Here is a 57,671-nt window from a genome sequence, read left to right as displayed (position 1 = left end):
TGCATCAATCTCGGGCTGCTCTGCTATTTCAAGTATACGAACTTTTTCTATGAGATGCTGGCTCCTCTCTGGAACGGAACTTTCACCCCTCTTGACATTTTCCTGCCTGTGGGGATTTCGTTCTTCACTTTTCAGTCGTTGAGTTATACGCTTGATGTATACCGCAGGGAGCTGAAGCCTCTCTCCAGTCTGCTGGACTATGCGTTCTATGTGTCATTTTTCCCGCAGCTGGTGGCAGGGCCGATTGTCCGTGCCCGTGATTTTGTTCCTCAGATTCGCCGTCCGCTGTTTGTTTCTTCTGAGATGTTCGGGCAGGGAATCTTTTTCATTGTGAGCGGATTGTTCAAGAAGGCTGTTATTTCTGACTATATCAGCATCAATTTTGTGGAACGCATTTTTGACAATCCGGGACTTTATTCGGGTCTGGAGAACCTTTTCGGCGTTTATGGCTATGCCCTTCAGATTTATTGCGACTTTTCCGGCTACAGTGATATGGCTATCGGTCTGGCGTTGCTGTTGGGCTTTCATTTTCCTCTGAACTTCAACTCCCCCTACAAGGCTGAAAGCGTGACCGATTTCTGGCACCGCTGGCATATATCACTTTCTACCTGGCTGAGGGACTACCTGTATATTTCATTGGGAGGGAACCGGAAAGGAAAAATCCGCACTTATGTCAATTTGATGCTGACCATGCTGCTGGGCGGTCTGTGGCACGGCGCGTCGTGGAATTTCATTGTATGGGGAGGTCTTCATGGGGCTGCTTTGGCTGTACACAAATATTTCCGCAGTGTATTGGGACGTCCGAAAAACTACCGCAGTTCGGGGCTCCGGCGTTTTTTTGCCGTAGTTATTACGTTTCATTTCGTGTGTTTCTGCTGGATTTTTTTCCGCAATTCCACATTTGAGGCATCTACCGTGATGATACGTCAGATTTTTACGGCGTTCCATCCTGAGCTCTTCATGCAGCTTGTCGCCGGATATTGGCAGGTTTTTGTGCTGATGGGAGTGGGCTTTGCGCTGCACTGGTGTCCTGACAGTTGGCAGAATGCGTGCGGACGTGGAATGACCCGCCTGCCTCTTTTGGCACAGGCTTTGGTGCTGGTTGCCTTGATTTATCTTGTTATTCAGGTGAAAAGCAGTGACATCCAGCCTTTCATTTATTTCCAGTTCTGACGCAGGAAAAAATATTTTTGTGAAAAAATTAGGAGATAAGCGCGAATAATTGTACTTTTGTTCCGCATTTGAAAAAGATGTCTTTTGCGCCCGTAGTTCAATGGATAGAATAAAGGATTCCGGTTCCTTCGATTGGGGTTCGACTCCCCACGGGCGTACAAAAAGCGAGGTCTATAGCCTCGCTTTTTGTATTTGTAAAGGACAAAGGGGAATGGGGGGTCAGAGGTTATGGCGGGCCATTGAAATATGAAAAGTGTGAATCCTGAGAAAGCGGCAGAAAGCTCCGGGAAATGGCGGTTTTCCGCAAAAAAACTGTATCTCCAGCCTGGAGATACAAATCTCTAGACTAAAGATGCATATCTCTAACTTGGAGATGCATGTCTTCAGGCTGGAGATAGCTTCTTCAGCGCATGTTTTTTGTCTAGCTTCTGCGGAGAATTTGTTTTCTGGCAGGCATCGCTTCGTTTCTGCCTGTTGGAAGCGGTGATAAAAGATTGAGGTTTGACATTATGGTCTTGCTAAAAGTTGTATCTTTGCGTCTGAAAAATCAATTGGAAATAAAAATAGAAAATAATTATGGGAAGAAGGTTATTTGTTGGCTGTTTTCTGGCGGTCATTTGCTGTCTGCAGATGGTGGCCCAGATTCAGGAGCCTGTAAAGTTCAAGACAGAATGGAAGGCGCTTTCGGAGAATGAGGCAGAAATAGTCTTTACCGGGACGATAGAAGCCGGATGGCATGTCTACTCGACCGATTTGCCGGAAGGAGGACCTATCTCTGCCACTTTCAATCTTGACCAGATTTCGGGCGCCGAACTTGCTGGGAAACTTGAGCCGAGAGGGAAAGTGGTTGAAAAGATGGATCCTATTTTCGGAATGCAGGTGAAGTATTTTGAAGGAAGCAAGGCTGTCTTTGCGCAGAAGCTCAAGCTGAAAGGCGGAGCTTACGATGTGAAGGGGTTTCTGCAATTCGGTGCCTGCAACGATGAAAACTGCCTGCCTCCTACCAATGTGGACTTTTCGTTTGCCGGGAAGGCGGAGGGCAGGAGTGTGCCTGCTGCTTCTGAGGAAGAGCAGAAAGATACGGCGGTTGCCGCTCAGATTCCCCTGATACCGCTGACTCCCGCTGTCCGGCCGGATGCCGGGAACGATTACTGGAAACCGGTCATCAATGAACTGCGCGGTTACGGCGAGCAGGTGAGTCAGGAATCTTATTCGTGGCTTTATATTTTCTTTGCCGGGTTTGTAGGCGGTCTTCTGGCTCTGTTTACTCCCTGCGTGTGGCCTATCATACCGATGACGGTGAGCTTCTTTTTGAAACGCACGAAGGACAAGAAGAAAGGCATTCGCGATGCCATCACATACGGTGCTTCCATTGTAGTCATTTATGTGGCCTTGGGACTTGCCATTACACTGATCTTCGGGGCCAGCGCGTTGAATGATTTGTCGACAAGTGCGGTTTTCAATATCTTTTTCTTCCTGATGCTGGTCGTGTTTGCCGCATCGTTTTTCGGGGCGTTCGAAATCACCCTGCCTTCGAAATGGAGCAATGCCGTCGACAGCAAGGCGGAACAGACTACCGGCCTGTTGAGCATATTCCTTATGGCATTTACCTTGTCGCTGGTTTCATTCTCCTGTACAGGACCGATCATCGGTTTCCTTCTGGTTGAAGTGTCAACAACGAACAGCGTGATAGCCCCTGCTCTTGGAATGCTTGGATTTGCCATTGCGCTTGCCCTGCCGTTTACTTTGTTTGCACTCTTCCCGTCGTGGCTGAAGTCAATGCCGAAATCGGGAGGCTGGATGAATGTCATCAAAGTCGTGCTTGGCTTCCTTGAACTGGCCTTTGCGCTGAAGTTCTTGTCTGTTGCCGACTTGGCTTACGGCTGGAGGATTCTCGACCGCGAAACATTCCTTGCTTTGTGGATTGTCATTTTCGCTTTGCTGGGACTGTATTTGCTGGGAAAAATCAAGTTCCCGCACGATGATGACGAAACAAAGGTCAGCGTGCCCCGCTTCTTCCTCGCATTGATTTCGCTGGCGTTTGCCGTTTATATGGTGCCCGGGCTTTGGGGCGCTCCGCTAAAGGCCGTGAGTGCTTTTGCTCCTCCCATGCAGACGCAGGATTTCAATTTGTATAAGAATGAAGTGCATGCTAAGTTTTACGACTATGAGGCGGGAATGGAGTATGCGCGCCAGCAGGGAAAGCCGGTGATGATTGACTTTACAGGGTATGGCTGCGTGAACTGCCGCAAAATGGAACTTGCCGTGTGGACGGATCCGAAGGTGAGCAAGTTGCTCAATGAAGATTATGTGCTGATCACTTTGTATGTGGACGAAAAGGACAAGTTACCCGAGCCGATCAAGGTTACAGAAAACGGGACGGAACGCACGCTTCGCACCGTGGGCGATAAATGGAGCTATTTGCAGCGTTCCAAATTCGGAGCGAATGCCCAGCCGTTTTATGTTTTGCTCGACAATGAAGGGATGCCGCTGAACAAGTCTTATTCGTATGATGAAGACATTGACAGGTATGTGGACTTCCTGGAAACCGGATTGAAGAACTATAAGAAGTAAGGTGATGATTCCAAAAAGCGAAAGAGAACAGATCATAGCGCTGATACACAGGGAGGTTGTTCCCGCAATCGGCTGTACGGAGCCTGTTGCGGTGGCTCTTTGCACAGCTAAGGCAACCGAAACGCTGGGAACGTGTCCGACAGAGATTGATGCCTGTTTGAGTGCCAATATCCTGAAGAATGCGATGGGTGTGGGAATCCCGGGTACGGATATGATTGGCCTGCCCATAGCCATAGCCTTGGGTGCCATTGCCGGCAAGTCTGCATACGGGCTGGAAGTGCTGAAAGATTCCGGTCCGGAAGACGTGGAAAAAGGCAAGGAATTGATTGCTTCGAATGCCGTCCATATCTCTTTGAAGGAGAATATTGAGGAAAAGCTTTATATTGAGGTGGTCTGTAAAGGTGAAAGCGGGTCAGTGACTGCTGTCATCAGCGGAGGGCACACGAATTTTGTTTATTTGGAAAAGAATGGAGAAGTTCTGCTCGACACGAGGCCGGCTTGCAAGCGTGAAGCGGAAGTGGGCGAAGTGGATCTGAATATGCGCAAGGTCTTTGACTTTGCAACGACTGCTCCGCTTGAGGAAATTCGTTTTATACTTGAAGCCAGGAATCTCAACAAGGCTGCTGCCGAGCGTTCGTTCAACGGAAGTTATGGGCATGAATTGGGAAAAACGCTGCGCTATAGTCCCAGCGAACAGGATGTTCTGGGAAATAATACCTTCACTCATATCCTTTCGTATACGTCAGCCGCCTGTGATGCACGTATGGCCGGTGCCATGATTCCGGTGATGAGCAATTCCGGCAGCGGCAATCAGGGCATCGCTGCAACGCTTCCGGTGGTGGTTTATGCGGAAGATAACTGCAAGTCGGAAGAGGAATTGATTCGGGCGCTTACGCTTAGCCACCTGACCGCTATCTATATCAAACAGAATCTGGGCAAGCTGTCTGCCTTGTGCGGATGTGTGGTTGCTGCGACAGGAAGCAGTTGCGGCATCACCTATCTCATGGGTGGAGGCTACGATCAGGTGGCAGATGCTGTTCAGAACATGATAGCCAATCTGACCGGAATGATTTGCGACGGGGCCAAGCCGAGCTGTGCGCTGAAGGTGACCAGCGGAGTGGCTACGGCTGTATTCTCGGCGATACTCGCAATGGAAGGAAAGTGTGTAAGTTCCGTAGAAGGAATTATTGAAAATGACGTTGATTTGAGTATCCGCAATTTGACCCAGATTGGCTCGAAAGGCATGAATGAAACAGACAAGATGGTGCTGGATATCATGACGCATAAACATTGTGACTGATTCTCCTTTATGAAACCGATGACAGATGCTGATTATATTCGGAAGCTGGTTGCTGAGGGAGAACATATACATCAGGATTTTAAATTTGCCATTTCGGACATAAGGAAGATTGCAAAAAGTCTGTCTGCCTTTGCCAACACGGAAGGCGGCCGCCTGCTTGTTGGGGTGAAAGACAACGGAAAGATTGCCGGTGTGCGCTCTGAAGAAGAAATCTATATGGTTGAGGCTGCGGCTTCGGTTTATTGCAGGCCGCCGCTGATGCTTGAGAATCATGTGTACAATGTGGACGGAAAGGATGTGCTGGAAGTTGTCATCTCTGAAAGCGGAGCCAAACCGGTATATGCTCTTGACGAAAACAACAGGCCGTGGGCTTATGTCCGGATTGCCGACGAGAATATTCTGGCTTCTCCTGTCCATCTGTCGGTTTGGAAGGAGGGCGTGAAAGAACGGTCGGTTATGGCCTATACTGACCGTGAGCGGTGTCTGCTGGATCTGCTGGGGAAGAAGGGAGAGCTGACGCTGAACCAATGTGCCCGCCTTTCGGGAATGCCGAGGAAACAGGTTTGCGGACTTCTGGCCGATTTTATCCGTTTTGAGCTCGTGGAGCAAACTTTTAAAAATCATGTGTTCTATTACAGCTTGCTTTGAAAAGGTGATTTTTTTCCGTTTATTCCGGTGATATTTTTTATCTTTGCAAGCGGTTAGTATACAGAAACAATAAATAACTACGTATATGTCTATATTTTCAAAACTTTTCGGAAAAAAGCAAACAGATACAGAAGGTGCGCGCGTGGGTGGAATGGAAGACTTCATGACGCTGATCCGTGTGTATTATCAGGCTGTGATTGCTTCTCAGCTGGGAATCAGCAATATAAATCTTTTGCCTGATATGGCGGTATTTAAGCGGACATTGAAAGTCCCTACGCAGAACAACAAGCTTGGCGTCGCTGAAAAGGCGCGTTGCCGCAAGATGCTGATGGAAATCTACGGCCTCAGCGAGTCTTTCTTTAAGGAAATAGACAATTCCGTGAAGAAGAACTGCAAGACGATGAATGACATCAAGACTTACTTGTTCATGTTTCAGGGCTTCAGCCAGGATTTGATAATGGTTGTCGGCAACCTGATGCAATGGAAGTTCCGTATCCCGGGCTTCTTTAAGAAGACCATGTGGAGCATGACGGAAAAGACTGTGCATGACATATTTACCAAAACAAACTGGAAGGATGACGGTGTGCGCAAGACTTGCGGAAATATCCGTCAGTACCAGCACGCTCTGCATTATTCTGAGAGTTGGATTACAGAATATGTCTACAACATTGTGATGCTGGCTAAAAAAGAACCCAAACCCAAGTCATGACTCAGGAAACATCCGGTTTGTTCCCGCCGACAGGGACAGAAGCGCACCCGCTGGAGCCTTTTTTGCCTGCAGGTGCGCTTCTCTTGATGCTTGGCAGCTTTCCTCCGCAGAAAAAGCGTTGGAGCATGGACTTCTTCTATCCGAATCTTCAGAATGACATGTGGCGCATATTCGGACTGATTTTCTTTGGCGACAAAGACCATTTTCTTCTTCCCGGGAAGAAGGCTTTTGACCGCGAGCGTATCAGTTCGTTTCTTCAAGAAAAAGGAGTGGCTCTTTATGATACGGCTTCAGTGGTCCGCCGCCTTCAAGATAACGCTTCCGACAAGTTTCTGGAAGTGGTGGAGCCTACAGATATCGGTGCGCTGTTGCGTTCCATTCCGTGTTGCAAGGCGGTGGTGACTACCGGCCAGAAAGCTACGGATGTGTTTTGCCAGCAGACGGGCGCATCCGAACCTCCGGTGGGAGAGAAGAGCGAGTTTGATTTTGCAGGGAAGAGAATGACTCTTTACCGGATGCCTTCTTCAAGCCGCGCTTATCCTTTGAAGCTGGAGAAAAAGGCTGAGGTTTACCGGGTTATGTTTCATGAACTGGGGATGATTTGATTTTTGTGTAAAATAATGCGGCAGAAGGTTTGCAGTTATCAAAAAATATGCTACTTTTGCACTCGCAAACACGGGAATAGCTCAGTTGGTAGAGCATCGGTCTCCAAAACCGAGTGTCGGGAGTTCGAGCCTCTCTTCCCGTGCCGAGATAAAAAGCTGTAACTGAATAAGTTGCAGCTTTTGTCCGTTTATAGGTCGGACAAATTTCGGACAACTAATTTTCATGATGTCAAACCGTACTGCGTTTTCGAATTCGAAAAACGTAGAAAAAAATGTGTTCATCACTTAGAAAAAACGCATCGATTCAGAGTGTTATTTCGTACACAGAACCCAAGTTACATACTGGTAAAACATGGTATATTGACTTCACGGCATACGATCCGCTGGAACAGAAAATGAAGCGGAAAAAGTATATGCTGGATGGAATACCCAAGCTGACCGACCGCCGCCGTCGGGCAAATGAAATCATCACCAATCTTAATGTAAAGCTCCGTTCCGGATGGAATCCCTGGGCTAATGTGGAGAACTCCAGGCAATACACCCCGTATATAGATATTATCCAAAGGTATCATATATATCTGGGCAAACTGTATGCAGCTGGCACCATTAAGGAGAATACCCTGAAGGATTATGAGAAGCGCCTGCGGGTATTTGAGGAGTATACAGCCAAACATATTCCGGCCATCGTGTATGCGTATCAGATTGACCAGTCTTTCATCTCTGACTTCTTGGACTACGTGCTGCTTGACCGGGATTCATCGGCCAGAACCCGGAATAACTACCGTACCTGGTTGTCTTCACTCTGTAACTGGATGATGGAAAAGCAATACCTGACTCATAATCCGGTTGAGAAGATTCGACAGCTAGCAGAAGAAGAGAAGAAACGTTCTGCCCTGACGGTTCCGGATATTCAGAAGCTCAAGAAGTATCTCCAGAAAGAGAACCCACATTTCCTGTTCTTGTGTCAGTTTGCTTATTACACCTTTATCCGTCCGGATGAAATCTCCAATATCCGATTGGCTGACATCAACCTGAAGGAACAGAAAGTATTTATCGGCTCCAGTATCAGCAAGAACCGGAAGGATGGCATGGTCGGACTGAATGATGCACTGATTAAGTCAATGCTTGACCTGGGCGTCTTTAATTCTCCCAATGATTATTATCTGTTTGGTAAGGGCTTCAAGCCCTCACGTGAGAAGGTGACCACCCGTGTGTACAGGAACTACTTCAATAAGGTCAGAGCAAAGCTGAAGTTTCCGGACAGCTACCAGTTCTACTCTCTGAAGGATACCGGTATCCGTGATTTGGCTAATGCTGAAGGAATCGTCATAGCCCGTGATCAAGCGCGTCATGCGGATATTTCTACAACCAACAAGTACCTGAAAGGGGCGGATATGACGGTGCATGAGGAGACTAAACATTTTGAGGGGAACTTTTAAAAATAGAGATGTCGTGCTTCCCAGCAGGACACCCCGTATTAAGTTTAAACAGAATATTACTCTATTAGATAGAAAGTTCCTTCAACTACATCATTTAATCCATTCATTTCGACTATGTAATGTAACTCTTTACAAAAGTATCGTTTATTTCGGATTAAGAAAATGGATTTGGGGTCATATATTTGTTTTGCAAGAAAGCAGAACTGGTATTCAGTTCGGGTATCTATCTTTAAATTATTTTTATAGAATGTTTCGTATAATCCTTGGTTTCCAGAAAGCTGTAAGGTAAGTTCTTCATCTTGGAATTTTAGCAAGTAATTGAAATTATCAGTATTGATATAGTAATATGTATCTGTTGCAGACATAGGCAGTTTATAGTCCTTGTATTGTGCGGTTGGTTCACCTGCTCCTACAAACAAGCCTTGGTATCCCATATATAGTGCCACATAAATTTTGTCTGGAGCTTCTTCTTCTGGTATCCCTTCTTTTATTAACTCGTTCAGTCCTGTTTCATTTGAAGTTTCGTCTACCGCATTATTGTTGCGGGCATAAGCAGCAGTAAAAGCTCCATTGGTAAAACTTTCGTCTGAAACGCCGGAAACACCAGCATAAATCTCAGCCGGAATTATTTTTAATGATGTTATATCACCGTCTGAATTGTTTTTTACTGCAGAAAAACGATTCACTATCCGCTGTCGGTGGAATCCGTTTATTTCGACTCCAACAAAATCCAAGTTAAAGTCTTTGGTATGGTAAATGTATCGTTTGTCGAACTCAGAATCCAGCATAGGCCATACATCGAGAAATCGGTTATAGGTCTTTGTTGTACAAAGTGATAAAACTTCAGGATTGATGCAGCTGTATTTGTAATCTTCTATGTCAGGAAAATCAAATTCTACATTGTCATAGTCAACAGATAATTCTTCGTCTGCATCATACTTTTTAATGATATCTTCATCTTTTATATCTTCGAGGCATATAGTCTGAGAATTTTCGTAAAAACTATTAATGCTGATAATCTGAACAGTTTTATCTGTCTGATTTACGAGAAAGATACAGTTGAAGAATTTCTCAATCTCATCTAGAAATTCGTCTACACTCCAGTCTGGTAGCATCTTTGCGAACGAGGTGGTTCTGTAGCCATTCACCATAAAGAGCCGGCACCATCTCTTATTTTCTCTTAATGTGTTCTTTTGTAGTTTATAACCCAATATTTTCACTAGCTCTTCTACATAAAAAAGCAAATAAGGCTGTGGTGAGATGTAAGTCCCTTGAATAAAGCTGGCTCCACCAGTTGTGATATTCATCTGATTATCAAAGTATCTTAAATTGCCGCTTGTATCATAATTGGTAAAAATAGGAGTGCAAACAAAATTCATGTCTGGAAAAGCCTGGTTTAAGCTGGTGTATGCTGTCTCCAGACTGGTGTCACAGGTACCAAAGTCCAGTTCACGCAATCTTTTATCGCTGCCTGAAAGATAGTTCAGCTCGGAGTTTCCAGCCACAATCTGAATTTTAGCAATGTTGTCTTCTACTGACAATATAATTTCAGTTCCACGTATGATATTTATCGCTCCACAGATTAATATGGCCTAACGATTCTCAGGCCGTTGGGTAATATCAGAGCGGTTTAAGGATTGATATATTCTTCTATTATGAGGATGATTCAAATCAATATCCAAATCATACGTGTAGTCACCATTGCGTGTAAAGAATGGATTCTGCGTATAAAAATCAAGCTCAAATCCATCCTGTAGTGCCACTTCTTTTCCATCAATAAATAATCGTGTCATGACCTGCTGCGTTTCCGTGAAACATTGTTTTTCATTTTTTCTACTAACTGTTGCGCTTCATTCACGCCCATTTTACCAGTCGCTTTTGTATAGGTAAATATCGGTTCGTTTAATCTTTTGAGAAGTTTCTCCATGCATTTCATATTTTGCAGCATGACTGCCGTTGATTCCTGGCTGGATGATTCGGCAGTCTGATAGTAGTTGTTTGTTGTCATCCTATTGGTAGGTGATAATACGGCTGATACGTCTTTTGCAGTCAGGCTGCCGATGGTATTGTTTCGCTGTGCCTGGTCTATCAGGTCAAGAACCGGACGGATGACTGGATTCTGGACGGCGTAACGGTTGGCCACGAACTCTCCGGCATGGACTATTCCTTTGGGTTCGTCATGTCTTCCGGAGCCGGTGTAGCCACCTTCTTCAAAGCCATTTATTGCAGCTTTAGCAGTTTCGAAGGCCGCAGTAATCAAAGCTGTTTTAGCTGCTGCTGTTGCAAGTCCTACTAAAAGTCCGTTTTTTGCTATAGATGACATAGTGGATTCAGCAATGTATACCATCATCGTTTTTTCTAGTGTGTCAAGAATTAAAACGACTGTTGCTTTCAGAAAATCACCTAAAGAGGTTTCTGAATCAGTTAACATTTCAGCGAATGTTTCACCAAACTGCTTTCCAATATCTTGAGCAAATGAAACTTGTTGTTTGACTTTGGCTTTATATTCATCGTAGTTTTGTTGGGTTTGTTTTAGACTCTGTTTTTCTTTTTGGTCTTTTATTTGGTTTTTAAGTTCTTCAGATATTTCTGTAGAGGAAAGCACTTGGTCATAATACGAATTTTGAATATCAAGCAACTGTTGCCGATATTCCTGTTCGGATGACAGGCCTGTATAATGTCGCTGTGTTGCATCTTGGACTTCCATTTGATATTGCTTCTCCATCTGGGTAAAGGCTTCTTCAGATTTCTGTTGTGCCTCTTGTTCGTCTAGCTGAGCACATTGTTCTTTAAACTTGATTTGTGCTTCGAGAATCTTCTGTTCAATCTGCTGGCGTTTCTCCGGTTCCAGTCCGGCGATGGCCATCATGTTCTCAAGGTGACGCATCTCCAGGTCTTCCATGAAACGGGTGTATTCCTGCTGTGTCATCTCATCGCTGGCCAGATAGGTGCGTTTCAAATCGGCCAGTTCATCGTAATAACGCTTGTTTTCTGCGGTTACCTGGGGATTTTCTTTGGTTGCTTTGACTGTCTTTTCGTTGGTTGTAATGGTTGTGGTGATATTCGTATTTTTATCCTCTGGTATGGAGCTGATTATTTTCTTCAGCTCCTTTTGCCGTCTGTCCAGTTCCAGCAAGGACTCAGATTTTTCTTCTGCCTGGTTGTCCAGAGAGTGAAGCAAGGCTTTACGCTGTGATTCGTCTATATCGGTACGGGCTTCGATAATCTTCTTTTGTTCATCATAATACTTGCGGTAAGCTATCACTTCTTTTGATAACTTATCTTCGATGATAGCCAGTTCGGATTCTGCATCCGATTTTAGTTGCTGACGCTGACGGCCATTCAGGGCATCGATATTTTTGTACCTATCCTCGATGCTTTTATACTTCTCTAGTTCATCCTGAGTACGCTGTAATTCTTCGTTGTACTTTCGCTGTGCTTCTGTAGCTGCGTCTGTATTGGGGATGAGCTTAGTGGATATGTATGTTACAAGGGCGGTTAGTCCGGCAAGAACCAGTCCGACCGGATTCAGCTTCAGTACTTTATTAAATCCATTGGTCGATACGGTTGCGACCTTGACTACCAGGTTATACGCTTTGGTGTAGATGGTGGCGGCATTGACCGCAATATTATATGCGGCCAGTGCGGAACCGGATGCTATCAGTACCGCCTTATATTTGATGCACCAGTCAATCAGGGTAGGGAGGGCCACGATGATTTTTGTCGTCCAGCCGGTAAGCAGGGACAACGACGGGTTAAGCCGCTCCATCAGTTCGATGCCGGCCTCCTTGATGCTGTTTCGGTACTGCGCCATCTTCGCCTCGTTGGTGTCGGAGTTAATGGCGGCCTGTTCCATGGCGATGTTGGTATCCGTGACGGCTTCTGTGTATTGGCGTACTTTATCCGCATTGTCTATCAGGATGGTGGCAGCTGAGTAGGCTTCTTCACCAAACATAGTTTGGATCTGTGCGGCAGACAGTGACTTTTTGTTCAGGTTCTCGAGTGCGGTTTGCAAGCCCACTATCTTTGGGTTGGTTTCATCCGGTCCGGTCTGCAGTACCAGGAAGAACTTACGGAGTGCGGTACCGGCCGGTTCTGCCTCCAGTCCTTTTTCTGCCAGCATCTGGATGGTACCCTGCAATTGCTCGATGCTCACCCCGGCACCGGAGGCGGCTACACCCGCATTCTTGATGGATGCTGCCTGGGCGGAAACATCGGCTGCACCTTCTTTGGATCCGGCGGCCAGCACATTCACATAGCGGGCTGCCTGGTCGGCTGATTCTCCGTACATATTAAGTGATACTGTAGTGGCCGTTACGGCATCCTTCAGGTCGATTTTGGCCGCTGCAGCCAGTCTCATGGCTTCTATAGTGACGGCGTTCAGGGCTTCCTTGTCCTTCAGAAGCTCCGGTTTCTTGGAACCGATGAGCATGTATGCCTGAAGAATTTCGTCGGATGACTGACGGATGCGCAGGCCGGACTCTTCCATGGTAGTGGACAGTTGCTCGGCCTGTTTTGTAAGCCACTGGATAGATTCATCATCCAGGCCGGTCAAAGCCTTCAGCTCTGCCTGGGAGGATTCCTTTGAATCGCGGTTGTTGCGAAGGGTATTCAGGGCCATAGACACGCCCGTGATGGTGGCTGCACCCGTCGCCAACAGGCCGCCCCATTTAGCAAAACCGTTGTTGAAGCGGGACAACCATCCTTCTGTCTCCTGTACTTCAGTCTTTATCTTCTGAAGTTCGGCCGTCACCAGTTTAGCCTGCTGCTGGTAGTATTTCCACTCTGCAGAACCTCGCTTAATATGCCCGCTGTTCAGTTGTCGGTTGATGGCTGTCAGGGTAGCACGAAGTTCTTTAGGCGTGGCTTTGTCGAGGTTATTCATTACCTCGGTAAGCGCCGTGGTATCTTTCTTCAGCGTCTTAATCTGGGCTTCCGTTTTCCGAAGCTCGGAAGTGACCTGCTTGATTTTAGATGTATCACCGGCCTGGTAAGCATCTGCCAGCTCCTTTTTTAATCCGGACGCAATCGTTTCCAGATTCTTGAGTTCCTGCTTTGCTTCTTCACCGTTTACGCGGACCTCGACGGTTGCTACCTGGTCTATAGCCATATTATTTCTTGTTTAAGATTACACGAATTTTGTACACTGCAAACAGCACAAAGAGAATAATCACTACGATAGTGAATACCATGCAGAACTTCTGCCATGGGGTAAGCCTTCTTTCTACTTCTATCGTCTGCACTGATTTTTGAATGATTGTACTGTCTTTTCCTGGAATGAATACCGTATCTGAAGGTACCTTGAAGTCTGTCATCAGGTTGCCCATGGAATCAAGTTTGAACCGTAGGCGTGCGTTTTCGGACTGTGCCATGTCTAACCAGGAAAGGACGACGCGACCGTTCGAGTCGCATTCCAGCAAGGCCCGGATGGATGCGGAATCAGCCGGGCGGAATACCGGCACCAGTTTGTCATGCACGATGATCTGTGTGTGACTGTCTGAAGTAAGGTGCTTCCCGGATTTACATCCGAGAAACACCGAACCACACACAAAGAAGAAAAAAAGTATGATTAAAGCTCTCATAACAATGCCCATCCTTTTTCTACATCTGCCATTACAGCCGGAACTCCATTCTCTACCTGAGAAATGGCAGCTGCAAAGGCACACATGGTCGTTTTGTCCTCCACGTTCGGGACGTAGGTTGTTGGTACCTGCATCTCCTGGCATACGCGTGAAATGTAGCCTGATGTGTTGTTCTCGGTTCTGGGTGCCCATCGGCTGATGAAGTCTGCAATCGTCTGGCATCCGTATTTCCGGCGGTAGTTCTGCAGCAGCTTGATTAATGCCCGGTAACCATGTGCTATGTCTTCGAATTCTTCGAAGGTGTTGTCTTGTTTTTTAGATGCAGGAATCTCTCCCTGCCAGTCTGTCGCATCTGAGTTGCGGATGTTGCCTGGGTTGTTATTGCGCAGGCCTCGTGGTTGTGTTGTCATAAAAACTTGCTTTTATAGTTAATAATCATTGGGCGGTTGTCTTTTACCGCATCCTCTTACGTCACACCTTTTTACAATCAGCTTTTGATTCTCTAACTCCAATGTTGTATTTTTCTCCATGAGCTCACGAATTCGTAGGCGGTCTTCATTCTTTTCCGCATAAAGCTGGTCTATCTTTTTGTCCTGCTCTTGTACTTTAGCTTCTTTTTTTTCATAAAGTTCTTTCCATTCTGCAGCATAACTGGTAATGTTGTCCGTTTCGGCTTTACGAGCAATTGCTTCTTCCTTTTGAGCTGTTGCTTCCTCTTTTCTACGCCGTGCGTCGTGAAACATGAATACTCCTATTAGTGGGAGGAAAATTGAAGAAAGGATACTACTGATTGTATTGACGATATCATTTAAAAACTCCATACAGGAAAATAATCAGAACCGCAATTACAGGAAGAAGTACTCCGGCCAAAATGTCTAGCCAGTCCCATTCTCCACCAATGCTTTTTTGAATATATTCTACTGCACACATAGCTACAAATACGCATATTGTACCAGTCAATGTAGCTTGTAGGATAGTCATGGTGGTAAGAAGAAGGACTGAGCCAATCCAGATGATAAAAATAATGATACCTGCTTTGAGGTGTTTTGGGCGGTTACTAATCTTCAGCCACTCAAACAGATTGGATAAATTTGTCATACTTTTGATTGTTTGTTACTCAAAAGTATGAAGTCATGGAGTAGGGTAAAAAGACATAGTGAAGTAGAATATGGGTAGAAATAACTAGCTAGTAGCCTTGTTTCTACTTATATTCTACCGCATCTTAAATACACAACATAATACCTTGATCTTATGGAATTGCGCAAGTTCCGGCAGAACTTAGGACTTCCGGACTGACCGTCAGCTTCCTGAACGAATCCGGAGATACAGAGAAATGGGAGTTCAGCGGAGGTTTCTGGGCGGTTGGTAGTTTTGAGCAGGTGGGGGCTGGAAAACTTACTGAATTAGGAGGTTCCGTATACCTGTCTTCAAAAAACGGCTACGGAAATTTCATCAGGGAGTTGTACATTGTAAATCACAATGAAAATATCACCGATTTTCTTATAAGAGGCATAAAAAGGAACTATAACGGGGGGTGGCAATTTACAATCCGTGCAACGATGGAAGAATCTGAAATATTAATCTTCAGTTACTCTTTCAACGAAGAAGATAAGGAAAAAGATACATTCGTTTATAGAAGGCATTTTGAAGGCGATTTATTAGTTGCAGAAGTATATATCATGCTGAACTGGTCTGCCATCGCCAGTGGAACCAATGACAACATATCTTATACTCTTTCAGACGCCGCATTTGACCTGAACGCATCCCCTGTTGTGCAGAGCGAGTTAAGGAAGCAGGACAAGCTCGTTAGCGGTACCAACATAAAGACGATCAACGGACAGGACCTTTTAGGCGAAGGAAACATTGAAATTCAGGACAAGCTCGTTAGCGGTACCAACATAAAGACGGTCAACGGACAGGACCTTTTAGGCGAAGGAAACATTGAAATTCAGGCTGGCGGTGAGACCGTTACAAACATAACAAATGTAAATAATGTCTTTAACAGCTACAGCATCGGCAGTGCAACCGTCGGTAACTCATCGGTCGAAAAGAGAACCCTGTTCGGTTCTTCTGTAAATGTAGAGGGGGCTGTGTCCAATGAGCTGCCAAAGATTTCAATCTTCTCCAAGCCGCAGATAGAAGAGTCTGGGACTGACAACCTCATAACCTTCCCGACCTCCTTTAATCTGACAATTGGCGGCGAAGGCAAGGCCATAACGAATGAAAATCCAATCAGAAGCATAAGATTCACTTCTGATAAGAACACGGAGGTAAGCGACTTCACATATTCAGATGACGAAGGTGCGTTATATATCTCTGACAGTGTAGAGATATATAACGGCAAGTATTACTACATACAGAGAGTTGAAGAGAAAGTCTGGCATACCGGAGAGGAAGAGCCGGAAATATACCTGTCGAACAAGGTTGCCGGACTTGTAGACGGGGCGACAATCTATATTCCCAAGGACGCTGAAAGCGTGATGGAATTGGGCGATATTTCCGTATCAGCAGACAATGGGAATGTCATAACAACTGACAACTCCGCATATCTGTATTTGCAGATAGAGGAGCTTGTGCCCAAGCAGATTATAGATAACCCGTTGATTTTAACAAAGATGTCTGAACTGACCGACAAAGACGGAATTACGGTCAAGGGAAGGAATGTGGCATTCGATGAGGATGAGGATATATTGTACATCTGCGCCTATTCGGGAACGCTCTACAAGGTGGATGTAAGCGATGTCAGACACCCGTCTGTTGTCGGGAATCTGACCGTCAACGAAACCCCTGGTCATGTATGTACGGGGTGTGCTGTGACCAATGACTATCTGTATGCGGTTGACAGGAATGAGGGGCAGACAACAAGTCCGAGCTATCTTACTGTCATAAGGAAGTCAGACTTCACAATTGTCAATCAGATAAATGTCTGTGATGAAGAAACGTGGTACTTGCAGAACGGCAACTATGCGTGGGGACAGTCGCCTTGTATGTGTGCAATAGACAAGAGAGGTTACCTGTTCGTCCCAGAAAACCAAAACTTCTGGGACATATATGATATAAAAACAGACCCGGAAAACCCAAAGCTGGCATTCAGGCAGACGTATGATACAAGACCGATGGATATAGACTACAGGGAATATCAGAGCGTGGACTTCCTGAATGTCGGTGACAAGTATTATGCCTTCTTTGCCGGATGGACTTCCGGTGTGTCAATCTGGGATGTTACCGATGTGTCTTCTCCGTCTTTGATTGGGCAAATCACTCTTATTCCGTGGAACAAGAGGGCGCAAACCATGGACGTTTTGGTCGAATACCCTTACCTGTATATACCGTGCGGAGCAGCACTTGCATATAGATTCATGCACCATCCATTGAATCGGAGTGTTGTAAGGTTTGACATATCGGATTTGGCAAAATATTCCGGGGAAATAGACTATCTTCATAACCCGGAGCTATTTACCATCGCCAGTATTCCTTATGACAAGTTCTACCCAAGCATCACAAGAGAAGGTGACCCTGCCCCTACCAGAATAACCAAGTGCGGAGATTTCATCGCCGTCAATTATGCAGAGGCCGGTACTGCCATATTCCGATTGATAAACGACGTTCCCGTATTCCAGTCGTGTTATCAGCTGGCAGGAAAAGGAAACACAGTGCAACCAGTTTATGCGACAAAAGATGGAAGGTTTTTTCAAGTAAACATCTATGGGAGCAGCAACGGTATGCAGATATATGGATTGGGTAATGTGAATTATTAGACGATAAACAAGGTCACTTCTTCGGGCTTCGATGTTCCTATGCAAGCAGCAGAAGACGGCAGTACAACTTTGGGGCAATACAAATGCTACCGAAGCTCTTCACCAATCAATAGCGGAAACATAGTAGTATAACCCTGTAACTTTAAATAAACCCCGCTACCTGTTTTGTCTGGTAGCGGTGTTGTACTATTATATAAACTTACCGAGTTATTCTACTAATCTTCAATCAAATTCTTACGCATTACCTATTTCCACCATCTATAAGAGCCTACTTTAATTTGTATGTATTGGCTCTGTAGCAGGTTCTGTGCTTGCTGTATTGCGCCTGAAAAAGCATCTTGGCACCCTTGTATACATGTCCTGAAATGTCTGAATCTTCATTGAAGTTCCACAGCCCCCACATTCCATTATAGCTGTACGCAATGCTCAGTATGCCTTCATCATACATGGTCGCTCCGCATTGTTCCTTGGAATACATCTGAGGAAGAACGTATATCTTATAGTCAACGACTTTTTTGTTTTCCCAATCGATAGACATCTGGACAACTCTTGATACTGTACGTTCCTTATATTTGGCATTTGAACTTAAACTCTCATTGTAGTAGTTGTAGTTTCCTCCTTGGGGGTTGTTGCCGTGATTGTTTCTTCTGTTCTCCGAATTGAAGGCATTGGGAACGTATGAGTTTCCGGTCCAATAGTTGTTGTCAAAGATTGTGTATGTGGGATATTCTTTACTGCCGATCTCCTTCATGCCCCAGTACTTCACGTCATGCGGGTGGAAAAACTGCCATTCCTCCCATTCGTCCGAAGAGACCTCTGTAAGGCCTGAAGGAATGTCCGTAAAGGAAAAGCCTTCACCCAGCACGCGCTTAGCATCTATGTAGGCCGAATTATGCCTTCCTCCGACACGGCCGATCACAGCCTCGCTGTAGTCCTTAGTCGCAGAACCTAATGTATATGTCCCGTCGCCGTTATCCACACGCCGGATCTTTATCCAAGTGTCCCAGTTCCTCATGTTCAGAATCAGATTGCCGTCGTAGTCAAGGCCTATCGTGTTGGGATGGCTGTCTACGGCATCTCCCATTTCTCCGAATGCGTCTGTACACAGCTGCGGATAGTCGGTTACGGCAAACCAGCCCACAGATTTCCATTCTCCGTTCCGCTTCACAATTTCCTGTATTGTAGCTCCTCTTATATTCTTCATGCCGGCACCGCCTATATTGACATTGGCATTCATGCTGTTCAGCAATATCAGGTGAGTGTCAGATATGTAGATAAAGTCATGCGAGTCAATACCTGAGGCATTGCCTGTCATTCCTATGTTCTTGTCTATGATGCTAAAGTTCTCATCGAATATGGTAATGTACTTGCTTCCTGTTCCGGCAACGTCTTCATTGGTGGCGACAACATAACGCTCCTTGTTCTCCGGTGTATAGAAGTGTTCGAAGTTATCGTATTCGCTGGTCAGAGATGGAACTATAGGCTTGACCCTGACCGGTCCATTCTGATTCATGTCAATGAGAAAGTCCTTGGTCATTATATTGAACCTGTCAAAGAAACCGTTGAATGAACCTTCTACTTTGATTTCATCCCAATTAGACGGCAGCTCACTGGGAGGTATTACATCCGGATCCACTTCCCGAATCTGAAGGGAATGGTTTCCGTCAATGTACAATTCCCAGTATGTGCCGTCCGGGGCGGACAAGTATGCTACATCTTTGGCCAGATTCCTCTTTTCAACCCTCAATGAAGGGACGGTTATGTAATCTCCACGCTCTTCTCCGGTGAATGCGTGCTTTCCCCTGCATATGACCACGCTTCCGTCCTTAGCTCCTGCAACCTGTACGGCTATCCTTATATAGCGCACCCATGACATTTCTCGAGGTATCTGGAAGGAATTTCCCAATGTTGCCCCTCCTTCCCCTGTCAGTCTTTGGCCGTTCTTGTCTTCTGAATCTGTTACAACGATCATCCCGGTAGCCGTGCCTGTTCTCGTGAACCATTCTCCCGCAGCCGCGTCTATGCGGTTGGAAAGCTCATAGCCTTCATTCGGGGGGCTGAACGAATTTACCCCGTCATAGAAAGTCTTCTCCGTCCCGTCAGGATCAAGAAGGTTTTCTGTATTATGGTCTACAACACCTTCGATATTGTTTATGCTGCCTGTAAAACCGGACAATTCGTCCAGATTCCGTTCCACTTCCATATTAAATTCTTCCTGTGTCATATTCCTGTAAGACACAGACCGTGAACTGACTGCGGGTTTGGGGATAAGTTCGTAATCACCATTATATTCGAATGGCATATTTTCATTACCTGTCTTTAGCCAACTCCATTTAGCTGTCTTTGCATTTTTAGGAATGTCAAGTTCGGCATCAATGTAATATGCACTGTTATTTTCTCCATATCCGCTTATATAAACATCTTCGTTGTCGTAAAATGCTATACCTACATTAGTGGTTGGAGATACACCTATTTTACATTTTATTTTTCTATAATCTAAAACATTTGCAGAGAATGATTTCCAAGTAGTAGAACTAATCAATTCACCTGATTCGTATTTCACAACGTAGTTATCTATAAGATTAGCTGTACCATTAATATTTTCGGAATTAAGGCCTTCTAAAACTTTGGAAACATTATCATTAAACTCTGTTAGCGTTTTTTCTTTATACAAAACTAAATCACTTGATAATGAAGGTATAGGGATAAGTTCATATTCTCCGTCATATTTAAATGGTTCATCTCCGTTGTCCAGCCAGCTCCATTTTGCTGTCTTGGCGTTTTCCGGGATGACAAGCATGACTTTTTCATACCCTCTATTCTCCAGCTTATAATATCCGCTAATATACGCATCCTCCCCGTCATAGAACGCAAGACCGATGTTAGAATCTGAGGCGGAGAAACCGACAGTGCATTTGATCTTTCCGTAGCCGGATACGTCAGCGGAAAAATATTTCCAGGCGGCTGATGAAATGACCTCGCCGGTAGAGGCGTTGATGGCTGTGTCAAGTATCGTTTCTGCAGTTCCCTTTTTCCCCAATATCTTGTCGGCATTATCATTGTTTCCCAATTTTTTCTCTAACTCAGTAAGTTTCCCAGCCCCTACCTGCTCAAAACTACCAGCCGCCCAGGAACCTCCGCCGAACTCCCATTTCTCAGTATCACCGTCTGAATTAAGGAAGCTAACAGTGAGCCCAGAAGACCTAAGTTCTGCCGGAACTTGCGCAATCGCACTTGAGAGGTCGTATTTGTTTGAACTGGATATACCGGAAGTCGGATGATTTATTGATACGTTATACTCACTTGTTCGGTTGTTGATTGTTGTCTTGTCGTAGTAATCCTGCTCGAGCTTGTTTATGTGTTCCAGCATTGCCGTGCCTACACGGGTGGCTGTGTTCTGTTTGTTTGTTTTTTCGTCGCGAATCTGGATGGCCAGTTGCTTTAATTCTTCGAATGTTTTTGTTGCCATAATTCTGAGTTTTTTACGAAGTAAACTTACCGAGTTAGATTTCAAAAAGACATTGTTTTATTTACGTTTGTGCGTTCCGTATAAACGTGATTTGAGAGTAGTGCTGCGTTTGTGGTTTGCTTCCTCAATTTTATCGACAAGCAAACCGCAGAACTCTTCGCCGTACATGTAGGCCATCTGTTCCTTCAGTACCATGATGGATGCAAAGTAGGGGCGGGAAAACCATTCTCGAGGTTTACGCGGATTGCCGGATGTATAGTATCCACCGGGCTTAGGGCCAACTTTGCGAGGTACATTTAACCCGTGTTCCTCACGATAAACCGGGTTTAATATCTCTAAGTCACCGCCGTTACCTTTGGTATATCCGTTGCCGACACCCATGTCCTGGTATATGCCGTACTCCAGAAACTTGTGCTGGATGGTGGATACCGAGTCGGTGGCAGATATGACGTTATCGCGTATCTGCTGGTGAAGCGAGTAAGTATTAATGACGTGCAGCCTCTCAATCTTTTCACGCCAGATATTCACCATCATTTCTGCCCAGGCTTCCTGATATTTTCTGCGGTCTTCATCGGTGGCTGCCGGCCTGTTAGTGTCTGTATTAGCCATTCCACTCGTCCTCCTTATAACATAAATCCGTAGGTTCGGTCAGTTCGACCATAAAGTACAGGCCGGTGCATCCGGAAATAAAGTATTCACCCAGTTCACGGGTGTAGATGCGGGATACATTCAGGAAGGATAAATCCAGGTCTTCGTAGATGTATTTGTCACGGATCATGCGGGAATGGAACTGTCGAAAGAGTTGCCGGCAGATGTCCAGCTTTGCCGCACGCTCGGTCATGTCGTCGTAGCGGTAACGAATCAGGAGGAATACTGTGAAGGTGCGCTTTTTGAACCAGCCGCCTCCGATTTGTTCGGTAGCTGCGTCGTTGGTATCGTCGACGCAGACGAAAGCAGATTGTTTCCGGAAATTGTCGAGTACATCCTGGAGTGAATTGATACCGCTGCAGGAACATGGAAAGAATGAGTTGGCTTTGGCCAGCTTGTTCTTTTCGGTCAGTTCTTTAAAGTAGGCATGGCCGTCAAAGAATTTACTTGTGTCCATTTTGTTTTGATTTTAGTATTTGAATATCGTGTGCTTTGGCGTCCAGTTCGGTCAGGGCCCGCCAGCAGTCCATCTGCAGGACTTCCTTTTCTTTTGTCACGTCACCACCGGTCAGTGCCCGGATCTGGGCGTTCATCGCGCCCATCAGGTCGGGCAGTTCCGGCTGATCAACGTCGGTCCTCTGGTGGAACGGCTGGAAGAAATGGGGAAAAAGGGAAGCGAAGTACAGTTTGATGCTTCCCCACCAGAGGAATACGGAAACCAGTTCGTATTCCTTGATGCGGGAAAAGGCGGCTTTCAGTGAACCTCTGACACCCGGCTTCTTTTTGTAAAGGAAACCATATAGGGCTTTGAGTTGGGAAACGTCCTGCGAATACAGGTAGCCCTGGTAGTGGTTTTCACAACAAAGGTAATCTTCGAAGCTCAGGCCGTGTAGCAGTGCATCGATGGCATACCGACCGCCTATCCTGTCCAGCCGGACGGGATAAGCGTTGGGCTCGGAGATGAAATCAATCTGCCGGAGGAAACTGCGCACCTGCCAGTCCTGAAGGATGAACCTCAGTTTCTTGTGCCAGTTCAAGCGGAAGGTGCAAAGCCATCCTTCTTTCACTCGCTTCCGGACACGGATTCCGGTGAAGCGCATGAAGACGTAAGTCTTAGCCTTGACCGGAGAAAACAGGGTGATGACCAGGAATACGTACCGAAGCTGTTCCTGGTTGAGCTGCTGCCAGGAAGTGGGGAACTGGAAGTCGAGTATTCTACCCCCAAAAGTATGTGGAATCATTCTTTTCATTCTGGTAAGTCTGGAAATGTTTGACTTTGTAGGCCTCGGAGTCCTTGTAGCTGGTGAATACCTCTACTTTGGATTCCGCGTAGTTCTCGATGCGTTCCAGCATGCTCTTTGCTGCCGACCAGTTCTTTGCGATGCAGAAGCCGATGAACTTGCACATGTAGTCGGCCATGGCAGACTCTTCTTTGGTGAACGCATTGTGCCGGGCCTGTTCGAGGATGTGGTCGAAGAACTCGGCCGACACGTGCTGCCGTATCTTTTCTTCTGCCTGGTACATCTTTGTCCGGAACTCGAGCAGCTTGGAACGGTGTACGTCTGCTGAAGGAAAATCAACGTACATTTTCAGTTGTTTGGCTGTATACATCAGGTTCGGGATGTTGATACGGGCCTGTGCCGTATCTGCCCAGCTGGTACCGACCAGCAGCTCCAGGCATCGGTCGTAGGTATCTTCGGCTGCGTTGGTGACTTGCTGCAGCAGGTTCTTCACTCTGTCGGCCGAAGCTGGGGCCAGATTCTGGTTAGACACCACACCGAAGCCGGTGGGAGTCAGTACCAGGTCGAGTTGTGGTATCTGCTCCTGATAGGTACGCAGACAAACCAGTTTTGTGACCGCCTGCTCGAGTCCGGGAACAGTATCTAATTTGTCTGCCATATCACCCAGCAGCACACAGTTGATGCTTTGAAGCGTGTCATCCAGGTGAGGAGCAATCATATCATAGACCTCTGCCGTGGAATTGGTGGCAGAGGAACAAATCTTCTCGAAAATCTCTTGTGAAAATGTGATAGCCATATTGATTCGTTTTAGGATTTGTTTTCAAGGTCTGAAGCTGTCTTTTGTTTGGCATCGGTGTTCTGGTCAAGGGTGGTGAGCAGCACCATGGGCACATCCGGATACACCTTCTCACTCCATCCGTTGTACTCGATGACGATGTTATGCGGGATGTTCATCAGGTCGTGGAAAGGAATCTCCAGTGCCTGCTTGAGCGTGAACAGCTCGCGCTTGTCTGAACCGGAGTTGTTATTCTGTCCCTTGCCTGGTGTGGCACCTACCAGGTTGGGATGGATGTTGTCACCGTAGCAGGTGATATTGCTGGCTTCCTGAATGTCTTCGCTCCAGTCGCCGCCTTCCTTGCCGGTCTCTACCACATTGATGCGTACCATCCGGACTTCACGGCCATTCGGGTCGATGTAGTATCCGGTAATCCAAACCTTGCCGCTGTTTTCGATTCCGGAAACAAAGTTCTTGATGTTTTCCTTTTCCTTTTTGATACGCTCCATCTTTTTCAGCGGGTCGGTAATATGCTCTTCCGCACAGATGTTACTCCAGTAGTCCTTGTGTACTTCGACCTGGTATTTTACGCTGGCATGGTTGCGGAGCTTCGCTTTCTTGCCTTTCCCAATCAGTCGCTTGATGTCGTACCAGTCTCCCCGGAAAATGCTGGTGTAGTAGGGGATGGGGTAATACTGGAAGCCGGGTGTGGGGAAGCGTACAAGGATAGCGAATTTACGGTCTTCAGTACGGACTCTTGTTTCGCCATCGCGCCCAGGTTCACGCCCCATGAGCACCATCAGGTCGCCCAGTGGGTCGCGCGGATCCAGCAGACGGATGACTTCGTAGTCTTCCGGACGGAGGGAAGCGTTTTCGCGGAAATTGGCATAAATCACGTGATTGATTTTGCCCCTTCTAGCCTGTTGAAAACGGCAGTAGCAGGCCTCTTTGTGAATGAGCCGGTTGATTCTTTTGCCGTCCCTGGAAAGAATGATGACCGACACACAGAAAAAGAAATACTTCATGTCTGTAGCCTGCTCGAGCTGGAATAGCGGCAGGCTGTTGTGAATCAGCCAGCGCTTGATTTCGGGATGGGTTGTCGGCTGTCTGGTGTCTACGTCCATGTACTTCAGTCCGGCACCGTAACAGGTGATGACGTTGAACAGCTTGTTCTGGCTCATCACTTCGTCGATGCCTATCATCTTGATGATATTAAACGGAAGCTGGTTGTCTTCACCGAAATTGACATACGCCATGCCTTTCCGTCCGGGAACAGGCGTAGTCTTCACATTTGCATCTTCATCGAATACCAGGCTGCTGTCTTCTACGGAAGCCATTTCGGTGGCCACGTTGGAAACCTCGATGTCGAATATCTCACCAGGCATAAAGTCGCCGTCGTATTGCAGGATTGTCTTGTCCATATTAGAGGTAAATTGTCATGTTGTTAATTTCGAAAAGGGATATGTCACGGAAAGAACGGATTAGGCCGGATGCCGGAAGGCGGACCCGGTGAAGTCCCTGGCGCCAGTGGGAGCCAACGCACACCGCGCCTCGGTATTCCAGAATGTCGCCTGTGCTGAGCTTCCACAGCTTCAGGTTGCAGGGCTGCCCGGACTCGAGCAACCTCAATGCGTCTTTGATATGTATTACGTTCATAGGCTTTAGTTATATGTGTCATCGAATGAGTCGTCGAAGATGTCCGGAAGCAGACGGAGCCGCTGCTGGCACCGGGATGCGAAGATGTAAGAGACAGTGAAAGCAAACAGACCATCGTCTTCATCGCTCCGGCTGGTATTGCTTTCGGTGATGGTTATCGGGATGTCGCCGGATTCATCCATCAGCCAGACTTCGGTCGCCCTTGCCACATCGTCGGCCAGGGCGAACATAGATTCAGGGATGTAGCCTGTATTAAGTGTGTGTTTGCGCTGCTCGTCTACATGATAAGTCTTGTATTGGCCGGCGAAATAAGCGGCACTCCGGGACAGTTCCGGCTCGACCGTGTCTCCACCCACGAAGTAGAATGTCTCGACAGCTCCGAACGAGTTCCGGAACTTCAGTCCGATGGATTCCGGTTCGTCCTGGTCCACGCGGAAGGTCTGCTTCCGGGCTCCGGCCAGGATGGTGTACCGCAACAGTTTGTAGCCGGACTGGGTGAATCGGGAAGGGGATACATCAATGGAACGGATGCCATAGTCGGCTACGTTGCCCAAGGAACGGGTGGACTTGAGCAGTTGGTTCTGGTCGTTTACGAAGATACATTCTGCCGTCACTGGGATGGTTGTGCCGCCGGAAGACAGTTTCCCGGTCGTCAGGTACAGCGTTTCCGTGCGGCCAAAGGAAGTGATTTTGTCACGTCCGGTCAAGGTCGTCAGAAAGTAGTTCGCTACAAAATCCTCAGCACTGCAGGGGACGATGGGACGGCATAACAGTACCGTGAAATTTGTGGAATTATCCCACAGACTATCCGCTATCATTTCGTATGTGAAATTTGTGAGCGGCTCATTGATTAAATAAGATTCGAGCAGAGAGAACAGATCCAATATCCGGATGATATTTTGGGAGTCTGGTGTATATGATTCTTGCAAAATTACAGAATCATTTTTCTTCAAAATGAATGTAACCTCTTCATCTGCATTGATTACGATTTCATTAAGTTGAGAAGAAAGCGCAAATTCCGGTATATTTTGAGTGACAGAAACCATGATTCTTTGTTTTTCTCAAAGATACCCGGCTTCGGAAAGTGGTAAAAAGACAAAAGGCGCAGCGCCCTCACGGCGCCACGCCTTCACTCTATCAATGTAGAAAAAATGTAATCATCTAAAAACTCGCAGTCTATCTGCGCAGCATCATCCATGCCGGCCGGCCATCGGGCCCGATGGTGAGCTTGTATTTCAGTTCCACCATCGTGGCCGCAATCTGGTTGATGCTGATGTCGGCCATTTCAGACAGTTCGTCCTGAATCTGCTGGGATGTTTTGTATATCACATTCTCGCTTTCCTGTTCCACCGGGAGATATTCCTGGAAATAGCGGATAAGGATATATTTGTCGAATTTGATTTTATCGGTTGCCATGATCTGCCTCCTTTCTGTCATTTAAAGCGCGTTGGATAAGTTTGCTTAGTTGCTCCATTTCGGGGCGGGTGCAGCATAGTTTTTCACTCCCATACATGAGGATGCTGTATTGTTCGAACAGTACCGTTTCCTCTTCGTATGCCTGGTATTTATCGACACGGAATATAGGTTGCTGTGAAGAGTCGGTCATCGCAAACCTCCTTTCTTGCAAAGTAAGATGGAACAGGCAAACCAGCAGAGGCAGGCAATGGCGGCCAGCCAATGGGTGAATACGGAGCCAGTTAGGATACTGAAGGAAGCCAGTGCCTGAGAAATAAGCACAGCTTGGCGGTTGGAAACTTTCTCTTCCATGATGGAGGAGAACAATACATTTTCACGGTTAAGCCATAACGATATACGGCTTTGTTTTGCCTGGTTTGCAGGCAGGGCAATTTGATTTTTCATTTTTGTAGGACATTTAAAATGAAACAATATGTTGGTTAATTACGGGAAAGGAAACAAAAAAGGTTCCGCTTTCCCGTTGTCCTACACCTTGAGAAAGGCAGTGGGCGCATTAACGCTCCACACGGGGGTCGGAACCAAAAGTTTATATAGCCAAAGCTAAGGGCATAAAAAATGCCCGCAGCAAAGTTATTTGGCGAGCCATCTCGCCTTTCTCAAAATGTAGGACATTGCAAATGTATGTTTTTGTTTTGGAATAGCAAAAGAAAAAGCAGAAACTTTTTTATGGTTTCCGCTTTTTATAGAGCCTTTCAGTCATGTTTTCAGTACTTCCTAAGGAGTACTTCAGTACTGCCATGGAAGTACTGGAGTACTTTCAGGGAAGTACAGCGGTACTGGTTAAGGAGTACTGAGTGTGATTAATTTTTCTTGTTATTCATAAATAGCAAAGCGTATCAATGAAATTAAAGATAGCCTAAAGTCTTATTGCTCTTGTTTCAGTTTCTCTAATCTCTTTTCATATTTTAGTTTGTTTGATTCTGAAAGTTTATTTTTTAGAGCATATTCAAGCATCCTTGTTTCATTTGATTTGTCATTTAACTTCCGATAGCATTGGATGATTCTGTCAGTTAAGTTTAAAACAAACTTATCTTTATTGAAGTAAAAAAGATAAAGGTCAAGTGCTTCTTTATATTTTCCTTCCTTTTGGAGAGAATATGCTTTGTCCAGTTCTCCTTTTTCATTCTGTTTGTTGATGTAATATTCTACAGATTTTAGCCGTGATTCATATTCAGGAATGTATTCTTCTTTGCCTTCGTCTTTACATACTGCAATAATCTGCTGTATCAATTCTTTTTCTTTATCATAGGCTTTCATTTTACGATAGCAAAAGCAAGCCTGGTGTAAAGAATACAGTCCAGATTCATTTGCAGCGCATGACAAAAATATCTCAACGGCTTTTTCAGGCTCACTATATTTTAATTTTTCAGCAAGCTCCAAATCGGGGTTGGTTTCATGGGCAAGACTACGCTCGGTAGTAATCTTGACAGTTACTCCATTGCCTATGTATTGCCCTTCTTTAGATGTCATCTTCTGAACTTTTAAGTCATCATCCGGAACACGTGCATCAAAAGGCAGAAAAGCGTTGGCATATATAAATGGTACATCGTCATTAGTTACTTTAGATACGATACATTTATATATTTTGTCCTTATATGCAAAGAAGCACATGGAATACTTTTTTTCTACATAACCAATATGATGCCCATCGGAAGTTAATACCATCATTGCAAATGAGTCATAATCATTATATGCTTCATGAATTAAAGTAAGTTCATCACCTACTCGAACATTTCTTGCTGCATTAATATCGGCTTGAGAGCGATAGGATGTACCCTTCACTGCAAAATTCACTTTTTTTGCAGTGGAAGGTATTTCTTTAGCTTTTTGCGTATTAGATGCATGATTTAATTGTGTTCTGTTATTGTCATAATTTGAAGTATTGCTACTTATCGTTCCATTGGATTTGTTATTTGAAGAGTCGTTCGATTTTTTCAAATAAGCGATAAATATAAATCCAGCTAAAAATATTATAAGGATAAATCCAATCATACTTGTTTTTATTTTATCTGTAAGATCTGTTTATATTTGAGATATACAGGTCTAAGTTTTGCTATTTCTGGAAAATTCTCTGTTTGAAATCTTTCACTGATTTTATTTTAATGCCTTCGAAAAATCTTGCATGTCTATTCTTAATGAGATTCTCTATATGCATGTTTTCAAAGATGTTATATTCTTTGTATAATTTTTCCGCATTTGGAAACAATAGCATATTATAGTATATCATGACTAATTCATATGATGATAGGCTGGCTTGAGCAAAAGAAAAATAATGGTGAATCTTATCGTTAATTGTCTGGACCTCCTTCTCATAATCTTTGGATTGACTATTTAATTGAGATAAAAGTTTCTGTTTATAATCATCTATGTATTTGATTATATTATAAAAATGTCGACAATAATGCCCTAAACAATATTCATAACGATGATAGAATAGCCAATATGCATAGGCACAAATTTGCCTTTCATTACCAGATTCATGAATAGTCTTAAAGGTTTTCTCATTTGAACCATAAAGTGTACCTAAACATTCATAATATGCATAATATTTAATAGTATCCCATAATTCTTCATTAATAATAATATCATTAAACTTATCGTAAAAAGAACCTATTTGATTTTCAATATCTTCATTTATACCATGAATAGAAGTTCCTTTATACTCATGGGATGCTACAAAGTTGTATATAGCTTGATATTCTGTTCTAGCAATATTGAAGAAGTTAATACCATAAACTTCATATTGACTAACAGATAAAGAAAATGCTTTAAACTCAATTTTGGGGAATTGAGCTTTTATATTGTCCCTTATATTTTCTTGAGCCTTTAATAGATTAAAGAATGTACCTTCAAATAGTTGTTGATCCAAGAGTCTCTGGCTAGTTGCCATCTCCTCTCTTTGGCTTTTTAGTTCTTGCTGTTGTAATTTTAAAGCACTAAAATACAAGAATACTCCGGCTAAAGCCCAAACAGAGCCAATAACTCCACCAATGAAATCGCCAACCTGTCCGGTTTGAGCCATTTCCTCAGGAGTTAAACAGCCACCGACGTTATAGGTCTTGTTTATAAGTAATAAGAATCCTCCCCAAATGAGCAATCCTATTCCAACACAGATATAAGCAATGGAGAGTATAGGATTGTGTTTAATCCAATTTATTAATCTCCGCATATTATTAATGCATTATAAAAATTATAGCTATAAATTTTTATTCTTGAAAATGTGTAGCAACTCGTCCGATGTTAAAAATACCGATAACTAAATCTTTTAAAATGAAGACAGAAAAAAACAGTAGGTAATCCGATAAAAAAAGAGCACTATAATTGACGAAATCAGCGTATATAAAATCAAATTTTAGTTGGTGAATTAATGATCCGCCAATAAAGAAAAGGATTCCTATAAAAGAAGCAAAAATACTTGTGGCGAAATCAGAGTTGAGTTCATCCAGTAATTCTTTTCCTCCATTTTGATTTGCTATTGTTTTTCCTGTATTTGAGCAGAACATAGATAGTAATATGGCATAAGCCGCTATAAGTAATGAAAGCATAACAGGGACAATGGTTAGTCCGATATTTAGAGTCTTACCTAAAAGGGTGTAAGATTCAATATCACAGATTATGCTTAAAGCCATTACAATAGCAGAGAATATGACCGGATATATAGAATCTCTTAAAAAGTCTTTCAGCGTATAAAGCTGAAAGACAGCTGTCCATCCAAAGAAACTATTTTTATTGCTCATGCTCTGTTGGTTCGTTACCAAATCTGTTTATTAGTTCATTATAAGTTGCAGTATATATATCATCTCCAGCGTTATTCACTTGCATATTTAAAGGATAACGTTCTGTATTGATAGTTGTAACTTTTCCACCTGCTTGCTCACGGATACGAGCCTTAATATATCCATTACTTTCAGACATATTAGCAGCGGCTTCTATTAATCCGTCTGATGGAGCTTCCAGTGGTTGGTCTTTTGTTCCTTTTATGTTCATTTTAAACTGAGTCGGATTCATTTCTCTAATCTTTTGATCAAACACAGCCTGAAAATTCTGGGATGGATCCCGATTAGAGTAGGTGAAATCTGCTTCAATTGAATAAATGGCATAAGAAGAAAAAATACGTTGTATAACGTCTTTATCTTTTACAATGGTTACATCAAAACTATTGGCTCCCATTGTCTTATCCAATGCTTCCTGGAAGTATTTTAGCACATTTTTCAAAGAAATTTTACTGCTCTTTGGCATTGCAAAGCGATGAATCTTAGGAACGAAAATAAGCTCTATTTCAGATTCATTGGCAACAATGTCAGGATCTAAATACAAAGATACATTTTCTTTACTTCTTCTATTATAAAATTTGTCAGAATCTAATATGTCGTATGCACTTAATTTTACAAGAATGGATCGGGTGTACCCTTCTTTTTCTATATATGAGCCTTGAGACATTGATTTAATACTCATGTGTCGATTACCTCTTAGTTGAATCAAGGGGTCTTGTTCTTTCAAGCATTCAAAAGCATGGATATAGGTTTGTGGGGTTTGGATGCCGCGTGATTTGATATTGATAACATTCCAAATAGTTTGTCTTTTTGCTGTTTTTATTTTGCCCATAACTATAATTTTTATTATTATTTTAATAGTCACAAACTTACAAAATATTCAGAATCAGACAAAGAAATGGATAAAAAAAGGAGCCTACAAAGAGGCTCCTTCTATCTCTCAGTCAAAGCAAAGTGTTGAATTAAACAGTGACCGACATTAAATCTTTTGCTAGATTATGTAACCCTCTGGCTATTTTTTCAGCCTGTTGAGGGCGTGGCTTGCTTCTGCCTGCTGCATAATGTGCAAGCTGCTTTTGGTTTATTCCAGTAATAGTTTGTAGAGCAGAAAAAGAGAAAATACCCTGATAATAAAGTAATAGGCTTTGCACGTCAAATTTGTACACAAGCTCATATTCTCCATCAAAGACCGCAGGATATTCATCTCCGTCCTTTTTGGCGCAATCTACATAAAAGCGGATGCTGTCGACAACCTCTTTTTTAAAGTTGTCAAAATCACCAGTAGTAGCTACAATCCACCCAGGGAGCAATTCACATGCACCACTATATCCGTTTTCAGTACGTGCGGTTTCGATAACAACTTTATCCATATAATATTGTATTAAGTTTTCAAATAAAGCGGTCTTATTAAGACCGCCTATGTTGAATTAAAAATCTATTAGAGCAAGCGCTCAGGGTTAAAATTTTAACCCTGATTGCTTTTCAATACTCTTTAGCAAAAATCCCCAAACATCGTCTGAAGGATGACCGTTGACGGTTACTTTTCCTTTCTTGACAGGATGTTTGAACTGACGATGGCTACCTTCTTGATTCGATAGATACCATCCGTCATCCTGCAATTTCTGGAGAATTGCTGAAACTTTCACTGTCTTCATAGATCACTGTTTTAATTCAACAGTGCAAAGATAGTAATTTTACTATTATCTACAAATGAAAACGGTAAAATAATAGTAAAATAGTTATTATTATCGCCGATTTTAGGCGTAGAAAAAGTAAATACCTTATTTCCCGCCGCCCGATTTTGCTTGTGTCAGCAGGCAAAATCGGGCGGCGGGCGGCCGCGACGCTACCCACCTCCCTAAACGCTGCTACGGCCATTTGCAGCCCCTACAGCCTGCCTTCGTCCCCGTAGCTGTAATAACTTCCATCCGTTACTATCACGTGGTCAAGAAGCCTGATATTCATAATTCGTCCCGCTTCCAGCAAGGCATGTGTCAGGCGGTCGTCGTCCTTACTTGGTTGAAAATTACCTGACGGGTGATTGTGGCAGAGTATCATGGATGTGGCACTGCAAGAAAGGGCCTCACGCAAAATCACTCTTACATCTACCTGAGTAGACGCCAGCCCTCCGACTGAGATACGCTGTTTGCGGATGATTCGGGCTGCCTGATTCAGGAAGATAACCCAACATTCCTCTACTTTCAGGTCTGCCATGTAGGGAAGCATCACTTCGTAAACATCTGCGCTGGAAGTTATACGCTTGTAGTTGTTTTTCCGTTCTTTGATTCGCTTGTATAATTCAATGACAGCCAACGCCATCTCCCTGCGTGCTGGTGTCAGCAGGTTGTAGATGTCTTCTATCGACACATTTCCGCCGTTCGCCAACATGGCGTTCACTTGATTACTCGTTTCCTTGTTGTTGGTAAGCTGATAAACTACTTCTGCGTCGCTCAAGTGGCGGCATTCTCCGCAAATTTCGAATAAATCTTTCATAATGTTGTTTATTAAATTGTTAGACAAATAAGGTTTTCGCTAAAAACATTCCACCGATAACGGATGCGCCAAAACTTTCAAGGTGGCAGGCAAAACGAGCGTAGGAGTAACCACGGGTTATCACGTCATCGAAGACAAGCACTTTTTTATCTTTGAAAAACTCCTTGTCGAAGTTGATTACCTGCACGTCGTTTACGTGCTTCCCTGACTTGCTTTCGTGGATTGCCAGCCGTTCACCCTCTACCGTGATATGGCTGTATCCGTTTACCGCTCCCGATAGTCTGGCCACTTCTTCCGAAAACTCTCTGTATCGGATTTCATTTTTCCGCTGGCTGCTGGCTGGGATACAGACAAACACCATGTCACTCGCTGACGTGCCAAACTGCTCGCGGATTTTCTTTGCGACAAGCTGGGCAGCTGAAACGGCACATTTGCCGTCTTTGAATGCCCACACGAATTTTCTCACCTGCCAGTCTCTTGCGCTGGCCTGATACTTTGTGGGCAGGTAGTCAAAGAAGTTGAACATGTACTTTCTGCACTGGTTTAGCATGGATTCGGTAAAGGGTTTCATATCGGTAGTTTTTGGAGTTTTATTCTTGAACCTCGAGCCGAGGTAGTGAGCCTTTTTTCTGCTCTTCCTTCTCTGAGGTTTTTTTTATTCCGTCGCCTTTCGCTGTCGGTTTGTTTCGCCTTTTACACTGCGTCAAAAGGTGTTGCCAGCCGTGAAAGACAAGTTTTCACCGTAAAGCCCTGCCTTGAATACTACCCTGGAAGGGTGGAGATTTTTACAGTGAACAGCGCCTGAACTTGGCATACGGCAGGCAATATTTACCTTTGCAGTGATGAAAAGGCGTAACCGGCAGTGAGAGGTGACACCGATGTAAATTCCGAAGAGAAGAACAGAAGAGCAGTCAAACAATACATAGCTTTAGCTATACCGCCAGTAGGGAAAGCAATGGGGCGGGTGGGCCGCTGCGTGAACGCTATCTCCAGCCCAGAAAGACTACCGAGTGTCTTTCTACCTTGTTACCCGGGAAATTCTCTGAATTTTCCGGGCGCCAGCAGATTGTGAGCCAGTAGATTAGCCTGAAAAAACAGGCCAAAACAGGGGTGTTTGCTTGGATTTTCCGGCCATCCGAAACGAAAACGGCACACAATCAAACGAATACGCCCGCCAAACACCGCATTTTATGCGGACGTCGGGAATCCGACCCCCCACCGCCCTACGCCACAGTTAACAGATGTTAACCTTCGAAAATCGGAATATGTAACGGCACACCTTTCTACGCGCACGGTACACGCCAACTCGCGCACAAAAAAACAGCCCCGACAACCATCTGCACGGTCATCAGGGCTTACCCTAAGAATAAAACTAATTAGCTTATTGAAAACTACATAGAGGATGTTACAAACATGTCGAATGTCATCTGGGGGAAACGTTCGCAGCCGATACACAGCGTATCGAACGCATCCGAACCGTCTGTTCTCGCCTGAAGCTGGTCTTCTTCTGTCTCTGCCAGCTTTTCACCCCGCTTGTCTTTGCCGCCGTTGTACACGCCTGCAGTCTGCACGGAGATAAGCAGGTCTTCGTTGTTCTGTTCGTTGAAGAAGGGGATGAGTTTAGCCTTTCCGGCAAACATACGGTTGAGGAGCAGCCACTTCTCGATGTGCTTCATCGGGGGACCTATATAGACAGAACGCACCTCCCAACCTCTGTCCTGGAAAGCACGCTCGATGACGTAATGAAAGTCTTCGTCATTGACCGCATAGTTTGAGCCTAAGGCCGTACTGTCGTAATAGAATATCACTTCCTTGTGTCGCTGGTGTCGGTAATACTTGCAGAAGTCATCCACCAGGGCCTCGAGCTTACGTTCGTATTTTACCCAGAACGACTTAATTACCTTCAGCCGGTTCCGGTCCGGCTGGCCGGCTACCAGCCAGTTGATGTTGGCATTAAAGTCAAAGGCGATGCAGATGGGCTTATCCCTATCGAGGTCAGCATCCATCAGGCAGGAAGGCTCCTTGATTTTGTCGAACTGATATTCCAAGCTGTCCAGGTAGCTGAAGTCAGTTGCATTGTATTTGTGCCCTTCCGTCATGCTGGAGTAGAAGCCGTCTTTGCTGATACCGATACGCTTGCACAGGATGGCCGTCTGAAAGGTAAGTGGGGGAAGGTCACGCTTCATCTGATTAATGAATGCTTCACCCAGCAGCTGCATGTTCTCAATCGTGGAGAACTCGCGGTACAGAACAGCTACAGAACCCATGCGGCATACGTCACGGTTCAAGGTGCGCAGATAGTCCTTCAGGTACAAAGGAACGGGTTCTGATTTAGCCTGAAGGTCGCGGATGCGTTTCTTTGTCCGCCAAATTTCATGTACTGTCGCCTGGATGACTTCAATCAGTTCCGGGTCGCATTTCTTTTCGTAGTCCAGGAACCAGGAACCTTTCTTTGTGACCGGCATATCGGAGGTAATCAGCATGCCATGGTGGAAGTAGTGATGGCCGAAATATTGCTTGTTACCACGGTTTGCCGGAAGAGTTTCGTCTTTCAGCTGCTCGAAGTCGATGTACTTTGCTTCATCGATGTCCAGGTAATCCAGTGAAAAGGAGTTGGAAGTTCCGGAACGGTCCTGGCTGATGATGTAACCTATCGAGCCGTTGTAGAAGGAAATGACATTCTCCCAGTTGTCAGGCTGGAAGATAGGTTCACCCCATCCCCAGGACTTCGGCGGTTTCTTGCCGATAGTCCAGTGTACGTCGCGCTTGAATCCCCAGCGTTGCCAGTGGATCAGCATGGACGGGATGGTGTTGGTGAGGGCACGCTTACAGTTGGCCGCCACAAATCCGGTGATGCTTCCTGGCATGCGCTGCATGTTGCGCAGGTTGATGGCGGCATGAATCGGACCTTTACCCCAACCACGTCCGGCACAAAGTACTATGTCTTTTGCCGGGGTGAATAGGACCTGCTGCTGGGTGTCATGGAAGTATTCTCTCATGGTTCGGGTACCTCCTGTGATTTTTTAGGATTGAAAATGTCGTCTTCGTTGAAGTCAGCATCCTCAAACTGGATGTCCTGGACATCCTCATTCATGTACTGCTTAATCTTATCCGCAATGCGCTGCCGGATGTTCGGTATCGGTTTGATTCCGATAATCGTCGGGTCGCTGTCCGGCTGGAAGGGTTGCACCACAATCTTGTCGTAGCCTAAATCCTTGGCATCCTCCTTGTCGAGCTGCATGTACTTGGCGTAGTAGTTGTCACAGGCGGCCATCGCCCGGGCGTCCTTCATGCGCTTGGCCATTTCGTAACTCTCTTCGTTGCGCTGGATGAAGCGGTAGCGATGGTAGTCCTTGGTGGCCTTGTTCAAATCTCCCAGCAGGTATTTGATGATGCGGATGTCTTCGTAGGCAGCTGACTTCTGTATCTGGTATCGCTTCTGAAGCTCGAGCACTATTTCCTGTTCCCGTATGCGCGGGTACTGGAGCCAGTAATTATACATGTCCCGAAGCCGGAGCAGACGCTGCTGGATGACTTCGGGAATGTTACGCTCTCGCATCTCGTCGACCGAGGCGAAGAGGTTTTCTTTGGCAATATCAATCGTTGCGGGTAATGGCATAGTTATAAATCTTCGTCGGAATCCATGTCACGGATGTAGGAACCCACAAGCTGCACCGCCAGCGGGCTTCCGGCTTCGGCCAATTCCAGTTCGTTTTGCCGGATCTGCAATGCCCGTTCGGCTTTCCCTTTGCGGTAGGCTATGCTGGCCGGATGGGATTTGTCGGAAATGATTTCTCGCAGACGTCGTTCGTCTACGTCCATCAGGACTGCAATGTCTGATACCGGGGTAAGCATCGTGGCAAGTTCCTTGATTCTGTCAATCTGTGCTGAAGTGAATTCCATTGAGGTGTATGCTGCGGGTATTAATAATTTCGGAAAACTGGTCTCGTAAGGTAAGGAAGAGGTCTGGCTGCGTCGTGATCATTGCACATTCGGTCCGGTTTCCTCGCGTCTGGTTCTGGCTGGTAACGACTGTAACCATCCAGCGGTCGTTCTCGATAAGCAGTACCTTGGAGTGATTCTCCGTGAGGTACACATCATCGAATACGGAAGACATAAAGGTGTACAGATTTACAGTCTTCTTGGCTGCCTTCAGGTCTGCCATCAGGACAGAGTGAAGAATCAGCTGCCGTTTTCGGAGGGAGAACAATCTGCGCAAGAACTCCTCGGAAGTAGAGAAGGTAGACACGTAGACTTTAGCCGGTCCGGTCTGTGACAGGATGAACTCGAGGACATCAAAAAGCTGAAGCCGGTTATCCAGGTACGCCTGTAACGGCACATCGGATAACGGCTTCAGCAATCGGTTTACATGTTTCATGCTTTCAACCCTAATTCACGTAAGGCATTCACCTGGTCTTCTCCTACGTTGTTTCCAGTGGAGATAAGGAAGTCGTATCTCTGCTGTACTTTGGCCAGCAGCTTCTCGTACTTCTCCTGGTCTCCGGATTCCTTCAGCTCTGCCAGTTTCTTCTTGTTGTCTGACAGATAGCCGCGGGCTGCACTGACTTTTTTGGCCATTTCAGCAGGGTCTTCAGGTGATTCACCTTCTGTACCGTCTGCACCCTGATTGTCCGGATTGAAATGGTCGTACTTGTTCATGTTATCCCGATATCTGGCATCCAGCTCTTCCAGTTGCTTCAGGTATTCGTACCTGTCGCATGGAAGAGCATCCTTCATGGTTTTCAAAGTCTCAAAAGTCTGCTTCAAACGGAAGTAGATGTCTTTGTTGTCTTCCCACAGCTGACGGATTTCTTCGGGTAGTGAATCATGATCCGCGCGTTTGCCTTTAGCAATGGTCGCTTCTTGCGGTGTGTCGTCGTCAGAACTGATTTCAGGCTGGAAGGTGGCCAGTGTTTCAGCTACGGCCGGAACCAGCTCTTTGTCCATCTTGACCACGTCCTGAATCGTCTTTCGGTCCAGGCGAATGGCCAGGTGTTTCTTCAGCTCATATTCAATCTTACTCGCAAACTTCTGCGGATTGTGGGAAATATTCTGATAAAGGATGCGGTTACGGGTCAGCTTGAGCACCATTTCCGCACCTTTCATCAGGTCACGCAAGGCCGGCTCCGTATTGAGCCAGCCTTGCATGTTTATGGTTAACTGTTCATCTATGTACATAACTGTAGCCTCCTATTATTATCCACCCGGAAGGATTGCGCTACCATCCGCTCCGGAAATGTCGCCATCTTCTGTTTCGATTTTACCTGTGTAGAACGGTGACGGGCAAATGTCCGTACACTGTGCCTCTAGGGTGGTACCAGCAGTACCGGTGTCTCCTTCTCCTGAAGTTTGTGAAATGGTGACTGAAGGGTCAAAAGCTTCAGAACCGACTACGCGGAACTTACCATTCTTCTGCTGACAAAGAAAGATCAATTCATCGATGTTGGCCTGGCGACAGAAACCGGAGGCTTCTTCATCTGTACCTGCGTGAACCAGCGTTGCTTTGTTCAGAATAGTCTTGGAAGGCATTTCACCCTGTGACTCTGCGTTGATGGACGATTTAGTGGTCAGTAATTCTATATACTGCCATTTTTTGTCAGCTGCCAGCACAAAGTCGCCTTCGTATGTGGCTAATGCAGCCATGCTTTCTGCTCCGTCAATAGCAGGAAGAACCGGCCATTTTTTAATCCAACTTTTTGGAATAAAGAACACCTTACGTCTGATACCTGGTGTCGAGGTCTGACCTGGACACCAGGAAAGGGATTCGTACATCCCTTTGCTTGTACAATCTACTGCCATAATTTACCCTCCTATGCCAGCGAGAACCGGAGTTGTACCGTCGATGGTACCCACCAGCAGACGCTCTTTAGAAATTGTTTCAAATTCAGCACCAAAAAACATGGTAGCAACAAAGTCAAGTTTGAATGGATGATGCTTTTCTACCAGAATCGTTTCCTTATCAGCACCATTACCGTAACCAACAAGCATATTACTTTTTGTAGTAAGGTGAATGAAAGCGGAACCGGCTTTGTTAGCCAGAGGAACCAGCTCACATCTATTGTTAGAACTTTCGAGAAACGTCTTCTCAAATGATGTATTATAAGGAACATGGCCAACGGTAGCCTGATAATCGTCTACATAGTTGTCATAAACACCCTGAGGAATAAACAGTTTAGTTTGAGTTTCTCGCAACACAGGGTCGGCAGCACGGTAGAATTCCTTTAAAACATCCACAGCATTGTCTTTGCTGATAGCCTCGATAGTAAACATGTTTTTAAGGTCTGCAGAAATCTTGGAAGCGTCCATTTCTGTTTTTGTGATGGTATCAAAACCATTAAAAAGGTCTTTTGATTTTGTTCCACTCTCATTACGTTTAGCAGACCATAAGACAGCATTAAGATTAGCTCCGAGTTTAGCAGAAAGGAAAGCAAGAACCTGACGGGTGATGTCGACATTCTTTAAAGCTTCCCCCTTTGAAATCAAGTTGCCATAAACTGTTTGCCATACAGAGTTCGGGGAAAACTTTTTCACTACGCTACCTAAGAAAGTCTCTAATGTACGCGGATCAATGGATACACCATTTTCATCAACACGCCCTTCATCATACGGCCCGAGTTCAATGTCACCATTAATTTCACCTACAGTCTCTTTCCCTATAACACCAGGTCTCTGAGACATGTGCTGCAAAGTTGAAGCCATGGCAAGAACAGGCATCATAAGCAATTCTTTTCTATACTTGACAGCCGACTTGGCAAGCTGTTCATCAGTAATCTGTACGTAACCTTTTGTATCTGCCATATTATAACAATTCTTTTACGTTGTTGAACATTTCTTGTGCTGTGTTGAGCTTTGTGAGGTCATCATCCTCACCTTCGTCACCATTAATGTGAGTGGTGTCTTCACCATCGGTTTTTTTCAGGTGTTCATTCTGCTTCTTCAGTTCCGAAATCTGATTGTCTTTATCAGAAGATTCCTGTTCCAGATTGGTGATGCGGTCATTGAGGGCCTTGACCTGTTCTTCGGTAAGCGTTACCTTACCATCCTTGTCAACTTCCACACCCTCGATTTTCAAGATGGAATTGACTTTCTGATAATCCTTTTTCATTTGTGTTGTTGAATGATTGAGTGGTTTATTTTGTGCCTGTGGAGTATCCGGCTGGTGTCCCTTGAAGAATTTGTTCACGAAATTGTTGAACCAACTGGGTGCTGTTTCTGCTTCCGGACTTTCGGTCTTGTCCTCCATCGCAGGCAAAGCCGGAAGATGGAACATGTTGAAGCGGGTCTTCATGGCATCGTCGAAGTTCAGTTTTGAGCCGTCTTCTACGATTTCGTCAATGAATCCGTATTCAAGTGCTTCCTGGGCAGTAAGCCATCGTCCTTCTTTCAGGATTGGAAGAATGTCATCCACTTTTTTCTTGCATTTGTTGGCGTAGAGGTTGGCCAGCACCAAGTCCATTTTGTCATTCTCCAGCTTGTTGGCCTTCAGGTCGTCGATAAGCTGCTGAATCTGGTCGGCGTTGTAGTTGCCCCAGGCATCCACCCAGTTTGACACTTTATGAATAAGGTAGAATGCATATCTGGACATGCAGGTTTTCTTGGCACCGGTAGCCAGGATGGTAGCCGCGCTGGCCACGTATCCATACAGGTAGCAAGTCACGTTGCCGTGATCAAGAAACTGCTGCCGGATGTCGAGCGCATCGTCCACCGAGCCACCAAGGGACGATACACGCACATTGACAGGCTTGTTTTTCAAACCTGACATCTGGCTTCGGATATAGTTCTTTGAATATCCCCAAGGACCGATGTGTGAATCAATACTAATACTATAATCCATGTTGTCGAAAATTAGTCTACGCAATATTATACCTTATATATATTGCATAAAAAGACTCTAATCTAATATGGCAAGCATCGGAATAGGGGAGGTCAGGGTTACTGTGACGGTAACACCTGCCCGTCCACTGGCTGCGGACGGAAAAGTCTCTTCGTTTTGTATGACGGGGTAGGGCTTTTCGGATGAGCCAATCAGGAACTGGGAGCCGGTGACGGTTGTTACCTTGAAGCAGAACTTTTTGGCACCAGGTAGCAGCTTCTTTGACCGGAACATGGTGAGTTTGGTGGTGAAAATGCGTTGTCTGTTCTCGATTTTGTCGGAAATCTCGACTGAACTCAGCCCGATAGTCGAAATTGGGCTGAATTGCTGGTAGACATTCAGCCATACTCCCCGGTCGGCTATGATGTCTGAATGCTGAAGGTGATAGGCCTCGATGCATTCTACTTTTCTAATGTTCTGAATCAGGTGTACCATGATTATCGTTATTGGATTATGTGTGTTCGGTGTTGTTTGGGTTTGTATAAAAACGGCCTACTCATCCGAGTGTTTTCTGGTTAAAGAACCTAAAAAGATACCTCTCCGGCTATAACTGGTCCTCATGCGGTAGTATTTCTGTCTGACAGTCTCCGAATAGTCGTCATCGATGCCGTGCATTTCACACCAGGCTGCGATGGTCTTGTTCAGGCCGCAATCGCGCTTGGTCAGGTCGCTCATCTCATTCCAGAGGTTCGCCCGGAACAGGTCTTCGATGGTCTCCTTTACAGCTGCCTTGGCTTTTTTACCCAGGTAGTTATAATATTGCGGCGGCTTGGCTTTGCTGTCGGGAATGACGATGGCTGTCAATTCGTCTTCTGCCATTTCCGGCTGAACTTCCGGTGGCCTTTTCCGGAGGAAACGGCGGATAACAGCATTCTCATTACTCTGTGGTGGAAATACCACCGGATTTCCCAGGCTATTGTGAAGCCATTGCTTTAAATAAGGCTCCAGTTTGATATAAAACACAATGTGGCTCATAATGAATTGATTATCTATTACAAATATAATATATATATTACTTTTTAGATAAATAAATTTGTCATTAATCTGCTCCAAAAGCAAAAAGTATATTTCCAGATATGACATACTTTTTGCCTTCTACACCTTCTACACTTTCTACAGAAAATAAAATATACTGGTAATCAATAGCTTATAATTTTATAAGGCTTCTACAATTGTAGAAATTATGTAGAAAATGAAGTAATTTGTAGAAGGTTTTAACAAAAACGGCATTTTGTAGAATTTTGTAGAAGGTTTGTAGAATGTATGTAGAATATATAAATATCTCATTATTAACATTGTAGAAGGTGTAGAAAGTGTAGAAGCCTTTTTCACCCCATTTGAAAAGGGTGAGTACTGCTCCGGGCATATAAAAAAAGGCGCAGCGTCCTCACGACGCCACGCCTTTCTACAACTCTAAAACCATTTTTATTACTCATCTAAATCATCATTTGTAGTCTCATTGCCTTCCACCTCTACCTCGAGGTTAATATTATAAGTATCCTTAATCATCTTGTAATCGAAACACAGGGCAATGTCCGGTGTCGAAGTTTTTTTGTAGGATATTCCTCCGGTGGAAGTCGTTTCCATTTTCTGAACTTCCACACCACGCTGTATGTTTTTGAACCGGACTGAGTTCTTTTTACCCATGTATTCCTTGGAGTTCTCCAGGTAGTACACCAGCGAGCCTTCCGGAAGAATTGAATCGCCAACTTGCTTGCCGAACTTTTTATACAGCATGAAGATGCGGTTCTTGCGCATCATAAGGATGGCCTTGGGTTCCTGATACTGCTGCTCAATCTTTATCAGGTTGCTTTTGAACTTATTGACATATTCTATACGGTAGTCACCTTCGATAAATATCTCACCATCCTGCTGCAGATAAGATACCACATTCCAAAAGTTGGCCAATTCATTGTTGCTTTTACATTCTGCATTCTGACGGATTATGCCATCCAGTGTAACCTTGCGAATATCCTGGTATGAAAACGGCAAGTCAAGTACACCCTCGAGCGTTCTGAAGGCTGCCAGCGGTATGATCCAGTTACGCAAGATTCGGTCTTCCACTTTCTCCGCCCCCAGTCCTTCAATAATGTCAGACAAACAGGAATGAAAGTTACTGACGAACTGTTGCTCCATCTTGGCCCGATGACGCAATATTTGAAGGGTCAGGTGTGACAGGCCTCGTTTGCGAATGTCTACCAGTTCGCTGTATCGTTTCTTTTCCGCATCGGTAAATTCTGATTTGGAAAACGTCAGGAATATAAGTCTACTGAAGAGAGCTATATCAGCTGTTGCCATCTCCTGTCCGGAAAGGATGACTCCTGAGTCAACGGCTGTTATCTCACGCTTCTTGTCTCTGTCCATGTTGATACGGCTGCGCCCGGCTCCATCCCATAAACCTTTCAAGTATTCGCGTTTGTCGATGTCAATGTTATTTTTAAACTCATCAATATGTACCAGGGCGTTTGAACATTGTGCTACCAGCTCGGCCAGTGCCGGGATAGTGGCATTCTGAATGTTGGGAGGTGTGTTGTCGATAATGAACAAGGACATCAGGCTGTGACCGAGCTCTGACTTTCCTGAACCTTTCGGCCCGAACAGGTTCAGGATGGGGAAGCTCTTGGTATAACCGGTAATCACGTCGCGGAACAATGTGGCCAGGAGGAAGCAGATACCCACTTTTGCATTATCTCCGAAAACTCCTACCAGTTTGGTAAAGTAGTCTCTCATGGAGATGCCGGAGTAGTTCAGGTGGACAAATCGCCGCTCGAACTGGAACAGCTTGTCATCGTCCCGGTAAATCAGACTGGAGGCCGGAAGGTAGTAGTTTCCTTTATCGCCTAGGCGAACGATGCCATAATCATCTACCGGGTGCCATTCGGTGTCAAATACTCCATTGCCGAACGCATAGAATCCTTTGCGCTGCCACCCTAACTGGGTAATCTCCACTGCGGTTTCCGTCTGTTCATAAAGATACATCTTCAGGCGTGTCATTTCTTTTTCGGTAGCCAGCCAGATATAGTTACCCAGTCCTTCGACCTTCTGTTTGAACTTTGATAACGACACCAGGTCTTCCTGTTTCATCTCCACGATTTCCTCCTGACGATTCTGGTTCTTGATGCGGTACAATCGCTTGGGGTTAAGAGAGTCCTTGATATGAAACATCGGTTGCATCACGAAGTTTGACCACTGATATTCTTTCCCGTCGTTGGTCGAGTAATAACAGTTGTTGGACTCAAAGAACCCATATTTGGCCAGCAAATCCCGGTTGATGGTCTGTGTCTTGTCTGCCCTGGATTCGGAAATTTTCTTCTTTTCACGGTTGATGGCCGTCAGCCAAAGATTCTTATGGTTATAGATTTTCTTCAGCTGCTCCAGGTACATTTGTTCTTTGACTTCATCGCCAACCATGGCCACCATCTGGGCAATCTTGGATACGGCTGAACTTTTGTCTTCGGTGGTACCGTCAGCCTTGAAGGCATATCCGGCATACCAGGTGATGAAATCTACTTCGTCAAGGTCTTTGAATTTGGTACGGCTGGTACAGTAAGAGTCCGGATCATTTTTCGTATTTCCTTCACCACATGGAATCTCCTTTACGGATACGGAGAAACCGCACTCCATAGCCAGTTGGCCGGACTTGATGACGGCTGCTATTCCGGTACCGTATTGTTCGCCTGGTTTGATGGCGTCCGCGTCCGGAAGAAAGCAAAGGGAAGTGGCATACCTTTTAATCTGGTAGAACTGTTTCTTTGTCCAGGCAGCACCCAGTGAGGCAATGGTGTTGTTTATTCCGATGGATTGCAGGCGCATTACATCGGGGGCACCTTCCACACAATAAAACTTTTCTTCTTTGGCAGCCTGCCTGATGGCGTTGTCAATACCGAATATGCTGTCGGACTTGTCATATATATCGCTTTGACAGGAGTTGAGGTATTTGGGGGTACCATCTACTTCGCTCATGTCGCGGGCAGTCCACCCGATGATGTTCCGGAACCGGTCGCGGATGGGTATCATGATACGGTCACGATAGAAGTCATAATATCCGTCACCCTCCTTGCGCTTCCGAATCAGTCCGCACTCTACCAGCAAGTCGGCAGAGTATCCGGCCTTGATGGCTGCGTCTGCAAAAGCGGACCAGGAAGGAAGTGCATAACCGATACCCTGCTCCTGAGGATATTGCTCACCCCATCTCTGTTTGATTTTGGCCCGTGCGGCGTCAGCTTCTGTTTTTTGCAGATTCGCAAGAAAGTATTGAGCCGCAAATTCATTTATTGCGAACATGGACGCACGTTTGCGAATTGCCTTTAGCTCTTCCGGATTTTTCTCTTCTTTCTTGTCTTCTATATCGATACCGTATTTGTCGGCCAGCCAGTGACATGCCTCTGGGAAGTTCATGTTATTTATTTTCTCCACAAACTTAATGACGTTGCCACCTTCTTTGCAAGCACCGAAGCAGTACCATAAGCCGCGTGCCTGGTCTACCATGAAGGACGGGGTGTCTTCCTGATGGAACGGACAACATGCCTTGTATCTGACTCCGGACCGTTGCAGCTGGACGAATTGTCCTACTACGTCTACTATGTCGGCACGGTCAAGAATCTTTTCTATGTCTGAGTTGGAAATCATGTTTTAGAGTGTTTTGGATACCGGCAAATATCAGGTATTTGCCGGCTTTATAAAAGATAGATTAGAAGTGTATGTCGTGGTCACGCAGACGGGTATTGTTGTTGATGTTGTAACAACGTCCATAGCCATCCCATCGGACTCGTTTTCGTCTGGGTGTATTTTTTGAGATACCGTTATTCAACGATTTTCGGCATATTATAATGTAACCGGTCACCTTACGTACCAGCATGTCAGAAGTGTAATAGACGTGCTCAATTTGTTTGGTATGGAAGACGGATTCCCATTCTTCCATTTTGTGTAATTTCATGTTTCCCATAATACCACTGTCTAATCTGCATAATAATTTTTATTTTTTTCCTGAAATCTGATTTTATAAGTGCCAACACATCTTCTTAATTCAGAATCGAGATTTAAATATTTAATTGACACAAACATTTGAAGACATCGTATTGATTCTTGATTCTCTCCACAGTTCTTGCATGGTCTAATATATTTCCTAGCATGAAACTTTTGCATCCTTCTACGTTTAATCAGGTGCAGTTTATTGAGTTTTACTATATCTTTTTTTCTTGTCATAATTCAATATTCTTTTAAGGTTATATGTACATCCACAAAGCAACCACCGAGGCCGGATAATGCGGTCGGTCGTGTATAAGTAACCGTGACAAGGGTTTGTCCCATGAATGTTTCTATCTTGTCTATAATTGCTTCCATTGGCTCTCCTAAGCCTGTGGCTTCGGCAGAAACCATGACCAAATCTCCTTCTTTCATATGTGACCTCCTTGTTCTCCCATGTTTGGTTTTAATCGATTTGGGTCTCTCAGTTTTTTGCTCAAATCTATCAGTCCTTTCAGGTCGTGTACAAGAGTATCCAATTCATTGTATCTTTGCTCAACATTATATAAGATTGTCTGCTGACGTGTAGTGGCTTCTCCGATTTCTTGTATGCTCAGGTATTTCTCATATCTTTTCTTTGTTTTAGCCAGTTCTTTTTCCAATGCCTTTGTTATTATCTCACCGGCAAGGTCCATTTCTTCTAATGTAAATCCTATGTATTTGTTAAGAAGCATTGGAGATTTTAAGTTGGGTGAAGTGACGTATTCCATAATTTTATTTTCTACTAATCAATATTTTACTTATTCATATTGTTGTACCAGGAGATTATCTGGGTAGTATTTTTGAGGTTTAGTTTTACCTTAATTGCCTGTATGGTATTGTGTACCGTATGGATTGAGATATATAATCTGTCTGATACTTCCTGTGGGGTCAGTCCTTCGGCTAGTGCAGCTGCTATTTGTAGCTGTCTTACGGTAAGGGCTGATGTACGTTTGGGATTGCATATCACATTCTCATACTGACAGTCACCGGAACCTCTCAGAGGACAATGTACTTGCTCGATATTGATATTCCCGTCGATAAAATCTATCTTTTGGGTATCCAGTTCTCCACAATTACATCGTATGAAGCGATTCACTATTCTGAATTTTTGGTATCTGGAATTTTTGCTTGACTTGGAATAGCATTGTTCAAGTGCGCGGTACGCATCGGAATAACACTCTCGTATGGTATCAAGCAATTCATCTACTACTTCCCGGCTGGATTCTGATAGCCGAGTCGTATAGTTGCCGTCATCACACATCACATAGCCTGATGGCGTGTTGTAGAACTCAACTTGATTTCTCATTATTTTTTTGAATAAACCTCTCTATCGCTTCGCGTTCAAGTTTGGTCCAGGAATTGTTTCTCATCTTGTAGAAGAAAGAAGGGTAGGATATTCCGCACAATTCAATTACATCTTGAATGAACTTACTTTTCACTTTACCCGATAGAGATAAATAATAGTTAGATATTACCATTTCTGTTACTTTTTAGATGATTATATTATTTGCTATTGATTTAATTATTAATTTTATAACACAAAGGTATTCTTTATTGTCTAATATGGATGATAAAATATCCATTATTTGATAATAGGTATATTTATTTATACTCATTAAAAATAGAAGAAAGGATGTTTAACGGTCGTATTATTAATGATTTAATAGAGAATAAAAGGGCTAAAAAGATAGATGTATATAATTATGCAGGTATAACAAAATCTACCTTAGATAATATCATTAAGGGAACAAGTATACCGAATTGTAATACTCTGGAAAAGATAGCAGACTTCTTTGAGGTTTCCATTGATACATTCTTTGTTCGTGAAATTCAGGCCGTAAAGAGTATCGGAAACAATGTTACAATTAACGGAAACTTAAATAGTGTAAGTAGTGACATCCTATTGAATGAATCTAAAAAAGAGGTAGAGCATCTAAAGGAACTGTTAGCTGAGAAAGAAAGATTAATTCAAGTGTTAATGAAGAAATAATGTATAATGGCAATATTATTAGACAGTTATTGGTAGAAAGAAATATACCTAACAAGGAGCTTTTAAGATACCTTGGTACTGAAGCCAATGCTTCTTTGGCTCAGATTGTCAACGGGAATCCCACCGTTAAACGTCTGGAAAAAGTGGCGGATTTTTTCGGGGTGTCGATGGACGTGTTCTTTGAACGGGAGAAACCTTTCAAGGCTTATCCATCAGCTCATGGAGATAATGAGCAGCAGTACAAAGAAAAAATCGAATTGCTGGAGCGTCTGCTTGAAGAGAAAGATAAAAGAATTCTACTCTTAGAGCAAATGAATCAGCTGGTTAACTCCGCTGAAAGTCGGACAGATTTGGGACAAACAATATAAAATAATCACATAATTCGAAAACGTGACAGCTTGAATATCAAGATAGGGAAGGAGGGAGAAAGTTTCCATAGAGTTCGAGCCTCTCTTCCCGTGCATGATGAGGGTTGCAGCATTGCGGTGCTGCGGCCCTTGTTTTTTATTGTGTCTGTCGTTTTTCCGCCGGGCGGTATAGAAAACAAAAAAAGGACACTCAACAATGAGCGCCCTGCTTGCGTAGCCCATGGGAGAATCGAACTCCCCTTTCAAGAATGAAAATCTTGCGTCCTAACCGATAGACGAATGGGCCATCCTTTTTGCCGCTGAAATTCCAGCTGGCTTTTTGGTAGCCCATGGGAGAATCGAACTCCCCTTTCAAGAATGAAAATCTTGCGTCCTAACCGATAGACGAATGGGCCAATCCTATGTTTGTGATGAAGCGTTTTTCAATCACGGGTGCAAAGGTACGGATTATTTTTGATTCTGCAAGCTTTTTGGGAAGAAAAAGTTCAAAAAAAGCATCCTTATCCTCCTTTTGGGGGCTGAAAGGATAAGGATGCTATGATTTTATGGAAAAAGTTTTAAACTTGTGGAACGTCTTTCAGGCTCTTTTCGATTTCCTCTTCAGGGAGTGTGTAGTTTGTTAAGTTCCCCGACAGGTATTGGTCGTATGCGCTCATGTCGATGAGTCCGTGGCCGGAAAGATTGAAAAGGATAACCTTTTCTTCGCCCGTTTCCTTGCATTTGTTTGCTTCCTGTATGGCCGCTGTGATGGCGTGGCACGATTCGGGTGCCGGAATGATTCCTTCCGTGCGTGCAAACAGGCATCCGCTCTCAAAGCTTTCAAGCTGCTGGATGTCGACGGCTTCCATCAGTCCGTCTTTCAGCAGTTGCGATACGATGACTCCTGCACCGTGGTAACGCAGGCCGCCGGCATGGATATTGGCCGGAGTGAAGTTGTGTCCCAAGGTATACATTGGGAGAAGAGGAGTGTAGCCTGCTTCATCGCCGTAGTCGTATTCAAATTTTCCTCTGGTCAGTTTCGGGCAAGAGGCAGGCTCTGCTGCCACATACCGTGTCTTTTTGCCTTCCAGAATGGTGTGGCGCATGAACGGGAAGGCGATGCCTCCGAAGTTGGATCCTCCGCCGAAGCAGCCGATGATCACGTCGGGATATTCGCCGGCCATTTCCATCTGCTTTTCAGCTTCCAGTCCGATGATGGTCTGGTGCAGGGCAACATGGCTGAGCACAGAGCCGAGTGTATATTTGCAGTTCGGTGTGGTACGTGCCAGTTCGATGGCTTCAGAAATGGCAGTTCCCAGCGATCCCTGGTGATTCGGGTACTTGGTCAGGATGTCTTTTCCGGCACGCGTAGACATGGACGGAGAAGGAGTTACCTGTGCGCCGAACGTTTGCATGATGCTCCGGCGGTAAGGCTTCTGTTCGTAGCTGATTTTCACCTGGTAAACGGCGGCTTCGAGTCCGAACACTCTGGCTGCATATGACAGTGCCGCGCCCCATTGTCCTGCGCCGGTTTCGGTGGTGATGTTGGTTATTCCCTCCTGTTTGCAGTAATAGGCCTGTGCCAGCGCCGAGTTCAGCTTGTGCGAACCGATCGGGCTTACGCTTTCGTTCTTGAAATAAATGTGCGCGGGTGTACCGAGCGCCTTTTCCAGTCCGTAGGCCCGTACCAGTGGGGTACTGCGGTAGTATTTGTACATATCGCGTACGGTTTCCGGTATTTCAATCCACGGATCAGTCTGGTTCAGTTCCTGGTGGCAAAGCTCTTTTGCGAAGATGGGATAGAGATCTTCCGGTTTGAGAGCCTGCTTGGTGGCAGGGTTCAGCGGCGGCATGGGCTTGTTTTTCATGTCGGCCTGGATGTTGTACCAGTATCTGGGTATCTCATCTTCCTGAAGGATGAATCTTTTCTGTTTTTTATCCATATTTGCTTTCAAATTTATAGTTTCCGTCAAAAATATGGAAATAAATGATAACAAGCAACTGATTCTTCTTTTTTCTTTGTTTTCCGTGCCAAAAAATGCCCGATACATGTGCCTGTCAGAGTTGGCGGGAGAAGTTCCGGGAGTTGTCCGCCCGCCTTTCTTGAACTGGCCGCTCAAGTTTCCGGTCTTTCCTTGTACTTTTAGGGGCAGAAATTCGGAAGAAAAAGAAGTGTGTATTGTTAAAAAACTATAAGAAGGGCAGGAATGGTCATCGGTAAACATGTTTTTCAGCAGTTATGCGTATTTTTGCCTGTCAACATTATGTTATTGTATGGACTATTGGGAACGATTGTTTTTATACCGCAAAAAGTTGCTTCTGCCCCGCATCAACCAGCTTGTGAACTGGATGCTTGGGATTACTTATGTATGTGCGGTAGCGTTTCTGGCTGCGCTCGTTTATGAGTACGGCTTCAGGATATCCGAAGGCGAGCGTGCCATCATTCATTGGGTTTACCGGAGTGTGTGGGTTGTCTTTCTGCTGAGCATGACTTTGCAGATTGTTTTCCGTCAGGACGACTCGCCCTATAAATTTACCCCATGGACGTGGGTGCTGAGCGTCTTGCTCTATCTCACTCTTCTTCCCGTTGTCTTTCATCAGCCCGAATCCGGCACGGAGGTCTATTGGATATGGGCCTTTTTCCGGAGTCCTTATTACCGGGGGGCCATTCTGCTTCTCTATTCGTTCTATCAGCTTTCGGGCAGTCTGGTCCGGCTGATGGGCAAGCGGACAAATCCTCCGCTTATTCTTGCCGGGAGCTTTCTTGTCATCATTCTTCTGGGAACGGGCATGCTCTTGCTTCCGAGAGCTACGTATGACGGCATTCACTGGATAGATGCTCTCTTTACGGCCACCAGCGCGACTTGCGTCACCGGTCTGGTTTCAGTGGATGTGCCTTCCACCTTCACGCTCGAGGGGCAGATCATCATCATCCTGCTCATCCAGATAGGAGGCTTGGGCTTGATGACGCTGACCAGTTTCTTCGCGATGTTTTTCATGGGCAACACATCCATTTACAATCAGCTGGTTGTGGGGGACATGATCAGCTCCAATTCGCTCAACTCGTTGCTTTCTACCTTATTATATATATTGGGATTTACCTTGACCATTGAGGGCATCGGCATGCTGGTAATCTGGTACAGCATTCACGGGACATTAGGCATGACGCTGGACGAAGAGCTGTTTTTTTCTGCTTTCCATTCGATATCGGCATTCTGCAATGCCGGCTTCTCCATTCTGCCCGGCGGGATGAGCAATCCTCTGGTCATGCAGAATCATAACCTGCTTTATATAACGCTGGGACTGCTGATTGCTTTGGGCGGCATCGGTTTCCCGATTCTGGTGAATCTGTATGAAACGGTTTCCTACTATCTGGGCTATTGGAAGTGGAAAGTGTTCGGACGTTCGCGCCGGTTTGACAAGCGTGTGCATCTGTATAACCTGAACACAAAGATCGTGCTTGTCTGTACGGCCGTACTCCTTGTGGTGGGAACGCTTGTCATTGCAGTCATCGAGTGGAACCAGGCTTTGGCAGGCATGCCGGTGGCAGACAAGCTGGTGCACTCCTTCTTCAACTCATCGTGTCCGCGTACAGCCGGTTTTGTCAGCGTGCCTCTGCTTTCTTTTTCGGTGCAGACCCTGCTGTTCATGCTGATACTGATGGTAATCGGAGGCGGCACGCAGTCAACTGCCGGAGGTGTGAAAATCAACGTGTTTGCCGTGGCTATGCTGAATCTGTGGGCGGTTATCCGCGGCTCGGAGCATGTTACGATACTGAGGCGCGAACTTTCGCATGATTCCATCCGGCGTTCGAACGCCGTAATCATGCTTTACCTGATGATCGCTTTTGCGGGAATGTTCATATTGAGCATGCTTGAGCCTGACGCTCCTTTGCTGGCCATTGTGTTCGAATGCATTTCGGCGTTGAGCACGGTCGGTTCCAGCCTTGACCTGACACCGAAGCTGGGCGGCTGGGGCAAGATTCTGATTGTTCTGATGATGTTTGTGGGGCGCGTCGGAGCCTTTACGCTGGCCACGGGACTGATCAGGCAGGAAAAGAAGCGGAACTATAAATATCCGAGTGACAATATAATTATCAACTGATTATGAAATATCTGATTATTGGTTTGGGACATTATGGAGGCCTCCTGGCTGAAGAGCTGACTGCATTGGGGCATGAGGTGGTAGGAGTGGATAAGGACGAGCTGCATGTTGACCGGGTGAAGGACAAGATGGCGACTTCGTTTGTGCTTGACGCGACGGATGATCTGGCACTTTCTGTGCTTCCTGTAAAAAACGTAGACCTCGTGATTGTAGCCATCGGAGATAACTTTGGAGCTTCCGTGCGCATTGTTTCTTTGCTGAAGAAGAACAAGGCGAAGCATATTTTTGCCCGCGCCGTAGACGATGTGCACCGTGCCGTGCTCGAAGCCTTTTCTATTGACCGGATTCTGACCCCGGAACAGGATGCCGCCCGCGAGCTGGCACAGTCGCTCGACTTGAGTTCTGAGGTAGAATCGTTTCAAGTGGACGAAAGCAATTATGTGTTCAAGTTCCGCCTTCCGAAGAAGCTTGAAGGCTATCATGCCAACGACCTGAATCTTGAAACGGAGTTCGGGCTGAAAATCATTTCACTGGTCCGGGGCAACGTGGCTTTGAATTGCCTCGGCATTTCTGTCGTGGAGCGGAATGTTGCCAACGAGTTCCCGGAAGACTATGAGTTGTCTTTGAACGATATGCTGGTATGTTACGGGCCTTATTCCCGCTTCACCCAGTTCTGGAAATCCGTCCGGTAAGCGGAAGCTGCCTACCGGATGTTCCTTCTGTTCAGTGCCTGCTGGTATCGGCGGGCATTGGCCTGATGCTGTGCGAGCGTATGCGCAAAATTGTGTGTGCCGGAGAAATCCTCCTTTGCGCACATATACAGGTAATCGTGATGCGCATAGTTCAGCACGCTTTCGATGGCATGGATAGATGCTATGCGGATTGGTCCGGGCGGAAGCCCTTGTATTTTATAGGTATTGTACGGGCTGTCCGTTTCCAGATGCTTGTGCAGGATGCGTCGAAGCCCGAAGTCTTGCAAAGCGAACTTTACGGTAGGGTCGGCCTGGAGAGGCATTCCGATGCGCAGCCGGTTCAGATAGAGTCCTGCCACCACGGGCATTTCGCTTTTGTTTGCCGTTTCTTCTTCAACGATTGATGCCAGCGTGCACACTTCAACGGGCGTAAGTCCGGCTGCCTCGGCCTTGTCTTTCCGCTGTCTGTTCCAAAAGCGGGCGTATTCTTTTTTCATGCGTTTCACAAAGTCTTCCGCCGTCATGTCCCAGTACACTTCGTAAGTGTTGGGCAGGAAAAATGCCGGAAGCGTTTCTTTGCTGTATCCGAGCGATGCGCAATAGGCGCTGTCATTCAGCAGCGATGCGATCCGGGCGGAATCGGCCATGATTTGCCTGCCTACCGTTGCCGCCATTCTTCCGATGGTCCGCACGCCTGGAACCACCAGCCTGACGGGGGTCTGGTGTCCGTTGTTCAGCTTGCGGAAAAGCTGGAGTGTGGTTTCTTCGGCTGAAAGCCTGTATGCTCCCGTGTGTATGTGGCTTTTATAGTCCTTGACGGAAGCCAGCAGCTTGAATCCGGTGAGCCTCCTTGCGCTGAACTGTTCTTCCAGCTTTGTGCAAACGGAGTCTTCCGTGTCGTCTTCGTCAATGTACAGCAGAGATCCGGAGCCTCTTTGGATGGGATGATTCATCAGCATACTGAGCGGAACGGCTGCGCACAGAGCTACCAGCAGTGCAGCTGCGCTTATAGCGAATGCGGCTTTTTTTCGGTTCATGTTCATGTTTTGTTTTTGTCCGGACAAAGGTAACAAAAAAAGTGGAATCATGACAGAAAGTTGCAGGTGCCTTGAAGCATTCTCTGTCTTCAGGCTAGGGATGCATATCCCCAGCCTGGAGATGCATATCTTTAGTCTGGAGATGTATATCTCGAGGCTGGAGATACAGAACTTTTTGGGATGAGGCGGAATGTTTTTCCGGGCAGAAAACGTTTGGATTGCCTGTTTCTTGCAAAACGTGTGTTTTTTACAATTAAAATCGGAGGGAGCTTTGTTTTATAAATAAACTTTTTTATTTTTGTGGTGAGATAACGCTTTAATTCATCATCACTTAAAATTTCAAATTATGAAAAATGCACTTCTGGGCATGGCCCTGTGTTTTTCGGCGGCTCTTTCCGCACAGCCGGAAACTACCGTGACCGTTCATACCGAACAGGGAAAACAGATTATACCGAAAGAAATCTACGGGCAGTTTGCCGAACATCTTGGCACCTGCATCTATGGCGGATTGTGGGTGGGGGAGGATTCTCCGATTCCTAACGTCAACGGTTACCGCAAGGATGTGTTCGATGCGATAAAGGAACTGAAAGTGCCCGTGCTGCGCTGGCCGGGAGGCTGCTTTGCCGATGAATATCACTGGATGGACGGAATCGGTCCGCGCGAGAGCCGTCCGCACATGGTGAACAACAACTGGGGAGGAACTGTGGAGGATAACAGTTTCGGAACGCACGAGTTTCTCAATCTCTGTGAAATGCTGGGCTGCGAGCCTTATATCAGCGGCAATGTGGGGAGCGGCACCGTTGAGGAAATGGCGAAATGGGTGGAATATATGACTTCTGAATCGGGAAGCCCGATGGCTGACCTGCGGCGGAAAAACGGGCGCGAAAAGCCGTGGAAGGTGAAGTATTTCGGCGTTGGCAACGAAAGCTGGGGGTGCGGGGGAAGCATGCGTCCCGAATATTATGCCGACCTTTACCGCCGCTATTCCACTTATTGCCGCAACTACAACGGAAACGTGCTGTTTAAAATAGCCAGCGGTGCCAGCGATTACGACTATAACTGGACGGAGGTGCTGATGAAGAATATCGGCCACCGCATGGACGGGGTTTCCTTACATTATTATACGGTGGCGGGATGGACCGGAAGCAAAGGTTCTGCAACCCGCTTTACGGACGACGATTATTATTGGACGCTGGGGAAATGCCGCGAGATTGAAGATGTGCTGAAACGCCACATGGCAATCATGGACAGATATGATCCGAAAAAACAGATCACGCTGATGGTAGACGAGTGGGGGACATGGTGGGATGAAGAGCCGGGTACGGTGCCAGGCCATCTGTTTCAGCAGAATACGATGCGCGATGCTTTCGTGGCTTCGCTGACGCTCGATATTTTTCATAAATATACCGACCGCGTGAAGATGACCAATATCGCCCAGATTGCAAATGTGCTGCATTCCATGATTCTGACTAAGGGCGACAAGATGGTGCTGACTCCCACCTATTATGTCTTTAAGATGTACAACGTGCATCAGGATGCCGTTTATCTGCCTCTTGACTTGCAGTGCGAGCGCAGAATTGTGCGTGACAACCGCATTCTTCCGATGATCAGTGCCACAGCGTCACGCGACAAGGCTGGAAAGATTCATGTGTCTTTGTCGAATGTGGATCTGGAAAACGGACAGGAAGTGACCGTAAAGCTTGACGGCATCAGCGGAAAGTCGGTGAGCGGATGCATTCTCACCTCCGGGCATATCGGCGATTGCAACACGTTCGACAAGCCGGATGCCGTTGCGCTGAAAAGCTTCAATGGAGCAAGGATAACGAAAGAAGGCATTGTGGTGAAGCTCCCGGCCAAATCGATTGTCACTTTAGAAATCAACTGATATGTATGCAGGCCGGACTGGCTCTTTCCGGTTCTGAACGCTGCCCCTTTATCCCGACATGGCGGATTTCTGCCACGCAGGATAAGGGGCATTTGCGTCTGGAGGGCTTTCTGATGGCTTTGTAACAGAAATGTAATACAATGTTACGCTATCTTTAAAAGGTTGAAACATGTTTGTAACATCTATTCCCGACCTTTGCGCCATAAAAACTAAGGTCAGAGAATTAATTGTTTTTCTTATGAATGTAATGAAATTGATAATAATGGGGATGGTCGGATGCCTGCTGTCGGTTCCTGCGCTGGCTGAAAACAATGAGGTGCAGTCCAAGGATGACCAGAAGAAAGGTTCGGCTATAATTACTATCTTTTCGGACTTTCACACGGGTTTCGGAAATGTGAACGATGACAGAGGCTTTGATCTGGACCGTGCCTATATCGGCTATCAGTATAGTCTGCCTCACGGATTGCAGCTGAAGGCGGTGATGGACTTTGGGCAGTCGGATGATGTGGGGGACTATCAGCGCATAGGCTATGTCAAGAATGCAATGATCAGCTGGAAAAGCGGGAAATGGACATTGAATGCCGGCTTGATCAGTACGACTCAGTTCAAGCTTCAGGAAGACTTTTGGGGGAAACGCTATGTGATGAAGTCGTTTCAGGATGAATACAAGTTCGGCAGCAGTGCCGATCTGGCGGTTTCGGCAGCTTATAAGTTTAATGATGTCGTGTCGGCCGATGTGATTCTGACCAACGGGGAAGGCTATAAGAAAGTGCAGGTGAAAGACGGTCTGCAATACGGTGCAGGCGTAACCGTAACACCGGTCAAGGGCTTTGTGATCCGTGCCTACGGTTCGTTCAACGAGGCTCCCGAAGATAACTTGGAGGGCATAACCAACGTGGCCGCATTTATGGGATACAAGAATTCCAGATTTTCCGTGGCTGCCGAATACAACTGGCAGTCGAATGCAAAGAATGTGAAGGACCAGGACCAGAGCGGTGTGTCCGCCTACGCTTCGGTGCAGTTCAACAAAAATATCGGAATGTTCGGACGTTGGGACTATCTCGATTCGAAGCACGACTGGAACAATGCTTCCGACGGTATGGCCGGCATTCTGGGCGCAGAGTTCAAGCTCGGGAAATACATCAAGCTCGCTCCCAATTTCCGCATATGGTCGCCCAAGGCCGACGGAGTGGACAAGTCGGGCTATTTTTATCTGAATGCGTCATTCGCACTTTGATGCATGAAGTGAGATACATGATTGATGACTAACAGTTTCTAATTTTATAAACAAATGAAAAAGTTTTATTTACCTTTAATTGCGGGCGCAATGGCATTGTCATTCGCTGCATGTGGCGGACAGAAAGCCGGTGAATCAGTAGAGTTAAGCGGAGCAGGAGCAACTTTCCCTCTTCCTTTT

Annotated in this window: 57 protein-coding genes and 4 tRNA genes (2 of these 61 only partly in view); 17 read left to right on the top strand and 44 right to left on the bottom strand. The window is 45.5% G+C overall.

Going from position 1 to position 57,671, the window contains the following annotated elements; translation table 11 throughout:
• From QUW60_RS02250 to QUW60_RS02210, 9 genes are all read left to right on the top strand, one after another.
• Window positions 1-1,173, top strand: partial view of an MBOAT family O-acyltransferase gene (locus tag QUW60_RS02250; RefSeq protein ID WP_258338476.1) — the 3' portion only. The gene continues 330 nt to the left of window position 1, outside the view; the window shows 1,173 of its 1,503 coding nt (coding positions 331-1,503); its start codon lies off the left edge, out of view; its stop codon occupies window positions 1,171-1,173.
• Between the two features lie 86 nt (window positions 1,174-1,259).
• Window positions 1,260-1,331, top strand: a tRNA-Arg gene (locus QUW60_RS02245).
• A gap of 418 nt (window positions 1,332-1,749) precedes the next feature.
• The gene (locus QUW60_RS02240) at window positions 1,750-3,747 is read left to right on the top strand and encodes a protein-disulfide reductase DsbD family protein (RefSeq protein ID WP_289558287.1); all 1,998 of its coding nucleotides are present in this window, start codon (window positions 1,750-1,752) and stop codon (window positions 3,745-3,747) included.
• A 4-nt stretch (window positions 3,748-3,751) separates the two neighbouring features.
• Complete coding sequence (locus QUW60_RS02235) at window positions 3,752-5,047, top strand: L-cysteine desulfidase family protein (RefSeq protein WP_289558286.1); 1,296 nt, start codon at window positions 3,752-3,754, stop codon at window positions 5,045-5,047.
• 9 nt (window positions 5,048-5,056) lie between these two features.
• Window positions 5,057-5,695, top strand: coding sequence for an AlbA family DNA-binding domain-containing protein (locus QUW60_RS02230; RefSeq protein ID WP_258338479.1), 639 nt, complete (start codon window positions 5,057-5,059; stop codon window positions 5,693-5,695).
• 85 nt (window positions 5,696-5,780) lie between these two features.
• Window positions 5,781-6,404, top strand: coding sequence for a DUF8491 family protein (locus QUW60_RS02225; protein WP_289558285.1), 624 nt, complete (start codon window positions 5,781-5,783; stop codon window positions 6,402-6,404).
• Window positions 6,401-7,009: a uracil-DNA glycosylase family protein gene (locus QUW60_RS02220; RefSeq protein ID WP_289558284.1), complete on the top strand. Its 609-nt coding sequence runs from the start codon at window positions 6,401-6,403 to the stop codon at window positions 7,007-7,009. The genes QUW60_RS02225 and QUW60_RS02220 overlap by 4 nt, the downstream gene beginning before the upstream one ends.
• 70 nt (window positions 7,010-7,079) lie before the next feature.
• Window positions 7,080-7,152: transfer RNA gene (locus QUW60_RS02215), tRNA-Trp, on the top strand.
• A 129-nt stretch (window positions 7,153-7,281) separates the two neighbouring features.
• Window positions 7,282-8,448 (top strand): tyrosine-type recombinase/integrase, encoded by a 1,167-nt coding sequence (locus QUW60_RS02210; RefSeq protein WP_195204750.1) that lies wholly within the window; start codon window positions 7,282-7,284, stop codon window positions 8,446-8,448.
• Between the two features lie 56 nt (window positions 8,449-8,504).
• On the opposite strand, the gene QUW60_RS02205 is transcribed toward QUW60_RS02210, so the two are convergent.
• Genes QUW60_RS02205 through QUW60_RS02175 form a run of 7 tightly spaced genes read right to left on the bottom strand, consistent with a single transcriptional unit; the run spans window position 8,505 to window position 15,128 of the window.
• Window positions 8,505-9,989: a hypothetical protein gene (locus QUW60_RS02205; protein ID WP_289558283.1), complete on the bottom strand. Its 1,485-nt coding sequence runs from the start codon at window positions 9,987-9,989 to the stop codon at window positions 8,505-8,507.
• A gap of 51 nt (window positions 9,990-10,040) precedes the next feature.
• Complete coding sequence (locus QUW60_RS02200) at window positions 10,041-10,241, bottom strand: hypothetical protein (protein ID WP_289558282.1); 201 nt, start codon at window positions 10,239-10,241, stop codon at window positions 10,041-10,043.
• Entirely contained in the window at window positions 10,238-13,558 is a 3,321-nt protein-coding gene (locus QUW60_RS02195) for a phage tail tape measure protein (RefSeq protein WP_289558281.1), read from the bottom strand. The genes QUW60_RS02200 and QUW60_RS02195 overlap by 4 nt, the downstream gene beginning before the upstream one ends.
• Before the next feature lies 1 nt (window position 13,559).
• Complete coding sequence (locus tag QUW60_RS02190; protein WP_289558280.1) at window positions 13,560-14,030, bottom strand: hypothetical protein; 471 nt, start codon at window positions 14,028-14,030, stop codon at window positions 13,560-13,562.
• Entirely contained in the window at window positions 14,027-14,440 is a 414-nt protein-coding gene (locus QUW60_RS02185; protein WP_289558279.1) for a structural protein P5, read from the bottom strand. Before QUW60_RS02185 ends, QUW60_RS02190 begins: the two co-directional genes overlap by 4 nt.
• An 18-nt stretch (window positions 14,441-14,458) precedes the next feature.
• Window positions 14,459-14,851, bottom strand: a complete 393-nt coding sequence (locus tag QUW60_RS02180) for a hypothetical protein (RefSeq protein WP_195204745.1) — start codon at window positions 14,849-14,851, stop codon at window positions 14,459-14,461.
• Complete coding sequence (locus tag QUW60_RS02175) at window positions 14,835-15,128, bottom strand: hypothetical protein (protein WP_289558278.1); 294 nt, start codon at window positions 15,126-15,128, stop codon at window positions 14,835-14,837. The genes QUW60_RS02180 and QUW60_RS02175 overlap by 17 nt, the downstream gene beginning before the upstream one ends.
• A 461-nt stretch (window positions 15,129-15,589) precedes the next feature.
• Between QUW60_RS02175 and QUW60_RS02170 the strand changes: the two genes are divergently transcribed.
• Complete coding sequence (locus QUW60_RS02170) at window positions 15,590-17,788, top strand: LVIVD repeat-containing protein (RefSeq protein ID WP_289558277.1); 2,199 nt, start codon at window positions 15,590-15,592, stop codon at window positions 17,786-17,788.
• Window positions 17,789-18,056: 268 nt separating this feature from the next.
• Here QUW60_RS02170 and QUW60_RS02165 read toward each other — a convergent pair whose 3' ends face one another.
• From QUW60_RS02165 to QUW60_RS15090, 33 genes are all read right to left on the bottom strand, one after another.
• A complete protein-coding gene (locus QUW60_RS02165) occupies window positions 18,057-21,257 on the bottom strand; it encodes a hypothetical protein (protein WP_289558276.1) in 3,201 nt (1,066 codons plus the stop codon).
• Window positions 21,258-21,314: 57 nt separating this feature from the next.
• Complete coding sequence (locus QUW60_RS02160) at window positions 21,315-21,866, bottom strand: hypothetical protein (protein ID WP_270665126.1); 552 nt, start codon at window positions 21,864-21,866, stop codon at window positions 21,315-21,317.
• A complete protein-coding gene (locus tag QUW60_RS02155) occupies window positions 21,859-22,362 on the bottom strand; it encodes a hypothetical protein (RefSeq protein ID WP_258362779.1) in 504 nt (167 codons plus the stop codon). The genes QUW60_RS02160 and QUW60_RS02155 overlap by 8 nt, the downstream gene beginning before the upstream one ends.
• Window positions 22,349-23,146: a hypothetical protein gene (locus QUW60_RS02150; protein WP_289558275.1), complete on the bottom strand. Its 798-nt coding sequence runs from the start codon at window positions 23,144-23,146 to the stop codon at window positions 22,349-22,351. Before QUW60_RS02150 ends, QUW60_RS02155 begins: the two co-directional genes overlap by 14 nt.
• The gene (locus QUW60_RS02145; RefSeq protein WP_087251681.1) at window positions 23,121-23,942 is read right to left on the bottom strand and encodes a DUF6712 family protein; all 822 of its coding nucleotides are present in this window, start codon (window positions 23,940-23,942) and stop codon (window positions 23,121-23,123) included. Before QUW60_RS02145 ends, QUW60_RS02150 begins: the two co-directional genes overlap by 26 nt.
• 11 nt (window positions 23,943-23,953) lie before the next feature.
• Window positions 23,954-25,342 carry a hypothetical protein gene (locus tag QUW60_RS02140; RefSeq protein ID WP_289558274.1) on the bottom strand — a complete coding sequence of 463 codons (1,389 nt, stop codon included), beginning with the start codon at window positions 25,340-25,342 and terminating at the stop codon, window positions 23,954-23,956.
• 1 nt (window position 25,343) lies between these two features.
• On the bottom strand, window positions 25,344-25,577 hold the full coding sequence (locus QUW60_RS02135; RefSeq protein WP_289558273.1) for a maintenance system killer protein: 234 nt from the start codon (window positions 25,575-25,577) through the stop codon (window positions 25,344-25,346).
• 5 nt (window positions 25,578-25,582) lie between these two features.
• A complete protein-coding gene (locus QUW60_RS02130; RefSeq protein ID WP_289558272.1) occupies window positions 25,583-26,506 on the bottom strand; it encodes a hypothetical protein in 924 nt (307 codons plus the stop codon).
• A gap of 247 nt (window positions 26,507-26,753) precedes the next feature.
• Window positions 26,754-26,993, bottom strand: a complete 240-nt coding sequence (locus QUW60_RS02125; RefSeq protein ID WP_289558271.1) for a hypothetical protein — start codon at window positions 26,991-26,993, stop codon at window positions 26,754-26,756.
• The gene (locus QUW60_RS02120; RefSeq protein WP_289558270.1) at window positions 26,980-27,183 is read right to left on the bottom strand and encodes a hypothetical protein; all 204 of its coding nucleotides are present in this window, start codon (window positions 27,181-27,183) and stop codon (window positions 26,980-26,982) included. The genes QUW60_RS02125 and QUW60_RS02120 overlap by 14 nt, the downstream gene beginning before the upstream one ends.
• On the bottom strand, window positions 27,180-27,437 hold the full coding sequence (locus tag QUW60_RS02115) for a hypothetical protein (RefSeq protein ID WP_289558269.1): 258 nt from the start codon (window positions 27,435-27,437) through the stop codon (window positions 27,180-27,182). The genes QUW60_RS02120 and QUW60_RS02115 overlap by 4 nt, the downstream gene beginning before the upstream one ends.
• A gap of 480 nt (window positions 27,438-27,917) precedes the next feature.
• Window positions 27,918-29,045 (bottom strand): HIRAN domain-containing protein, encoded by a 1,128-nt coding sequence (locus QUW60_RS02110; protein ID WP_191764730.1) that lies wholly within the window; start codon window positions 29,043-29,045, stop codon window positions 27,918-27,920.
• 61 nt (window positions 29,046-29,106) lie between these two features.
• Window positions 29,107-30,222 (bottom strand): putative phage abortive infection protein, encoded by a 1,116-nt coding sequence (locus QUW60_RS02105; protein WP_289558268.1) that lies wholly within the window; start codon window positions 30,220-30,222, stop codon window positions 29,107-29,109.
• Window positions 30,223-30,259: 37 nt separating this feature from the next.
• Entirely contained in the window at window positions 30,260-30,790 is a 531-nt protein-coding gene (locus tag QUW60_RS02100; RefSeq protein ID WP_289558267.1) for a hypothetical protein, read from the bottom strand.
• Window positions 30,780-31,658, bottom strand: coding sequence for a DUF4747 family protein (locus QUW60_RS02095; RefSeq protein WP_289558266.1), 879 nt, complete (start codon window positions 31,656-31,658; stop codon window positions 30,780-30,782). Before QUW60_RS02095 ends, QUW60_RS02100 begins: the two co-directional genes overlap by 11 nt.
• A 130-nt stretch (window positions 31,659-31,788) precedes the next feature.
• Window positions 31,789-32,196 (bottom strand): hypothetical protein, encoded by a 408-nt coding sequence (locus QUW60_RS02090; RefSeq protein WP_289558265.1) that lies wholly within the window; start codon window positions 32,194-32,196, stop codon window positions 31,789-31,791.
• An 87-nt stretch (window positions 32,197-32,283) separates the two neighbouring features.
• Window positions 32,284-32,481 carry a type II toxin-antitoxin system HicA family toxin gene (locus QUW60_RS02085; RefSeq protein WP_289558264.1) on the bottom strand — a complete coding sequence of 66 codons (198 nt, stop codon included), beginning with the start codon at window positions 32,479-32,481 and terminating at the stop codon, window positions 32,284-32,286.
• Window positions 32,482-32,713: 232 nt separating this feature from the next.
• Window positions 32,714-33,319, bottom strand: coding sequence for a JAB domain-containing protein (locus QUW60_RS02080; protein ID WP_289558263.1), 606 nt, complete (start codon window positions 33,317-33,319; stop codon window positions 32,714-32,716).
• Between the two features lie 19 nt (window positions 33,320-33,338).
• On the bottom strand, window positions 33,339-33,890 hold the full coding sequence (locus QUW60_RS02075; protein WP_289558262.1) for a phosphoribosyltransferase: 552 nt from the start codon (window positions 33,888-33,890) through the stop codon (window positions 33,339-33,341).
• Between the two features lie 820 nt (window positions 33,891-34,710).
• Window positions 34,711-36,318 carry a hypothetical protein gene (locus QUW60_RS02070; protein WP_289558261.1) on the bottom strand — a complete coding sequence of 536 codons (1,608 nt, stop codon included), beginning with the start codon at window positions 36,316-36,318 and terminating at the stop codon, window positions 34,711-34,713.
• On the bottom strand, window positions 36,315-36,938 hold the full coding sequence (locus QUW60_RS02065; protein WP_289558260.1) for a hypothetical protein: 624 nt from the start codon (window positions 36,936-36,938) through the stop codon (window positions 36,315-36,317). The genes QUW60_RS02070 and QUW60_RS02065 overlap by 4 nt, the downstream gene beginning before the upstream one ends.
• Window positions 36,939-36,940: 2 nt before the next feature.
• A complete protein-coding gene (locus QUW60_RS02060; protein ID WP_204471177.1) occupies window positions 36,941-37,222 on the bottom strand; it encodes a hypothetical protein in 282 nt (93 codons plus the stop codon).
• Window positions 37,197-37,697: a C4-dicarboxylate ABC transporter gene (locus QUW60_RS02055; RefSeq protein ID WP_258362639.1), complete on the bottom strand. Its 501-nt coding sequence runs from the start codon at window positions 37,695-37,697 to the stop codon at window positions 37,197-37,199. Before QUW60_RS02055 ends, QUW60_RS02060 begins: the two co-directional genes overlap by 26 nt.
• On the bottom strand, window positions 37,694-38,497 hold the full coding sequence (locus tag QUW60_RS02050; RefSeq protein ID WP_289558259.1) for a hypothetical protein: 804 nt from the start codon (window positions 38,495-38,497) through the stop codon (window positions 37,694-37,696). The genes QUW60_RS02055 and QUW60_RS02050 overlap by 4 nt, the downstream gene beginning before the upstream one ends.
• 18 nt (window positions 38,498-38,515) lie before the next feature.
• Window positions 38,516-39,118 (bottom strand): hypothetical protein, encoded by a 603-nt coding sequence (locus tag QUW60_RS02045; RefSeq protein WP_289558258.1) that lies wholly within the window; start codon window positions 39,116-39,118, stop codon window positions 38,516-38,518.
• A 3-nt stretch (window positions 39,119-39,121) separates the two neighbouring features.
• On the bottom strand, window positions 39,122-40,117 hold the full coding sequence (locus QUW60_RS02040) for a hypothetical protein (protein ID WP_289558257.1): 996 nt from the start codon (window positions 40,115-40,117) through the stop codon (window positions 39,122-39,124).
• Between the two features lies 1 nt (window position 40,118).
• Entirely contained in the window at window positions 40,119-41,153 is a 1,035-nt protein-coding gene (locus tag QUW60_RS02035; protein ID WP_258362643.1) for a Clp protease ClpP, read from the bottom strand.
• A 57-nt stretch (window positions 41,154-41,210) separates the two neighbouring features.
• Window positions 41,211-41,627: a hypothetical protein gene (locus tag QUW60_RS02030; RefSeq protein WP_289558256.1), complete on the bottom strand. Its 417-nt coding sequence runs from the start codon at window positions 41,625-41,627 to the stop codon at window positions 41,211-41,213.
• 57 nt (window positions 41,628-41,684) lie between these two features.
• Window positions 41,685-42,167 (bottom strand): hypothetical protein, encoded by a 483-nt coding sequence (locus QUW60_RS02025; RefSeq protein WP_072543048.1) that lies wholly within the window; start codon window positions 42,165-42,167, stop codon window positions 41,685-41,687.
• Between the two features lie 453 nt (window positions 42,168-42,620).
• Window positions 42,621-45,821: a DNA primase gene (gene dnaG / locus QUW60_RS02020; RefSeq protein WP_289558255.1), complete on the bottom strand. Its 3,201-nt coding sequence runs from the start codon at window positions 45,819-45,821 to the stop codon at window positions 42,621-42,623.
• A gap of 579 nt (window positions 45,822-46,400) precedes the next feature.
• Entirely contained in the window at window positions 46,401-46,592 is a 192-nt protein-coding gene (locus QUW60_RS02015; protein WP_072543044.1) for a hypothetical protein, read from the bottom strand.
• Window positions 46,589-46,927 carry a hypothetical protein gene (locus QUW60_RS02010; protein ID WP_289558254.1) on the bottom strand — a complete coding sequence of 113 codons (339 nt, stop codon included), beginning with the start codon at window positions 46,925-46,927 and terminating at the stop codon, window positions 46,589-46,591. The genes QUW60_RS02015 and QUW60_RS02010 overlap by 4 nt, the downstream gene beginning before the upstream one ends.
• A 26-nt stretch (window positions 46,928-46,953) precedes the next feature.
• Window positions 46,954-47,460: a response regulator transcription factor gene (locus QUW60_RS15090; RefSeq protein ID WP_353479588.1), complete on the bottom strand. Its 507-nt coding sequence runs from the start codon at window positions 47,458-47,460 to the stop codon at window positions 46,954-46,956.
• 306 nt (window positions 47,461-47,766) lie between these two features.
• Here QUW60_RS15090 and QUW60_RS02005 point away from each other — a divergent pair, with 306 nt between their 5' ends.
• Both QUW60_RS02005 and QUW60_RS02000 read left to right on the top strand, forming a co-directional pair.
• Window positions 47,767-48,189 carry a helix-turn-helix domain-containing protein gene (locus QUW60_RS02005; protein ID WP_289558253.1) on the top strand — a complete coding sequence of 141 codons (423 nt, stop codon included), beginning with the start codon at window positions 47,767-47,769 and terminating at the stop codon, window positions 48,187-48,189.
• A complete protein-coding gene (locus tag QUW60_RS02000) occupies window positions 48,189-48,557 on the top strand; it encodes a helix-turn-helix domain-containing protein (protein WP_289558252.1) in 369 nt (122 codons plus the stop codon). The genes QUW60_RS02005 and QUW60_RS02000 overlap by 1 nt, the downstream gene beginning before the upstream one ends.
• A 214-nt stretch (window positions 48,558-48,771) precedes the next feature.
• Here QUW60_RS02000 and QUW60_RS01995 read toward each other — a convergent pair.
• The 3 genes from QUW60_RS01995 to QUW60_RS01985 form a co-directional block, all read right to left on the bottom strand.
• Window positions 48,772-48,843 (bottom strand) — tRNA-Glu (locus QUW60_RS01995).
• Between the two features lie 34 nt (window positions 48,844-48,877).
• A tRNA-Glu gene (locus QUW60_RS01990) sits at window positions 48,878-48,952 on the bottom strand.
• Between the two features lie 162 nt (window positions 48,953-49,114).
• On the bottom strand, window positions 49,115-50,479 hold the full coding sequence (locus tag QUW60_RS01985) for a TrpB-like pyridoxal phosphate-dependent enzyme (RefSeq protein ID WP_258338482.1): 1,365 nt from the start codon (window positions 50,477-50,479) through the stop codon (window positions 49,115-49,117).
• 331 nt (window positions 50,480-50,810) lie between these two features.
• Here QUW60_RS01985 and QUW60_RS01980 point away from each other — a divergent pair, with 331 nt between their 5' ends.
• Together QUW60_RS01980 and QUW60_RS01975 are read left to right on the top strand one after the other, a co-directional pair.
• A complete protein-coding gene (locus QUW60_RS01980) occupies window positions 50,811-52,640 on the top strand; it encodes a TrkH family potassium uptake protein (protein ID WP_258338483.1) in 1,830 nt (609 codons plus the stop codon).
• A gap of 2 nt (window positions 52,641-52,642) precedes the next feature.
• Window positions 52,643-53,332 (top strand): potassium channel family protein, encoded by a 690-nt coding sequence (locus QUW60_RS01975; protein WP_258338484.1) that lies wholly within the window; start codon window positions 52,643-52,645, stop codon window positions 53,330-53,332.
• 11 nt (window positions 53,333-53,343) lie between these two features.
• On the opposite strand, the gene mltG is transcribed toward QUW60_RS01975, so the two are convergent.
• The gene (gene mltG / locus QUW60_RS01970) at window positions 53,344-54,375 is read right to left on the bottom strand and encodes an endolytic transglycosylase MltG (protein WP_289558251.1); all 1,032 of its coding nucleotides are present in this window, start codon (window positions 54,373-54,375) and stop codon (window positions 53,344-53,346) included.
• Window positions 54,376-54,715: 340 nt separating this feature from the next.
• On the opposite strand from mltG, the gene QUW60_RS01965 reads away from it, so the two are divergent.
• The 3 genes from QUW60_RS01965 to pstS form a co-directional block, all read left to right on the top strand.
• Complete coding sequence (locus QUW60_RS01965; RefSeq protein ID WP_289558250.1) at window positions 54,716-56,254, top strand: alpha-N-arabinofuranosidase; 1,539 nt, start codon at window positions 54,716-54,718, stop codon at window positions 56,252-56,254.
• Between the two features lie 238 nt (window positions 56,255-56,492).
• Window positions 56,493-57,491 (top strand): hypothetical protein, encoded by a 999-nt coding sequence (locus QUW60_RS01960; protein WP_289558249.1) that lies wholly within the window; start codon window positions 56,493-56,495, stop codon window positions 57,489-57,491.
• A 90-nt stretch (window positions 57,492-57,581) separates the two neighbouring features.
• A protein-coding gene (pstS, locus tag QUW60_RS01955) for a phosphate ABC transporter substrate-binding protein PstS (protein WP_434736774.1) crosses the window boundary here: on the top strand, window positions 57,582-57,671 show its beginning. 924 nt of this gene lie beyond the right edge of the window; 90 of the gene's 1,014 nt are visible here — the first part of the coding sequence; its start codon is at window positions 57,582-57,584; the stop codon falls past the right edge of the window.

The sequence above is a fragment of the Bacteroides gallinaceum genome (assembly GCF_030373775.1).
Classification (GTDB): Bacteria; Bacteroidota; Bacteroidia; order Bacteroidales; family Bacteroidaceae; genus Phocaeicola; species Phocaeicola excrementipullorum.
The sequence above is the reverse complement of the archived record's forward strand: the minus strand, read 5'-3'. Positions and strand labels throughout refer to the sequence as shown.

Coding starts and splice junctions, on each gene's coding strand:
- QUW60_RS02220 (WP_289558284.1), top strand. CDS start 6,401: ATGACTCAGGAAACATCCGGTTTGTTCCCGCCGACAGGGACAGAAGCG.
- QUW60_RS02175 (WP_289558278.1), bottom strand. CDS start 15,128: ATGACAAATTTATCCAATCTGTTTGAGTGGCTGAAGATTAGTAACCGC.
- QUW60_RS02165 (WP_289558276.1), bottom strand. CDS start 21,257: ATGGCAACAAAAACATTCGAAGAATTAAAGCAACTGGCCATCCAGATT.
- QUW60_RS02200 (WP_289558282.1), bottom strand. CDS start 10,241: ATGACACGATTATTTATTGATGGAAAAGAAGTGGCACTACAGGATGGA.
- QUW60_RS01960 (WP_289558249.1), top strand. CDS start 56,493: ATGAATGTAATGAAATTGATAATAATGGGGATGGTCGGATGCCTGCTG.
- QUW60_RS02180 (WP_195204745.1), bottom strand. CDS start 14,851: ATGGAGTTTTTAAATGATATCGTCAATACAATCAGTAGTATCCTTTCT.
- QUW60_RS02240 (WP_289558287.1), top strand. CDS start 1,750: ATGGGAAGAAGGTTATTTGTTGGCTGTTTTCTGGCGGTCATTTGCTGT.
- QUW60_RS02030 (WP_289558256.1), bottom strand. CDS start 41,627: ATGGTACACCTGATTCAGAACATTAGAAAAGTAGAATGCATCGAGGCC.
- QUW60_RS02015 (WP_072543044.1), bottom strand. CDS start 46,592: ATGAAAGAAGGAGATTTGGTCATGGTTTCTGCCGAAGCCACAGGCTTA.
- QUW60_RS02050 (WP_289558259.1), bottom strand. CDS start 38,497: ATGTACATAGATGAACAGTTAACCATAAACATGCAAGGCTGGCTCAAT.
- mltG (WP_289558251.1), bottom strand. CDS start 54,375: ATGAACATGAACCGAAAAAAAGCCGCATTCGCTATAAGCGCAGCTGCA.
- QUW60_RS02170 (WP_289558277.1), top strand. CDS start 15,590: ATGGAAGAATCTGAAATATTAATCTTCAGTTACTCTTTCAACGAAGAA.
- QUW60_RS02185 (WP_289558279.1), bottom strand. CDS start 14,440: ATGACAACACAACCACGAGGCCTGCGCAATAACAACCCAGGCAACATC.
- QUW60_RS02190 (WP_289558280.1), bottom strand. CDS start 14,030: ATGAGAGCTTTAATCATACTTTTTTTCTTCTTTGTGTGTGGTTCGGTG.
- QUW60_RS02010 (WP_289558254.1), bottom strand. CDS start 46,927: ATGGAATACGTCACTTCACCCAACTTAAAATCTCCAATGCTTCTTAAC.
- QUW60_RS02140 (WP_289558274.1), bottom strand. CDS start 25,342: ATGGACAAGACAATCCTGCAATACGACGGCGACTTTATGCCTGGTGAG.
- QUW60_RS02135 (WP_289558273.1), bottom strand. CDS start 25,577: ATGAACGTAATACATATCAAAGACGCATTGAGGTTGCTCGAGTCCGGG.
- QUW60_RS02045 (WP_289558258.1), bottom strand. CDS start 39,118: ATGGCAGTAGATTGTACAAGCAAAGGGATGTACGAATCCCTTTCCTGG.
- QUW60_RS02065 (WP_289558260.1), bottom strand. CDS start 36,938: ATGCCATTACCCGCAACGATTGATATTGCCAAAGAAAACCTCTTCGCC.
- dnaG (WP_289558255.1), bottom strand. CDS start 45,821: ATGATTTCCAACTCAGACATAGAAAAGATTCTTGACCGTGCCGACATA.
- QUW60_RS02115 (WP_289558269.1), bottom strand. CDS start 27,437: ATGAAAAATCAAATTGCCCTGCCTGCAAACCAGGCAAAACAAAGCCGT.
- QUW60_RS15090 (WP_353479588.1), bottom strand. CDS start 47,460: ATGTGTGATGACGGCAACTATACGACTCGGCTATCAGAATCCAGCCGG.
- QUW60_RS02055 (WP_258362639.1), bottom strand. CDS start 37,697: ATGAAACATGTAAACCGATTGCTGAAGCCGTTATCCGATGTGCCGTTA.
- QUW60_RS02035 (WP_258362643.1), bottom strand. CDS start 41,153: ATGGATTATAGTATTAGTATTGATTCACACATCGGTCCTTGGGGATAT.
- QUW60_RS02040 (WP_289558257.1), bottom strand. CDS start 40,117: ATGGCAGATACAAAAGGTTACGTACAGATTACTGATGAACAGCTTGCC.
- QUW60_RS02070 (WP_289558261.1), bottom strand. CDS start 36,318: ATGAGAGAATACTTCCATGACACCCAGCAGCAGGTCCTATTCACCCCG.
- QUW60_RS02100 (WP_289558267.1), bottom strand. CDS start 30,790: ATGAGCAATAAAAATAGTTTCTTTGGATGGACAGCTGTCTTTCAGCTT.
- QUW60_RS02080 (WP_289558263.1), bottom strand. CDS start 33,319: ATGAAAGATTTATTCGAAATTTGCGGAGAATGCCGCCACTTGAGCGAC.
- QUW60_RS02120 (WP_289558270.1), bottom strand. CDS start 27,183: ATGACCGACTCTTCACAGCAACCTATATTCCGTGTCGATAAATACCAG.
- QUW60_RS01965 (WP_289558250.1), top strand. CDS start 54,716: ATGAAAAATGCACTTCTGGGCATGGCCCTGTGTTTTTCGGCGGCTCTT.
- QUW60_RS02110 (WP_191764730.1), bottom strand. CDS start 29,045: ATGATTGGATTTATCCTTATAATATTTTTAGCTGGATTTATATTTATC.
- QUW60_RS02150 (WP_289558275.1), bottom strand. CDS start 23,146: ATGATTCCACATACTTTTGGGGGTAGAATACTCGACTTCCAGTTCCCC.
- QUW60_RS02210 (WP_195204750.1), top strand. CDS start 7,282: ATGTGTTCATCACTTAGAAAAAACGCATCGATTCAGAGTGTTATTTCG.
- QUW60_RS01975 (WP_258338484.1), top strand. CDS start 52,643: ATGAAATATCTGATTATTGGTTTGGGACATTATGGAGGCCTCCTGGCT.
- QUW60_RS02195 (WP_289558281.1), bottom strand. CDS start 13,558: ATGGCTATAGACCAGGTAGCAACCGTCGAGGTCCGCGTAAACGGTGAA.
- QUW60_RS02060 (WP_204471177.1), bottom strand. CDS start 37,222: ATGGAATTCACTTCAGCACAGATTGACAGAATCAAGGAACTTGCCACG.
- QUW60_RS02155 (WP_258362779.1), bottom strand. CDS start 22,362: ATGGACACAAGTAAATTCTTTGACGGCCATGCCTACTTTAAAGAACTG.
- QUW60_RS02225 (WP_289558285.1), top strand. CDS start 5,781: ATGTCTATATTTTCAAAACTTTTCGGAAAAAAGCAAACAGATACAGAA.
- QUW60_RS02160 (WP_270665126.1), bottom strand. CDS start 21,866: ATGGCTAATACAGACACTAACAGGCCGGCAGCCACCGATGAAGACCGC.
- QUW60_RS02230 (WP_258338479.1), top strand. CDS start 5,057: ATGAAACCGATGACAGATGCTGATTATATTCGGAAGCTGGTTGCTGAG.
- QUW60_RS02000 (WP_289558252.1), top strand. CDS start 48,189: ATGTATAATGGCAATATTATTAGACAGTTATTGGTAGAAAGAAATATA.
- QUW60_RS01980 (WP_258338483.1), top strand. CDS start 50,811: ATGGACTATTGGGAACGATTGTTTTTATACCGCAAAAAGTTGCTTCTG.
- QUW60_RS02235 (WP_289558286.1), top strand. CDS start 3,752: ATGATTCCAAAAAGCGAAAGAGAACAGATCATAGCGCTGATACACAGG.
- QUW60_RS02095 (WP_289558266.1), bottom strand. CDS start 31,658: ATGGGCAAAATAAAAACAGCAAAAAGACAAACTATTTGGAATGTTATC.
- QUW60_RS02075 (WP_289558262.1), bottom strand. CDS start 33,890: ATGAAACCCTTTACCGAATCCATGCTAAACCAGTGCAGAAAGTACATG.
- QUW60_RS02025 (WP_072543048.1), bottom strand. CDS start 42,167: ATGAGCCACATTGTGTTTTATATCAAACTGGAGCCTTATTTAAAGCAA.
- QUW60_RS02085 (WP_289558264.1), bottom strand. CDS start 32,481: ATGAAGACAGTGAAAGTTTCAGCAATTCTCCAGAAATTGCAGGATGAC.
- QUW60_RS02125 (WP_289558271.1), bottom strand. CDS start 26,993: ATGGCAACCGATAAAATCAAATTCGACAAATATATCCTTATCCGCTAT.
- QUW60_RS02090 (WP_289558265.1), bottom strand. CDS start 32,196: ATGGATAAAGTTGTTATCGAAACCGCACGTACTGAAAACGGATATAGT.
- QUW60_RS02005 (WP_289558253.1), top strand. CDS start 47,767: ATGATAAAATATCCATTATTTGATAATAGGTATATTTATTTATACTCA.
- QUW60_RS01985 (WP_258338482.1), bottom strand. CDS start 50,479: ATGGATAAAAAACAGAAAAGATTCATCCTTCAGGAAGATGAGATACCC.
- QUW60_RS02145 (WP_087251681.1), bottom strand. CDS start 23,942: ATGGCTATCACATTTTCACAAGAGATTTTCGAGAAGATTTGTTCCTCT.
- QUW60_RS02105 (WP_289558268.1), bottom strand. CDS start 30,222: ATGCGGAGATTAATAAATTGGATTAAACACAATCCTATACTCTCCATT.